A 53,994-nucleotide genomic window follows, 5' to 3' on the forward strand; every position below is an offset into this window, starting at 1 on the left:
GGAGCGGGTTAACCAGAATCGTCTTACCCCTGAAGGCAAGCGCATCTATGCCAGGCGCAAGGAAACCGTCGAGCGCAGCTTTGCGGACGCCAAGGAGCTGCACGGGCACCGTTATGCCCGATTCCGTGGGCTGCGCAAGGTAATGAAACAGTGCCTGCTGGCAGCCGCCTGCCAAAACATGAAGAAGATTGCCCGCCTGCTGGCGATGCTTTTACGCCTGCAATCCGGGATAAGAAGCGGCACTTGCCTGCCAGGCTGGAAATGGAGCTGCTCGGACGGTTTTTAGCGGTTAGCAGGCTAAATTACCCGACACCTGCAAAATCATCACAAACACCCCAGAAAAACGAAACCCCGCGAAAACACGGGGTTCGTCAGCAGTCTGAGCCCCGCCGAGCGGGGCTTTTTTGTGGTTGCTTCACAGCCCTTGCAGACGGCGGTTGAACCAGTAGTCAACACTCACCCAACGCCCACCGCCGGTAAAGAACAGGCTCAGCAGCAGTACGAAGTAGGTGATGGCGAACTCGATGCCGTTGTTGAGGATGACCAGGCGGCCGCTGCTGGTCAGCCAGTCGTAGTTGCCGTGCTCCTGCAGCAGTGCCTTGGCTCGTGCGAGCTTTTCGGCGGAGGCGGCGACGCGGTCGTTGGCAAAGAGCGAGCTGGGGTCTGCAATGGCTGACCAGCCGTAGGGCCAGTGCACGGTAAAAGCGGCTACCAGCATGGTGATCATCAGCGGAATGCTGATCCAGCGGGTCGCAAAGCCGATTAGAAGTAGTACGGCGCCTATGACTTCGGTGAGGGTGGCCAGCCAGGCCAGCAACTCGGGAAACGGCAGGCCGAGGCCCTGTTCAAACCAGCTGACGGTCGAATCGATATGGGCCATTTTTCGGCCATGCCGCGTTGTCGGTCGCTTATGTGGAATAACCACACTGCGCTTGCTCCGCCTTGCCTGGCCGAAAAATGGCCTCCGGCAGACGGGTGAACGAAACGCCAACAGACCCTTGCAGCGGGGCGATAAAGTCGAGGGTTTGGGTGCGGTCCAGCAGGCGCTGGGCCGGCAGCAGGGTAGAAAGCATGGCATCGGGTCCTTGGTGGTGACCACCAGAAGACGCCGATGCCAGCCGGTTGTTACACCAGCTCTTCGCCTACGTGCAGCAGCTTCATGGAGTTGGTGCCGCCACGGGAGTTGTAGACATCGCCCTTGGTCAGAATGACCCAGTCACCGGGCTGCACATGACCTGCCGCCAGCAGTCGGTTGACCGCTTGCTGGTTGATCTCGCTGGAGGGCAGTTCAGCCGGGTTGAACGGGATGGCCTGCACACCGCGCATCAGTGAAACCCGGCCCAGGGTCTGGGCGTTGGGTGACAGCGCAAATATCGGCAGGTGCGAGCGGATGCGCGACATGATCAGCGGGGTGTAGCCGCTCTCGGTCAGGGTGATGATCGCAGTTACGCCCGGGAAGTGGTTACCGGCATACATGGCGGCCAGTGCCACGGTTTCATCACAGCGCTCGAAGGTCTGGTACAGGCGGTGGCCGGATTTTTTGCTGACCGGCTGCTTTTCTGCACCAATGCAGACGCGGCTCATGGCACGAACAGCCTCAACCGGATAGTCGCCGGCGGCGCTTTCGGCCGAAAGCATGACCGCATCGGTGTAGTCCAGCGCGGCGTTGGCAACGTCGGATACCTCGGCGCGGGTCGGCATGGGGCTGGTGATCATCGACTCCATCATCTGGGTGGCGGTGATCACGACCTTGTTCTGCTTGCGGGCGCGGCTGATGATGTGCTTTTGAATGCCGACCAGCTCGGCGTCGCCAATTTCTACACCCAGGTCGCCACGGGCAACCATGACGGCATCGCTCGCCTGGATCAGGCCGTCGAGGGCTTCGTCATCGGCAACCGCTTCGGCGCGTTCGATCTTGGCTACCAGCCAGGCGTCGGACTCGGCATCACGCAGCAGCTTACGCGCCAGTTCCATGTCGGCGGCATCACGCGGGAAGGAAACCGCGACATATTCCATCTGCAGCTCGGCCGCGAGGTTGATATCGGCGCGGTCCTTGTCGGTCAGCGCAGCGGCAGACAGGCCGCCACCGCGGCGGTTGATGCCCTTGTTGTTGGACAGCGGGCCGCCGGTGGTGACGCGGCAGCGCACTTCGTCGCGACCGACACTCTCAACCTGCAGTACCACGCGGCCGTCATCGAGCAGCAGCTCGTCGCCGGCGCGGCAGTCCTTGACCAGGTCCGGATAGTCCAGGCCCACGATGTCCTGATTGCCGTCTTCCAGCCCGTGGCTGGTGGACAGGCGGAAGTGATCGCCAACCTCAAGTGAAATGGGGCCATCGGCAAAGCGCCCGATGCGAATCTTGGGGCCTTGCAGGTCGCCCAGCAAGGCAACGTGCTGACCGTTCTCGGCGGCAATCTCGCGGACCAGGCGGGCGCGCTGGCGGTGCTCGTCGGCACTGCCATGGGAGAAGTTCAGTCGTGCCACGTTCATGCCCGCGTTAATCAGCTCGGCGATACGTTCCGGGCTGCTGCTGGCGGGGCCGAGAGTGGCAACGATCTTGGTGCGGCGCAGTGACATGCAATGGTCCTTGTGCGGTGGGTTTTTGCTGCGCCATACAATAGACCATAATGCCGCTAGACGGGTAGGTTGACGGCGAATTGGAGTGGTAGCGATGCACCCCGAAGTAGTAGCGGTTACAGAACGGTTGCGCGAGCGCAGTCGCGTGTCCAGGGCTGCGTATCTGGTGCAGATGGCGCAGGCCCCAGCGGGGCGCAGCGGGCTGTCTTGCGGCAACCTGGCGCACGGCATGGCGGCGTGCTCGGCGCAGGACAAGGCCCGCATCCGGATGATTGATGAGGTCAACATCGGCATGGTCAGCGCCTACAACGACATGTTGTCGGCCCACCAACCCTACGAGCGTTACCCGCAATTGTTGCGTGATTACCTGCGCAGCATCGGCGCGACTGGCCAGGTGGCGGGCGGCGTGCCGGCCATGTGTGACGGGGTGACCCAGGGTGAACCCGGAATGGAGCTGTCATTGGCCAGCCGCGATGTGATCGCCATGGGCACGGCAGTGGCGCTGTCGCACAACATGTTCAATGGCGTGTTGTGCTTTGGTATTTGCGACAAGATTGTGCCGGGGCTGCTGCTTGGTGCGCTGCGCTTTGGTCATTTGCCGGTCGTCTTTGTGCCGTCCGGCCCCATGCCCAGTGGCCTGCCGAATAGCGAGAAGGTTCGGGTACGGCAACTGTACGCCGAGGGTAAGGTGGACCGCGAGCAACTGCTGGCTGCAGAAAGCGCGTCCTACCACAGCCCCGGCACCTGTACTTTCTACGGCACCGCCAATACCAACCAGATGCTGCTCGAAGCCATGGGCCTGCAGCTGCCCGGTGCGTCTTTTGTTGCCCCGGATACGCCGTTGCGTGACGCGCTGAGCCGGGCCGCAGCCAAGGCTGCGGTCACGCTGGCGCGGGCCGGGGAGGGCAGCCTGAGCCAGGTGCTGGATGAGCGTGCGCTGATCAATGCCGTGGTCATGCTGCTGGCCACCGGTGGCTCGACCAACCTGACATTGCACCTGGTTGCCATCGGTCAGGCGGCCGGGCTGCAACTGCGTTGGGAGGACATGGCGGATCTGTCGCGGGTGGTGCCGACGCTGGCGCACATCTATCCCAGCGGCAAGGCAGACATCAACCAGTTTCAGGCGGCGGGCGGGACTGCCTGGCTGTTCCGGGAGCTATTGACGGCGGGCCTGCTGCACGAGGATGTGCAAACCGTCGCCGGTGCCGGCTTGTCGCGCTACTGCCAGGAACCCTATCTGCACAATGGCGAGCTTGCCTGGCGTGATGGTCCGCAGGCCAGCCTGGACAGCGACGTACTGCGCCCGGTCAGCGCGCCCTTTGCCGCCGATGGCGGCTTGCGCATGCTTGACGGCGAGCTGGGCCGCGGCGTGGTGAAGGTGTCTGCGGTGGCGCCGGAGCATCGGCAGGTGACCGCGCCCTGTCGCGTATTTGATAGCCAGGAAGACTTTGTAGCTGCTTTTCAGGCTGGTGAGCTGGCGCGGGACCTGGTGGCCGTGGTGCGATTTCAGGGGCCGGCAGCCAACGGCATGCCCGAACTGCATCGTTTGATGCCTTACCTCGGCGCCCTGCAGGACAAGGGCCACCGTGTGGCTCTGGTGACAGACGGCCGCCTGTCCGGTGCTTCGGGCAAGGTACCTGCGGCTATTCACTTGTGCCCCGAGGCATTGCAGGGCGGAGCGATCTCGCGGCTGCAAGACGGTGATGTGCTCAGCCTGGATGCTGACGCCGGTACGCTGCAGGTGCAGGTCGAGGGCTCTGACTGGCAGCAGCGCGAGCAGGCTGCCTGCCCGCAGACGGTGCGCCGGGGCTGGGGTCGTGAGCTGTTTGCGTTCATGCGCGCCCAAGCCAGCTCGGCCGAGCTGGGGGGCTGCGTGTTCACTGCCGGGCTGCACGAGGCTGACCAGTGAACCGGTCATGGCAGGCAGTGTTGCGGGAGCGTGGCGTCGCCTGGGTAGAAACCGCCTCGCCGGCCGCGCATGCACAAGGCTTGGCCGAGACGGTGGCGGCGGCCCTGCGCGAGGCGCTGGCGTCGCGCGGCGAGGCGCGCCTGGCGTTGTCGGGCGGGCGCAGTCCTATTCCGTTTTTGCAGGCGCTGGCATGCCACGTGCTTGACTGGGAGCAGGTAAAACTCACCCTGGTCGATGAGCGCTGGGTGAGCAGTGATCAGCCTGAGAGCAACGAGCGGCTGTTGCGCCGCCATCTGCAGCCGGTCTTTGATCGGTTGCACTGGCAGCCACTGTATCAGGGCGCAAGTCCTGCGCAGGATGCAGTTACGGCGGGCGCCGCACTGCTCAAGTGGCAGCCGCTGGATGTTGTGGTGCTGGGCATGGGGCTGGATGGCCACACTGCCTCGCTGTTTCCCGGTCAGCCGCAGGTAAGTCAATGGCTGCAGCCTGGCGCCGGCGCGCTGTGCGCGGCCACGCTGGCGGCGGATGCGTCGCCAAGGTTGACGCTGACCGGTCGTGCGTTACACTCCGCGCGCCGCCAGCTACTGGCGATCAGCGGCGAGCAAAAATTGCAGGTGTTGATCGGGGCGCTGGAGCGCGCTCCGGCGGATTGCCCGATAGCGGCGTTTTTGCGCGCGCCGCTGGAGATTCACTATTGCCCGGACCAAGCTTGAGGACACTGATGTCGCTGCCTGAAAAGACTCGCCTGCTTGATAGCCTGTTTGCAGACTGCCGCCTATTGCCGCTGCTCAATATTGAGCGCCTGGCAGATGTGCTGCCGCTGGCCGATGCCCTCAGCGCCGGCGGCGTGACGACGCTGGAAATTACCCTGCGTACGCCCCTGGGGATAGACGCTATTGCGCTGCTGCGCGCCGAGCGCCCGGCACTGACAATCGGCGCCGGCACGGTGCTGGATGCAAGCCAGTTCGCTGCGGTGCAGGCTGCAGGCGCAGCATTTGTGGTCACGCCTGGCTGCACCGAGGAACTATTGGAAGCGGGCCGCGATGGCCTGATTCCCCTGCTGCCGGGCATCGCAACCGCATCCGAGCTGATGCAGGGTTATCGCCTGGGTTACCGGCGCTTCAAGCTGTTCCCCGCAGAAATTGCCGGTGGTGTTGGCCTTATCAAAGCCTTTGCCGGCCCGTTCCGGGACGCCGCGTTTTGCCCCACCGGTGGGGTGACGGCAGACAACCTGGGGGCCTATCTGGCCCAGCCGAATGTGATGGCGGTAGGCGGCAGCTGGATTGCGCCGCCGCAGCTGATTGCCGCAGAGCGCTGGCAGGACATTACCGCACTGGCCAAGGCCGCGGTGGCCGCCGGGTAACGCGCCGACGGATGTCGGCGCGGTCTTGCCTTACGGCTTGCTAGGGTCGACGAACCCGTCGGGCTTGAGAATCAGCAGATCACAGGGCGTCGCGTCGATCAGGCGCTCGGCGGTATGGCCGATCAGCGCGCTTTCCAGACGCGAGCGCGATACGGCGCCCATGATCAGCAGATCAATCTTCTGCTCCTCGACAAAGCCCGGCAGTGCTTCTTCCGGGTCTCCCTCAAGCAGGTGCGTTGCAGCCCCATCGGCAGGTGAGCGCGCGAGCAACTGACTGAACGCAGTGGCGTGATGCTGCTTCACATCCTTGGCGTAGCCTTCGTAGTCGGCAATGACACTGGCATCGAACACCATGGTGCGTGGCAGCGGTGTGTAGCAGTGGGCCAGATGCAGCTGCGCGTTGAGCTGCTGGCCAAGCTCATGGCCACAGGCGATCAGCTTGTTGTCCAGCGCTGCCGGCTTGTCGGCGCTGTGCAGCGGATCGACACTGGCGCACAGCTGCTTCAGCGGGTTTTCGCCATGCTTGACCAGCCACAGTGGCACTTCACAGTAACGAATCAGCTGCCAGTCTGCAGCGCTCAGCAGCAGGCGCTTGAGCGGATTACGCTGGTGGGTGGTTTTCAGCACCAGATCCGGCTTGCGCGCCTGTACCTCGCGCAGCACGTGGCGGTCCAGGCGCTTGCCCCAGACGGCGGTGGTCTCGACCTGGACACCCTGCGAGCGCAGCGGCGCCGCCAGCTTTTCCAGATAGGCGGTGTGATGCTCAAGCAGCGACTGGCGCGCTTTTTCCAGCGAGTGCGACTCGAACAGCATGCCGCCATCCAGCGCCGGGATGTAGTCGCAGATCATCAGGCTGAGGCTGGCCTGTCCATAATGCTCAAGCAGTTGTGTTGCGCGCTCCAGGGCGGGCTGCTGCTCCTCGCGGGAAGCGTCGATGACGACCAGAATGTGGCGAATATCCATACAGCTGACTCCTGTTGTCCAAGGCTCTGGTTCGGGAATGTCCAGCCTAGCGAAGCCTGCCGGGTTTTGCACTGACCTGGGTCATCGCATGTGTCACTGCAGAACAGAGCGCAGCTGCCGATACAGGGCCATTAGCGGAGGTAAATATGAACAGATTCTGGCTCTATCCGGCGTTGGCTGCGCTGCTCAGCGGGTGCGCCTCCTCGGCCTACAATAAACACCTTGATGAAGCCTACAAGGCCTATGCCGAGGGTGACTGCAGCCGGGTGATCAGCGAGCTCTCGCGCACCGAGCGCGGGATTCGAAGCAGGCCCTATCTGCAGCCGGAAGTCTCGCTGCTGCGTGGCCAGTGTCTGGAGCGGCAGTCGCTCTATCTGGATGCCATTCAGATTTATCGCTTTATGCTCGACAGCTATCCCTCAAGCGAATACAGCTACCGCGCGGCGGCGCGGCTGGAAACCTTGCGGCAACTGGGGCACTACGATCCGGCCCGGCCAGTGCCGCCGCGCGCAGAGGATTGAGCGCTTGGCTGGATAGTGGCCGTCCGCTATGCTCAGAGGCCTGTTCGTCCTATCGGGGTTAGCCCACCATGCGCATCCTGCTGCTATTGGCCTGTTGTGGCCTCAGCCTGCCTCTGCAGGCCGAGATCTACCGCTGGGTAGATGCCAACGGGCAGGTGCACTTTGGCGAGCGGCCGCGTCCGGGTGCTGAAACGGTCGAGGTCCGTCCGCAGGTGATCGAGCGCGACCAGCGCATGCGAGACGGTGAGGCCGACATGCAGCGATTGTATGAAGTACGTACCGCCGAGCGCGAGCAACGCAATGCGCAGCTGGCTGAGCGCAGGCGTCAGCAGAATGCGCGCTGCCAGCAACTGCAACAGCGTCTGGCTGACTTCCAGCGTCGCACCTACTGGTATGAGGAAGATGCGCAGGGCAGGCAGGTAGAGGTCAGTCCGGCGCGCGTGCGTGAGGCCGAGGCGGCGGTTCGCCAACAAATAGCGGAGCAATGCTGACATGCACCTGCTACCCGACTCAGGCCCGGTGCCCGCACCTGAGCAGCGGCGGATACCGCGACATCAATTAACCGCCTATCTGGCGGTCTATAACAGCCTGACCGGCCGCCCCTTCGGCTATATCGGCAACCTGTCTTCCCACGGAATCATGCTGCTCTGCGCGATGCCGGTCATGCTCAATGAGGAATACCACCTGGAGCTGCATCTGCCCGAGTTGAGCGCCAAGGACTACCCGCGCTGTATTCGTTTCAAGGCGCGCAGTCGCTGGTGCCGGGCCGATGTTACGCCCGGTCATTACGACTGCGGTTTCAGTATCAGCCACAATCGTGAAGCCTTCGCCGGCCTCACCACCGCCTTGCAGCGCTACTTCACGTTCGGCGACTTTGCCGGTGCCTGAGGCGCTCAGGTACGTTACCCTGCCGCTTTGCCTGCAGGGGGAGATATGAGCAAGCGCTTTTTCTGGTACGACTTTGAGTCCACCGGCATCGACCCGCGGCGCGATCGACCGGTGCAGGTGGCGGGGTTGGCAACCAACGCCGAGCTGGAACAAGTAGGCGAGCCACTGTGCATTGATGCGCGCTTGCCGGCCGATGTACTGCCCCATCCGCAGGCGTGTCTGGTCACCGGCATCACGCCGCAGCGGCTGGCCAACGGCCTGCCGGAAGCCGAGTTTATCCAGCGCCTGCACGATCAGATGATCCAGCCCGGCACCTGCAGTGTCGGTTACAACAACCTGCGCTTTGACGACGAGATGACGCGCTTCTCGTTGTATCGCAACTTCCATGACCCCTATGCACGTGAGTGGCAGGGCGGCAATAGCCGCTGGGACCTGCTCGATGCCCTGCGCGCTGCGCATGCGCTGCGCCCGGAGGGCATTGAATGGCCGCAGGTTGATGGCTTTACCAGTCTGCGTCTTGAGCTGCTGACCGCAGCCAACGGCATCGACCACGGGCAGGCTCACGATGCCCTCGCTGATGTGCGCGCCACCATTGCCATGGCAAGGCTGCTCAAGCGCGCCCAGCCGCGCCTGTTTGATTATCTGCTGGGTCTGCGCGACAAACGCCGGGTGGCGGAATTTATCGATTTGCAGCAGGTGCGGCCGCTGGTGCATGTCTCGGGCCGTTTCGGGCGTGAACGCAGCGGCCTGTCGCTGGTTTTGCCGCTGGGCTGGCACCCGGTCAACCGCAACGCGGTGATTGTCTATGATCTGGCCGCTGATCCGGCGGTGCTGACTGATCTGCCGCCGGAGCAGATACGCGAGCGGCTTTACACGCGTACCGAGGATCTGCCGGCGGGGCAGCAGCGTCCGGGGCTCAAGCTGGTACATATCAACAAGTGTCCGGTGCTGGCTGACACCAAGGTGCTGCTCCCGGCGGATATTGAGCGCTTGCAACTGGATATGCCGTTGCTGAGTGCACGGGCAGAGGAGCTGGCCCGCTGGCGTGAGCAGGGGCAGGCGGTGCTGGCCGAGATCTACCGTGAGCAACCAGGCGACGACAGCGCCGAGCAAGACGCCGAGGTGCAACTGTACGATGGCTTTCTCAGTGATGCCGATCGCCGCCTGATGACCGCCATACGCGAGGCCGATGGTGCGGCACTGGGAGCGATGCGTTGGCCTTTGCGTGATCAACGGCTGGTGGACATGTTGCCGCGTTACCGGGCGCGTAACTTCCCGGACAGCCTGAATGCAGAGGAGCAGCAGCAATGGTTGGCCTGGTGCGCTGCCAGATTGTCAGGCGCCGCCCCGGGTGCCCCGGTCACCTTGCCGGTTTTCCTGCAGGAGATTGATGCCCTGTTGCCAACCCTGGATGCGGCGCAGCAGGCGCTATTACAAAGTTGGCGTGCGTACGGGGTGCAGCAGGCCCAGCTGCTGGGCATCCAGCAAACGGCCGGGTAAATCCGGAATGGGCGCGGGCGCTGGTGATGGCCCTGTGGGGCTGGCCCTGATGCCTGCGATGAGGCAATAAAAAACCCGATGCGCTGGCATCGGGTTTTTTGTTACTGCAGCTATCAGCCCAGGATGGTAACCCAGGACTCGACAGTGTCGGCGCCGTACTTTTCTTTCCAGGTCTTCAGAGTCTTGTGGTTGCCGCCTTTGGTTTCGATAACCTCACCGGTGTTCGGGTTTTTGTACTGCTTAACCTTGCGCGCGCGCTTGGCGCCGCCAGCAGCTTTACCCTTGGGGGCGGCCAGCTTGTTGTCCGGGTCAAGAATGGCAGCTACATCCTTCAGCGACTTGTTGTACTGGCCCATCAGGCTGCGCAGCTTTTCTTCGAACTCGATTTCTTTCTTAAGTTTGTCATCATTGGACATCGAGTTCAGACGCTCTTTAAGTTCGCGGATCTGTTCTTCGATGTTTCGGTATTCTTGCAGCATGGACATGGGATAGTTTCCTTTATGTCTAGTTTGATAATCAGGACGAAAAGAATAATAGGTTATGCCTGCTGAACCTACAATAAGTTGTTGTCTATCCCAGCGTGCCATAATCGGCGTTTTTATGTTTGCGATGTCATCTCTTTCCCCGCCGCGACGCGCTGTAACATCACCAAAGCAGCGATAGTGCTCGTCTTCGTTTGCGCTGCTCTGCCTGACGCCTTAATGACCGAATTAGTCCGCACGCAAACAGGGGCAACAGGGTAGAATGTCGCGGCCCGAAATGTCCTGTTCAAGTGATACGGGCAATGTCTTTTGAAAATCGCACACCACAGGAGAGCAAATGCGCACTTTCAGGCTGGTAATCGCCTGCCCGGATCGGGTTGGCATCGTTGCCAAGGTCAGTAACGTACTGGCAACCTATAACGGCTGGATTACCGAAGCCAATCATCATTCGGATAACTTGTCCGGTTGGTTTTTCATGCGCCACGAGATTCGCGCTGATTCCCTGCCGTTTGACCTGGAAGGGCTGCGCACTGCCTTCGCGCCGATCGCCCGAGAGTTTCAAATGGACTGGCGAGTAAGTGACTCGGCAGTGCGTAAGAAAGTGGTGTTGATGGCCAGTCGCGAGTCCCACTGTCTGGCCGACTTGTTGCACCGCTGGCACAGCGGTGAACTGGACTGTGACATCAGCAGTGTCATATCCAACCATGACGATTTACGCAGCATGGTAGAGTGGCACGGTATTCCCTTTCATCATGTTCCAGTCGATCCGAAAGACAAAGAGCCGGCGTTTGCTGAAGTTACTCGACTGGTTGAAGAGCAAGAGGCCGAGTGTATTGTGCTGGCGCGCTATATGCAGATTTTGCCGCCGGCCCTGTGCGAGCGTTACGCACACCGCATTATCAATATTCATCACAGCTTTTTGCCGTCCTTCGTTGGCGCACGGCCTTATCACCAAGCCGCCCAGCGAGGGGTCAAGCTAATTGGGGCGACCTGCCACTATGTGACAGAAGAGCTCGATGCCGGGCCGATCATTGAGCAGGATGTGGTGCGTATCACCCATCGCAACAATGCTGAAGACATGGTGCGGCTAGGCAAGGATGTGGAAAAGATGGTGCTGTCGCGCGGCCTGCGCTATCACCTGGAAGATCGCGTGCTGGTTCACGACAACAAGACGGTAGTGTTCAGCTAAGCTGTAGAGGGACGTTCGTGGTGCTGGCGCCGGTGTCGAGGTGTCAGCACACCCTCACAGGAGGCTTTATGCTCAAATCCGTCAAAGTGCGCGATTACATGACCACGGACCTGGTCACCTTTTCTCCCGAGATGGATCTGTTTCGTGCCATCGACCGGCTACTGGCCCACCGCATTTCCGGCGCCCCGGTGCTCGACGCCGATGGGCATCTGGTTGGGCTGTTGTCCGAAGGTGATTGCCTGAAGGGCATTCTGGCCGGTAGCTACTTCGAGGAGGCCGGCGGTAGCGTGGCCTCGGTCATGACAGTGGTTGTTGAGACCATCGATGCGGACGCCGACATCGTCAAGGCGGCCGAGCATTTCATTACCATGCGTCGTCGGCGCCTGCCGGTGATCGACGAGGGCAAGCTGGTAGGGCAGATCAGTCGTCGCGACATTCTGCGTGCCATGCAGACCTATAACGAGCATGGAGCCCCTAAATGAGCGATGAAGAAGAGCTGAGCCCGCTGGCCGCTGGCGCGGCTAGTCTGCCGCCCACTTTGGGAGAAGGCTGCTTGCTGCGGTTTGACCCGGACGAGCTGACCGATGAAATGGGTGCAGAGTTTGATGCGCCGCTGACGCCGGAGAGCTGATCCAGGTTGCGCGGCACGCTGGAAAAGGCGCTCGGCCAATGGCATATTGTCATCATAGTGAGGGAGTCATCCGCAGCGCGCGCAAAGCCGTGCCGAGGCGGGCTGTACGGATACGCGGCACAACAATCATTAAAGGCCGTAACCGAGCATGCTCAAGAAGATTTCGACTGCCACCCTGCGTAAGGGCATGTTTGTAGACCAGTTTTGTGGCTCCTGGTTGGATCATCCTTTTTGGAGTCGCAAGTTGTTGATCAAGGATGACAAGACCCTCGAGACCATCGTGCACAGTTCTATCACCGAAGTGGTGATCGATACTGCCAAAGGCGCTGACGTTGCTCCTAACCCAACTAGCAACGCCGCGCCCGATCCTGCCCCTGAAACCGATTCTGCCCCTTGCCCCAGCGCTGAAGTGCCCACTGCCGAAATGCCGTCGGTGGCGCCGGAGCTGCCGGTCAGCGTAGCGCTGGAAGAGGAGGTGCAGCGCGCCAAAGCCATTTTTCGCCATGGCAAACAGGCGGTGCGCAGCATGTTTCAGGAAGTGCGTCTGGGCAAGGCGCTGGATACCGAGGGGCTGCAGGACATGGTTGAGGATATGAACCGCTCCCTGGCTCGCAACCCCCACGCGCTGCTCAGCGTGGCGCGGATCAAGCACAAGGATGAGTACACCTATCTGCATTCGGTGGCGGTGGCCGCGCTGATGGTAGGGCTGGCGCGGGCGGCCGGGCTGGACGAAGCCGCAGTGCGGGATGCGGGCATGGCTGGGCTGTTGCACGACCTCGGTAAGGCGATGATGCCCGAGGAGGTGCTGAACAAGCCGGGCCGACTGACCGACCAGGAATTCGACGTCATGCGTCAGCATCCCATGGAGGGTTACAAGTTGTTGCAGGAGTGGCAGGACGTACCCCAGGCCGTGCTGGATGTGTGCCTGCATCACCATGAAAAGATGGACGGTACCGGTTACCCGGAGCGCCTGGCTGGTGAGGACATCAGCCTGATGTCGCGCATGGGCGCCATTTGCGATGTGTATGACGCCATTACCTCAAACCGACCCTACAAGGCAGGCTGGGACCCGTCCGAGTCGCTCAGTCGCATGGCCAGCTGGAAAGGGCACTTTGATCCCAAGTTGTTCCAGTTGTTTGTCCGCATGCTTGGCATTTACCCGGTTGGCTCGCTGGTGCGCCTGACCTCCAGGCGCTTGGGCGTTGTGGTAGAGCAGAATCCGACGGCGCTGCTGCTGCCGCGCGTGCGGGTGTTCTACTCGGCAACTCTTCGGCAGGCGGTCCCAGTAACGCTGATCGATCTGGCCGAGGCGGGGCAGCCGGAGCGCATTGTCGGCAGAGAGGATCCGGAGAACTGGCCCTTCAAGAGCCTGGACCGGTTCTGGGCGGGAGACTGACAAAAGAAACGGGCAGCCTGAGCTGCCCGTTTCATTTACTGCCCTAAGGCCCTAGCCTGTATCAGGCTTCGGCGACGGCTTCTTTGGCTTGTGCCTGCGCCGGATCCGGTGTGCGGATCAGGTGGTCGAAGGCGGCCAGCGACGCAGTGGAACCAGCGCCCATGGCGATGATGATCTGCTTGAAGGGCACCGTAGTCACGTCGCCAGCGGCAAATACGCCGTTCAGGTTGGTGGCACCGCGTGCATCAATCTCGATCTCGCCAAAGCGGGTCAGGTTCAGTTCGCTGTCCTTCAGCCATTCGGTGTTGGGTACCAGACCGATCTGGACGAAGATACCGGCAACGTCGACCTGCTTGAGCTCCTCGGTGGTGCGGTCCTTGTAGGTCAGACCCACTACCTTGTTGCCGTCACCACGGACTTCTGTGGTTTGTGCGCTCTTGATGATCTCGATGTTGCTCATCGAACGCGCCTTGCGCTGCAGCACCTCGTCGGCACGCAGGGTGTCGGCAAACTCCAGCACGGTGACGTGCTCGACGATACCGGCCAGGTCAATCGCGGCCTCGATGCCGGAGTTGCCCCCGCCGATCACGGCTACGCGCTTGCCCTTGAACAGCGGGCCGTCACAGTGCGGGCAGTACGCCACGCCCTTGCCACGGTATTCCTGCTCACCGGGTACGTTCATTTCTCTCCAGCGCGCGCCGGTCGCCAGGATGACCGAACGGCTGCGCAGGGTCGCGCCACTTTCCAGGCCAATTTCGACGTAGTCACCGGTTTCCAGGCTGGCGGCCTTTTGCTCGGTAATTACGTCAACCTCGTACTCCTTCACGTGTTGCTCCAGGCTGGCAACCAGCTTCGGGCCTTCGGTGTAGGGCACGGAGATGAAGTTCTCGATGCCGACGGTATCCATGACCTGGCCACCGAAGCGCTCGGCAACGATACCGGTGCGGATGCCTTTACGCGCAGCGTAGATGGCTGCCGAGGCGCCGGCCGGTCCGCCACCGACGATCAGTACGTCGTAGGGCGCCTTGTCGTTCAGCTCGGCGGCCTTGCGCTTGCTTGCGCCACTGTCGACCTTGTTGACGATTTCGGCGAGGGTCATGCGGCCCTGACCGAAGGGCTGGCCGTTCAGGTATACCGACGGCACGGCCATGATCTGGCGCTCGTCGACTTCATCCTGGAACAGGGCACCGTCAATCATCACGTGGGTGATGTTAGGGTTCAGTACCGCCATCAGGTTCAGCGCCTGGACCACGTCCGGGCAGTTCTGGCAAGACAGCGAGATGTATGTCTCGAAGTGAAACTCGCCTTCGAGGTTACGAATCTGCTCCAGCAGCGCCGGGTCTGACTTGGACGGGTGGCCGCCGGATTGCAGCAGTGCCAGTATTAGTGAGGTGAACTCGTGGCCCATCGGGATGCCGGCGAAGCGGATCCGGGGTGTTTCGCCTGCCGGACCCACACCCATGCTCGGGGTGCGTTTGTCTTCGGCGGCTACCAGGCCGATTTTGCTCGACATTTCGGCGATTTCGACCGCGAGCTCGTGCAATTCTTTGCCCTTGGGGCTGTCATCAGTGGACACGCTGACTTCAATCGGGTTAACGATGTGTTGCAGGTACGTGTCCAGTTGCTTCTTCAGGTTAGCGTCCAACATGTGCGTGTCCTTTTGAGTAAGAGTCAAATTCTGGGCATAAAAAACCCGGCCCGCCGTCTGCGCGCCTGAGGCTGCGCAGCGGGCCGGGTCATCAGGCCGATCTTAGATCTTGCCTACCAGGTCGAGGGAGGGAGCCAGAGTGGCTTCGCCTTCCTTCCACTTGGCCGGGCACACTTCACCCGGGTGGGCAGCGATGTACTGGGCGGCCTTGACCTTGCGAACCATGTCCTCGGCGTTACGGCCGATGCCTTCGGAGGTGATTTCAACAGCCTGGATCACGCCCTCGGGGTCGATGATGAAGGTGCCGCGGTTAGCCAGGCCCTGGTCTTCGCGCAGAACTTCGAAGTTGCGGCTGATCTGCATGGTCGGGTCACCGATCATGGCGTACTTGATCTTGCCGATAGTTTCGGAGCTGTCGTGCCATGCTTTGTGGGTGAAGTGGGTGTCGGTGGAGACCGAGTACACTTCAACGCCCATTTTTTGCAGCTCGTCGTAGTAGTCGGCAACGTCGCCCAGCTCGGTCGGGCAAACGAAGGTGAAGTCAGCCGGGTAGAAGAAGAAAACGGCCCACTTGCCTTTAACGTCGGCTTCGGTCAGTTCGAAGAACTCGCCGTTTTTGAATGCAGACGCTTTGAACGGTTTGATTTCGGTGTTGATAACGGACATGTAGAACTCCTTTGTGAGTTGTTTCGTCGTTGGTTGAGAAGACAGGTGCAATGGTATGCGCCTGAGCTAAATACTTAAAATAAATTTCAACTAAATCCTGAATAGCTTTTCGCTATGTACGGTGCCGCGCCGTTACGGTGTTGATCATGCTTGAGGCGTATGACCGTTTCGAGGTCATACGGTTCTGCGTCAACCCCGATTGCAGTAAAGTGGCGGCTGGTTACCTCGGAGAATCACTGTATGCTGACTCATCTGGACGCACAAGGGCGGGCGAACATGGTTGATGTTACCGCCAAGGCTGTCACCGCGCGTGAGGCGGTTGCCGAGTCGCGTGTGCGCATGCGTCCTGAAACCCTGGAACTGATCCAGGCGGGCGGCCACCCCAAGGGGGATGTGCTCGCCGTCGCGCGTATTGCCGGCATTCAGGCAGCCAAAAAGACCTCCGACCTGATTCCGCTTTGCCACCCGTTGATGCTGACCAGCGTCAAGGTGGAGCTGACGCCGCAGCCGCCAGATGCCGTACACATTCAGGCGCGTTGCAAACTGGCCGGCCAGACTGGCGTGGAAATGGAAGCCCTGACAGCCGTGAGTGTGGCGGCGCTAACCCTCTATGATATGTGTAAGGCGGTGGACAAGGGCATGGTCATTGAACAAACGCGCTTGCTGCACAAATCGGGCGGCAAGAGCGGTGACTATCATTTGCAGGAGCCGGGTGCATGATCCATCTGCAGTTCTTTGCCCGTTACCGGGATGCGCTGGGCTGCGATGCCGAGCAGCTCGCCTGGGATGAGGACCTGCGCACCCTGGCTGATGTACGCAGCCGCCTGCTGGCGCGCGGCGAACCCTGGCAGGTGCTGGCCGAGCCGCGGCTGATGTGCGCCCGCAACCAGGAGCTGTGTGATCTGGCCACCGCCGTGGCCGATGGTGACGAGGTTGCCTTTTTTCCACCGGTGACCGGGGGCTGAGATGCGAATCAGCGTACAGACAGCCAGCTTTGATCCGGGCGCGTTGCTCAACGAGCTGCACGCCGATTACCGGGGCACGGGCGCGGTGGTCGGCTTTGTCGGCTATGTGCGCGACTTCAATGATGGCGATGCGGTCAGCGGCATGTGGCTGGAGCATTATCCGGGCATGACCGAAAAAGCCCTGGCGGGCATCGTCGAGCAGGCGCAGGCGCGCTGGTTGTTGCATGAGGTGCACGTGCTGCATCGTGTCGGGCAACTGGAGCCGGGCGAGCCGATCGTTTTTGTCGGCGTGGCCAGCGCGCACCGTCAGGCCGCCTTTGAGGCCAATACTTTCATCATGGATTACCTGAAAACCCGCGCCCCGTTCTGGAAGCGCGAAAGCACACCTGAGGGTGAGCGCTGGGTCGACGCCAAAGACAGTGATGAACAGGCGCTGAGTCGCTGGCAATCAGCGGGGGAGTCGTCATGAGTCTGCAGGACGGCCTGGGTCGGCGTATCGAGTATCTGCGGCTGTCGGTGACTGACCGCTGCGATTTCCGTTGTGTCTACTGCATGGCGGAAGACATGACCTTTTTGCCCCGCGCGCAAATTCTGTCCCTGGAAGAGATCGAACGACTGGTCCGCCTGTTTGTTTCCCTTGGCGTGCGCAAGATTCGCCTGACTGGCGGTGAGCCGCTGGTCAGGCGTGGCATTGTTGATTTGTGCGCGCGGATCAGCGCGCTGCCCGGGCTGCGCGAGCTGGTGATGACCAGTAACGGCTCACAGTTGGTGAAAATGGCCGAGCCGCTGGCCGCCGCCGGGGTTAAGCGCCTTAACATCAGTCTGGACAGCCTGGATGCCGAGCGCTTTAAGGCCATTACCCGCACCGGCGAACTGCAGCAGGTGCTCGATGGGATCCAGGCGGCGCGGGCTGCCGGCTTTGAACGGATCAAGCTGAATACCGTGGTGCTCAAGGGCCGCAACCACGACGAGGTGCCGGCGCTGACCGACTACGCCCTGTCGCGCGGGCTGGACATCACTTTTATCGAAGAGATGCCGCTGGGCGAAGTAGGGCGCGAGCGTGGCGAAGCCTACTGCTCCAGTGACGAGGTGCGCGCCATGCTGGGCGAGCGCTATCGCCTGCTCGACAGCACCGAGAGCAGCGGCGGGCCAGCGCGGTACTTGCGGGTAGAGGGTTACCCCGACAGCCGTATCGGCTTTATCTCGCCGCACTCGCACAACTTTTGCGATACCTGCAACCGCGTCCGTCTGACCACCGAAGGGCGCCTGCTGCTGTGTCTGGGGCATGAGAATGCGCTGGACATGCGCCGCCTGCTGCGCCAGCACCCCGGCGACGATGCCCCGGTGCGCGAGGCGCTGGAGCGTGCCTTGCTCTACAAGCCGGCGCGGCACGAGTTCAGCGTGGGCGGCGAGGTTCAGGTGCTGCGTTTCATGAACGCGACCGGCGGCTGAACCCCGCTCGGGCTGCCCGGCAGCGTTGTCGGGCCTGCCCGCTCTTGCTTATTGACACTGATCAACAACTCTCCGACCCAGCGCGCGTAGGCTGTACGCAAGCTAGTTAATCTCTGGAGAGCCCCCATGCTGCCTACCCTTCGCTGGGATGCGGACCTGATCCGTCGATACGATCACGCCGGTCCGCGTTACACCTCCTATCCAACTGCGGTGCAGTTTCACGATGGTGTGAAGCCGCTGGATTTTTTTCATGCCGTTGACGCCAGTCGCGCCGCCAACCGCGCGCTGTCGCTGTATGTCCACATCCCGTTCTGCGCCAACATCTGCTACTACTGCGGTTGCAACAAGGTGATTACCAAGGATCGCAGTCGTGCTCGCGAGTATCTGGCCTGCCTGGAGCGCGAAATGGAGCTGGTCAGCGCCCATCTGGGCCCGGATCAGCTGGTGGAACAGCTGCACTTTGGCGGCGGTACACCGACCTTTCTCAGCCATCAGGAGCTGGGTGAGCTGATGGCGGCGCTGCGCCGCAACTTCAAACTGCACGATGACGATATCGGTGACTACAGCATCGAGATCGACCCCCGCGAGGCGGATTGGGCGACCATGGGCCTGCTGCGCGAGCTGGGTTTTAACCGGGTCAGCTTTGGGGTGCAGGACCTGGACCCCGAGGTGCAGCGCGCGGTCAACCGCCTGCAATCGCTGGAGCAGACCCAGACCGTGATGGACGCGGCCCGCACCCTGGCCTACCGCTCGATCAATATCGACCTGATCTACGGCTTGCCCAAGCAGACCCCCGAGCGTTTTGCCCGCACCGTCGAGGCGATTATCGAGCTCAAGCCCGACCGGCTGTCGGTGTTCAACTACGCGCACCTGCCCGAGCGCTTCATGCCGCAGCGCCGTATCAACAGCGCTGACCTGCCGGCGCCCGCGCAGAAGCTGGAGATGTTCGAGAACAGCGTGCGCCAGCTGATGGATGCAGGCTACCGCTATATCGGTATGGACCACTTTGCCTTGCCCGATGACAGCCTGAGCGTGGCGCAGGAAAACGGCGAGCTGCAGCGCAACTTTCAGGGCTACACCACCCACGGACATTGCGATTTGATTGGCTTGGGCGTGTCTTCGATCAGCCAGGTCGGCGACCTCTACAGCCAGAACTCGGCGGATCTCAAGGTCTACCAGCGAGCTCTGCAGCAGGACGAGCTGGCGACCCAGCGAGGGCTGGTTTGCCACACCGACGATGTCATTCGCCGCGCGGTGATCGGCCAGCTGATCTGTCATTTCAGCCTCAGCTTCAACGACATCGAGCAGCGCTTTGGCATCGACTTTCATGAGTACTTTGCCGGCTGCCTGCCGATGCTGGAGCAGATGGCGCGCGATGGCTTGATCATCCTGACGCCCGGCGGTATTCGAGTGCTGGCGGCAGGGCGGCTGCTGATACGCTCGATCTGCATGCTGTTCGATGCGTACCAGAGCGAGCTGAGCCAGCAGCGCTTCTCGCGGATTATCTAGCGCCTCTGCCGAACCTCCCCCTCTGCCTGCTATGCTGCGGGCAGACTGGGGCAGAGGGCAGGCTATGAAGGTATTGAGAGAGCGCAGCGGGCAACGCCGCCTGCTGCTGTTGCTGGTTGTTGCTCTGCTGGTGCTGCTGTCGTGGCTAGGGCTGGGGGATCGCAGTTCCGCAGCTCAGCTGGATGCCTCGCTGTTGCAGGCCTCGGTTGCCTTTGCCTCTGCCCGCGCCCTCAACGCGCTCATTTCTGTTCTGCAATCAACCACCATCAGCTTCAGCCTGTTTGGCGGCGTGGCCGTCACGCTGGGCGAAATGCTGGACCCCTTCAATGATCTGATCGAGCAGTACGCCTATCTCATGCAATGGGCCATCGGCTCGTTGCTGGCGCAGAAAATACTGCTTGGGCTGGTGGGGCAGACCTTTTTTAAGTGGCTGCTGACGCTCTCTGCCGTGCTGCTGGGCGCTGCCCTTTGGGTGCGCGGCGGGCGCCACGCAGGGCTGTTCTTGCGCCTGTTTCTGGCCATCGCCTTTCTGCGTTTTGTGCTGGTGGCGGTGGTGCTGGTCAACGGTGAAGTGGATCGTTGGTACCTGACGCAGCAGAGCCGCGAGCAAATCGCTCTGCTGGATCGCCTGCCGGGAGAGGTCGAGGTGCTTGGCGCTGACGCCAATGCCGACGCCGCGCTGCTGGGTGGCTCAGCTGCAGGGCAGGCGCTGGACAGTCAATTGGCCATGCTCGACGAACAGCGTAGCCGCCTGATCATCGCCCAGCGCGATGCCGGCAGGGCCATCAGCGAACAGCGCCAGGCGCTGACGGCTCTGGAGCAGCAGCTCGATTGGTCTGAGCGCCTCAACCCCTTTGCCGAGGTCCCGGCCAGAGAGGACGCCGCCAACAGGCTGGCGCTGCTGCGCGGCAGCTATCAGCGTATCAGTCAGGAGCTGAGCGAGGTCGAACAGCAGCGTGAGCAAGTGCTCAAGGAGCGTGCAGCGCTGTTGGTTGACAGTGACTCCAGCTGGCGTGGCTTTGGTGAGCAGTTGGCCAAGGTGGGCGATCCGCAAACCTACATGGCCATCAAGCAGGCGCTGGATGATGCCGTCGACAGCGTACTGCAGGTGATGACGCTGTTTGTGCTGCGCACGCTGATCCTGCCACTGCTGTTTTTCTATCTGCTGTTGCGTGGCATGCGCTGGCTCTGGCGGTTGGATGCGGCATGGCTGCTGGCTGAGCGGCGGTCTGCGCTCGGCAGTTGAGAGGAATTTGCAGGTGGGTGTGCTCAGCCCAACTACTCTATGCCGGGCGTCAGCGCTTGCTTAACTTTTAACCAGTTCGGCTACCGCCTGGCGTAAGCCGGTATAGCCGGTGCAGCGGCAGAGGCTGCCGTGCAGCGCCTGCTCCAGCTCCTGCGCCGTGGCTGCCGGGTTGTTGCGCAACTCGGCGGTCAGGGTGCTGGCGATGACCAGCGCGGCGGTTACCCGCTCGAACACCGGTTCATTGCGTAACCCTTCAATGGTTTGCACCGAGCGGCCTTGCAGCAGGCAGGCCAGCAGCAGGCAGGCGGGTGTTGATTGGCCGTCGACCAGTACGCTGCAGGCGCCGCAGCGGCCGATACCGCAGCCTTCTTTTGGCCCGGTCAGGCCCAGGTCCAGGCGCAGAATGTCGAGCAGGCGCCGGGTGGGGGATAGCTCGATAGTCTGCTCGCTGCCGTTGACGCTGAACTGCAGGGTCATGCGTGGCTCGTTCATGGCTGTTGCTCCTGCATGGCCGTGAGTAGGGTTGTCGGGCGTACCGGCAGCTTGTCCGCTCGCACGCCGGTGGCGTTTTCGATAGCGGCGGTCAACGCCGGGCTGATGGCTTCAATGCCCAGCTCGCCGATGCCGCGTACCGGGTAGCTGTCGTCGCCAAGAATCCTCTCAATCACATCCACCCGCTGCTCTGGCGCATCGGCCATGGTTGGAATCAGGTAGGCGTCGAGGTTATCAAGCAGGAACTGGCCGTCCTGCATGGGTACGTCTTCCAGCAATGCCATGCCCATGCCCATGACGGCTGCCCCCTCGATCTGGCCGCGATAGCTGGGCGGGTGGATGACCTTGCCGCCAGCGGTGATGTGATGCAGCTGCATCACGCGCACCCGGCCGGTCAGGCGGTCAACGGCAACACGGGCCACGCTGGCGATCAGTAGCTGCAGGTAACGGCCACGGGGCGTTGCGTCCGGGCCGGTAGGAAGGTCGAAATGCACCTTCAGCGCCTGCAGACGCGTATCGCTGCAGGTAGGTAAATACTTGTCCGTAGGGTCAGCTATTGGTTGTTGAGCAGGCTTGCGAAGACCGCTTTGGCCCGTGCTCTGGACCGTATGAGTGCACTGCGTACGTTTCTGGTCGACAGTTGTGCGCGCTCAGGTGCGCGCACAACTGCCTGCAAAAAGTGAGCAACTGGTCAATAGTTGCAGGGCGTGCCTTCAAGCGCGTCAACGCACGGTGTAGCCACGGGCCTCAAGGCAGGCTGTCATTGCGCGTTGGTAGTCGGCACGGCTGGCCACAGACTGGCTGGCTGCGACGCCGCCGTAGGGCTGGGTCGGGTCGTACCCTGTCTGGTTGCTGCCCCACTGATGACACTCGTACTTGTCCTGTGCTTGCTGCTGCTCACTCTGGTTACGCGCGGGGTAGATGAACAGCGCATCGGTGCTGCTGGTTTGCGCGCTGCTCGGCGCATCAACTACCACGTATTGTGCTCCCCGCTGCACGTAGTACACGTCTTCGTAACGATAGTAGGGTTGCCCGCCGATGGTGAGGGTCACATACCCCGTCGGCAGCACCGGAATGCTAAGGCCGACCGGCGGCATCACAATGATGAAGCTGCCGCCGTGGGGGCGGTACCAGAGCCCTCGGACATAGTAGTAGTCGTGGTCACGGTGGTGGACCATGCGGTAGCCGCTGGGGAGTTGCGGTACAACGCTGCCCCGCTGGCCCGCAGGTGCTCGTGTCACCGGTTGTTGAGGCTGCTGTTGGTGACTGTGCTGCGGGCCCTGCTGGTAACTGCCGCCTTGCCGGCGCTGATCACGTGAGTCACCTTGTCTGCCGCTGTTATTGTGCTGCGGGCTTTGTTGCTGCTGGCGACCGTCGTGGCTATCTGGCGCTGCCAGTGCCCCAGTGCTGAGCATCAGGGTTGTGGCTGCCAGGGCCAGCAGGCCAGTGGATGATGTAATGCGATTGGTCATAGTGATTGCTCCGGTTAGCGTACGCTGTAGCCGCGCCCGACAAGGCAGGCTTCGAGCGCCCGTTGGTAGCTGCCTTCGGTCAGTGCCTGGTGCGCTGCTCGCTCGGCGTTGATGGCTTCAATTTGATCTGCTTCTTGAGCGTCGCCTGCAGCGCCAACGACGGCGCCTATCACAGCGCCTACCAGCGCACCTTCGCCGCCATGATGTGGGCCGCTGAGGACGGCACCGGCCACGCCGCCGACCACCGCACCCGTTGCGGTGTTGTTGCCGGGTGAGGCCGGTACCGGCAGGCTGGCGTTGCCGCCGCTCATGGTTGCCGGATCAAAATGAGATTGCTGTACGGCCCATAGGTGGCATTCGTAGCGGTCGCGGCTGATCTGCTCAGGGCTTTGACCGGCGGATGGGTATACCGCCAGCGGCGCGGCGGGTTGCGTCTGGCTGGCGTGTGGGGCCGGTGCAGTGGTGCAGGCGGCCAGCAACAGCAGTGGTGCGAGTAGCAGCTTGGCAGATGTGGGTAAGTGCGGTGTATTGGTGGAGGTTGCTTGCATGAGGCAGCTCTGGCGAAGACATCCGGGTCAGGGTGGTGACCGTTTTCCCTCGCGGTCTCTGGTTCGCGGGGCGCGTTTGGGGCGCAGCAACCACGTGAAGCCAGCTTACCCAGGCCTCTGTCAGCCGCCGCCAGCACTCTGTAAAGAATGTGTAAATCTGCAGATCAAAAAGCAGGCACAAAAAAGCCCCGTCGGACGGGGCTTTTGAGGTGAGGGCAGCGGTTACATCTGCGATTGCAGATAGTTCTTCTCGCCAACCATCTTGATCAGGCGCAGCTGCTGTTCCAGCCAGTAGGCGTGGTCTTCTTCGGTATCTTGCAGTTGCAGCTCGAGAATTTCACGGGTCTGGTAGTCAGCGCAGCGCTCGCACAGGGCGATGGCCTTGGCCAGGTTCTCGCGTACTTCATATTCCAGCTTGAGGTCAGACTCCAGCATTTCCTGCACGGTGAAGCCGGGGGTGATCACCGACGGCCGCATGTCCGGCTTGCCTTCCAGAAACAGGATGCGCTTGAGGATGGCATCGGCGTGCTGGGTTTCTTCTTCCATTTCGTGGTTGATGCGCTCGTACAGCTTGGCGTAACCCATGTCTTCGTACAGGCGCGAGTGCAGGAAGTACTGATCACGCGCACCCAGCTCTCCGCGCAACAGCTCGATCAGGCAATTGACGACGTCCGGATGACCTTGCATGGCACTGCTCTCCCACTCATTAGTTAACAATGCGGCCATTGTGCAGCATGTTGCGCTTGAATGCCATGTTTTGCTTTAAAAAGTCCAATAATTACAACGGGTTATATGTATTTTGATAGTAAGGAAAGCGCAAAGTAGAGGTGTTTGCGCGCGCGAGCTTTTCTCGTTCGTTTGGCAAGTTGTTGATCCTGCACCAAAACACCGCTGCAGCGTCAGCTGGGCGCTGCCTTGCCAGACATGCTTTGGCGGAAACGCGCCGGGGTCAGGCCGGCCCCCTTGCGAAAGAACTTTACGAAGTTGGTTGGCTCAGAAAAGCCCAGTTGATGAGCCACGCTCGCTACTGACGCATCGCTGTGTGCCAGCAGGCGTTTTGCTTCCAGCAGGATGCGCGCGGAGATAACGCTCTTGGCAGAGCGACCTTCGGCACTGACGCAGGCGCGGCTGATGGCGCTTTGTGAATAGCCAAGGCGTTTTGCGTAGTACTGCAGCTGATGCTCTGTGGCGAATGTCTGTTCAAGCAGCTGGATAAACAGACGGTATGTCCGGTGGTGAACGGCGTCGGCTGGTGGGTGATCCAGGTGCAGCTTTTGCTGCTGCCTGGCCACGCGGATAAGCAGGGCCATCCTCTCGCGGGTTACAGGTCGGCACATCGTCTATCAGCAAATCGCACCACAGCAGTTGAAAGAGGGCTTGCTGCAAGCCGGCTTGCCGGAGGATTACGCGGATTTTCTGCTGCTGATTCTGAGCTACTTTGCCAGGGTCATAGCAAAGCGGTGACAGGCAGCGTGAAAGCGTTGCTGGGCCGCGAGCCGATCACCTTTGAGCAGTACGGAAACGACTACCGCGCGGCTTGGATATAGGCGGCTACGCGGGGTTGTAGTATGCAGCGTGGCGCCTAACTTGGGCGCCACGGCGAGGTGTAGGTTGGGGGCTGGAGCGGGTGAAGGGAATCGAACCCTCGTATGCAGCTTGGGAAGCTGCCGTTCTACCATTGAACTACACCCGCGCAGGCGCTCTTTTTACCAGAGTCGCCTGCGACAGGGAAGGGGGCAGATGCGGTTATGCCGTGGCGCGGCCGCTGCGCAGCGGGGCGCTTGTTAGAGCGCTTCGGTAACCCGCTTGAGCAGTGCGTAGCTGTGCTGGCGTGCGCTCTGGTCAAAAATCGGGCTGTTGACGATCAGCTCGTTGACGCCGGTGCGTTCCAGCAGTTCGGCCAACTGGCCACCAACCGCCTCAACGTCTCCGATCAGGCTGCCTGACAGCGTCGACATGACCTGGTGGCGTTCATGCGGTTGCCACAGTGATTCCATGTCGTGGGTCGGCGGCGGCAGTTGGCCCGGCTTACCCCGAATCAGGTTGAGGAAAGCCTGCTGGTGCGAGCTGGCGAGGTAGTGCGCCTGTTCTCGGTCGTCTGCGAGGTACGCGTTGATGCCCAGCATGGCGTAGGGCGATGGCAGCTGCTCGCTTGGGGTAAAGCTTTCGCGATACAGGCGCAGGGCGCTGAACAGGTAGTCGGGCGAAAACTGCCCGGCAAAGGCAAAGGGTAAGCCCAGGCGGCCGGCCAGCTGCGCGCTGAAGGTGCTGGAGCCGAGCAGCCAAATGGGCACATTCAAGCCGGTGCCGGGCACGGCGCTCAGGCGCTGGCCGGGTTTGGCCGGTGCAAACAGCTGGCGCAATTCATCCAGCATCTGAGGAAAGTCTTCGCCATCGGTGCGGCCGCGGCGTAACGCTTGAGCGGTCATGCCGTCGGTGCCCGGGGCGCGGCCCAGGCCAAGATCAATACGGCCGGGGTAGAGCGATTCCAGGGTGCCAAACTGCTCGGCAATTTGCAGTGGGGCGTGGTTGGGCAGCATGATGCCGCCCGAGCCGATGCGGATGCGTTCGGTGCCGGCGGCCAGATAGCCCATGACCACCGAGGTGGCGGCGCTGGCGATGCCCGTCATGTTGTGGTGCTCGGCAACCCAGAAGCGGCGGTAACCCAGCGCTTCCGTGTGCTGCGCCAATTCCAGCGCGTTGTGCAGCGCGGTGGCGGCGGTGGCGCCTTCGGCAATGGAACAGAGGTCCAGTACGGAGAGAGGAAAATTTGAGCCGGGCATCTTGGTTCCTGCATTTCGGTGTGCAATCCGGCTATGCTAGCCTCCTTTGGTATCGGGCGACACCGCAGCACGCTAATCGTCGTGAAGGGCGGGCCGTAACGGCAGTAGGCGGAGACGCGTCGATCGGGCTTCGTTTCGTTAGGGGGGGAGTATCGTGCGCAAGGTTAGAGATGTAGGACGCATAAGCCGTTTCTGGCTGCGTTTTGGTCTGCTGTTGCTGGCTCAGGCGTTGTTGCTGGAATCGAGCCTTGCGGCGCAAATCCGGCTGACCGATGAGACAGGCGCACCGCTGGCCAATGCTGTGCTGTTGATTGACGGGGTGCCGCCCGCACCGAACGACAGCTATGTGATGGATCAGGTTGATCGTCAGTTTAGGCCGCATGTACTGGTTGTGCCGGTCGGAGCGCGGGTGGATTTTCCCAACAGCGATGATGTGCGTCATCACGTCTACTCCTTCTCCGAAGCAAAGTCATTTGAGTTGCGTCTGTTCAATGGTATGGATGCGCCTCCGGTGACCTTTGACCAGGCGGGCGCAGTCGTATTGGGCTGCAATATTCACGATGCGATGGTCGGCTACATTCTGGTTACCGGCAGTCCCCGTTTTGCAGTAAGCGATGCGTCGGGCCGCGTTTCCCTGCCGGACTTGCCTGCAGGCACCTGGCCGGTCTCCTGGTGGCATCCCAGCCGCTTCCAGCAGGCGCCGGCCTCGCTGGGTGAGCTGGACCTGGGACAGGACGGGTTGGTTGTGAGTTTGCCGCTCACGCCTGTGCCGGAAGAGCCCGCGCAACCCCTGTCGCCGCTGCAACAGCGCTTCAAGTCGGCGCAGTAGCCCTATGCGCTTGGGATACCTGAGGACGCGGCTGATTCTGACGTCAGTAGGTCTGCTTGCGCTGGTCCTCGGCGCGGTGTTTGTGGTGGTTTATACCGCAACGGACCTGTCCGCCAACCGGCAGGCACAGAAGCAGTTGCAGGTAGGCAGCAATGTATTCAGCAATCTGCTTGAGGCGCGTGCGCATGAGTTGGTGGCTGCTACCGAGATATTGGTCGCCGATTTTGGTTTTCGCCAAGCGGTGGCCACCGGCGATCAGCCGACGATTCGTTCAGCGTTGCTCAACCAGGTCATACGTATTGGTGCTGACCAGGCGATGTTGTTTGACGCCCAGGGGGGGATGCGTATCTTCTCGGTCAGGAATGGCGATTCCGTCCCAGGCGATGTGCAGGCGCTGCAGCGACTGTCTGACCAGGCCATGATTGCGATTATTGACGATCAGCCCTATCTGCTGGTCGAGGCGGTGGTTAAGGCGCCGGTGGTGCTCGGTCAGGTTGCGATGGCCTTCAGTCTGGATGAAGAACTCGCGCTCGAACTGCAGAAGCTTACCGGGTTGGAAATCCGGTTTGTCAGCAGCCACGCCGGTAACGTCATGACCAGCTTCTCAACGCTGACTGACTCGGCGCCTGAAATGCGCGCTGCTGACGACGGGGACATGGTGGAAACCGAAGGGTACCTGACCACCGTCTTCACGCTGCTTGAACAATCCGAGTATCGGGTTGAGGCACAATTGGCCAGCCCATTGAGTGAGACCTTGGCGAGCTTCGACCTGCTCAAGCGGGAGCTCTTGATCATTACTCTGGTAGCGTTGCTCGCGTCTTCGCTGCTGGCAGTGCACCTGTCGGGCAGCCTTGCCCGGCCGGTTGCGCAGTTGGCCGAAGCGGCGACTCGCATCGGTCGAGGTGACTACACCGGTCAGGTCCAGCTTGATCGCAATGATGAGCTGGGGTTGCTGGCTGAGCGGATTGATGCCATGCGGGTGGGCATCGCCGAGCGTGAAGAGCTGATTGTGCATAACGCTTTACACGATCCGCTGACCGGGTTGCCGAACGTCGGGGTTGTCCGGGAGCAGCTCAGAAGTGCGATCGCCGGTGGGCAGGGCGGGGTGCTGGCGCAGTGCAACCTGCTGACTGCTGACCTGCTGCTGAAGGCACGTGGGCAAGACTTCATGGATACGTTGATACGGCAGTCGGTAGCCAGCCTTGAAGGCTTTCTGCCTGCCAATGTGCTGTTGGCCTGGCAACCGGGCAGCGGCTTCTTGTTGCTGCTTAAGGAGCGCGAGCTGGAAGAGGCCGTGGTCATCATGGACGGCGCACTGGCTCGACTCGCACAGAAAATGCAGGTTCAGGACATCAAGCTCAGCTCGCAGTGGCTGGCTGGGCTGGTGGCCTGGCCGCAGCACGGACGTGACCCGCAGGAGCTGCTCCGCCAGGCAAGTATTGCGCTGAACGATGCCGCACCCGGGGCAGAACGTATCGCCGTTTATCAGGCGCAGAGTGATCAGGCCTATCAGCGGCGTATTCGGTTGGCACGGGATCTGCGCTACGCTGCACAACACCATGAGCTGAGCGCGGTATTCCAACCCAAGCTTGATCTGGCCTCCGGCGAGGTGCGGCAGGTTGAGGCACTGATGCGCTGGCAGCACAGTCAGCTTGGCATGATCCGGCCTGACGAGTTTATTCCGCTTGCCGAGCAGACCGGCAGTATCACTATGCTCACCGAGTGGATGATCGTGGCAGTGCTGTCGCAGCTCCGTGACTGGATTGACCGCGGCATTCACCTGCAAGTCGCCATGAACCTATCCGCGCGCGACCTGGATGATCCCGAGTTCCCGCGGCGCGTCGAGCGGATGCTGCGTGCCCAGCAGATCAGTCCGGATTATCTCGCTTTGGAAGTGACCGAAAGTGCAGTCATGCGCGACCCGCAGGCCAGCATTGACAGTCTGCTGGTATTACGCGATTTGGGCATTAGCCTATCGGTGGATGATTACGGAACCGGCTATTCGTCGCTAGCGACGCTCAAGAGCTTGCCGGTGCAGGATTTGAAAATCGACAAGTCTTTTGTCCTGCAGCTGGCCGAAAACAGCGATGATGCGGTTATTGTGAAATCGACCATCGAGCTTGCCCATAACATGGGGCTTAGGGTCATCGCCGAGGGAATTGAAAATGCCGGCTCGCTAGCCTGGCTCAAGGCGCGTCACTGTGATGTGGTACAGGGGTACTTCATAAGCCGTCCGCTGTCTGCCGCTGACCTGGAGCGCTGGATGGATGAGACGCGCGGAACGTTCGTTTAGATGGGCTGCCATGAAAAAAACTGTGTTGTGTGGAATGGGCTTGCTGTGCCTGGCGGGAACGGTCTGCGCTGATACCGGTGGCCGCCTGCTGGCGACCGGAGGGGTGACCAACATCGAAGGCTCAGCCGGCGGCGGCATTGTGCCGTGGGCGGTGCTGTCCGGCTACGGTGCTCGGGGTGAGTGGGGCGGTGATGCTTTTGCCACTCGCGTCGACACGGGAGACTATCGGCTCGACGCCTTCGGTGCGTCGCTGGCATTCAATAACCGGGTGGAGCTTTCGGTGGCTCGGCAGCGACTGGATATGGATGCGCTGACCAAGGCGGCCGGCCTGCCGCATAAGAGTCTCAATCAGGATATCTTAGGCGTGAAGCTGCGGTTGTTCGGGGACCTGGTGTACGACCGCTTGCCGCAGGTCGCGGTGGGTGCGCAGTACAAACGTCAGACTAACTTCCTGATCCCGTCGCTGGTTGGTGCCCGGCGGGATTCGGATACTGATTATTATCTTGCCGGCTCCCGCCTGTTCCTTGGCGCAGTGGGCGGCTATAACCTGCTAGTGAATGGCACACTGCGCTATTCGCGGGCCAATGAGACCGGGCTGTTGGGTTTTGGTGGCGACCGGCGCGACAGTCGGACACTGCTCAAGGAGGGGAGTGTGGCGCTGCTGCTCAACCCTCGCTGGGTGGTGGGGGTTGAGTATCGGGAGAAGCCAGACAATCTATCCTTTGCTGGCGAAAGCGATTGGCAGGATGTGTTTGTCGGCTATTTCCCGAGTAAGCGTCTGGCTCTGGCTGCTGCCTGGGCTGAGTTGGGCGAGATTGCCACGCTGGAGGGTCAGCGAGGCATCTTCCTTTCCATGCAGCTGAGTTATTGAGGTTCCCATGCGTAGACAATTACGTGCGACGGCCGGTGTTGCGCTTGTTCTGTTCGGCCTCGTCGGGTGTGCTATCAGCCCGGCGCCGGAGAACGATAGCCTGTACCAGGCGATGGGAGGCCAGGCTGGCATCAATCGCGTGGTGGAAGGACTGCTTTACCAGATCGCGGATGACGAGCGTATTGTTCATCACTTCGCTGACACCGACATAGTGCGATTGCAGGAAAAACTGCAGGAGCAGTTCTGTGTCGAGGCGGGAGGCCCTTGCGTGTATTCCGGCGACAGCATGGCCGACGTGCATGCCGGATTTGAGCTAACCGAAGCGGATTTCAATGCGCTGGTTGAAGACCTGATTGCGGCAATGGAGGCCGAGCAGTTGCCGGTGACAGTTCAGAATCGCCTGCTGCAGCGTCTGGCGCCGATGCGCGCAGATATCATTTACCGCTAGCTGCTGGCACTCGGCTTGTCGGCGTCAAGCACCCGGATCTCGGTGATCAGGCTGGCCGAAGGCATGCCGATGGCGGCGCCCTGGGCATGCTGGATGCCCAGGGCACGCACCTGATTCAACACCGCCGGGTTGTGTACGAACTCGGCCACGGTCTGCATGCTCAGCTCCTGCGCAAATTGCACAATGCCGCGGCACAGGGTCAGTGCGGTGGGGTTGCTGTCGAGCTGGCGGATCAGGCTGCCGTCGATCTTGATCAGGTCTACATCCAGGCGCAGCAGGTGCTCAAAGTTGGAGTAACCGGTGCCAAAGTCATCAATGGCAATACGGCAGCCCTGCGCCTTGGCGCGGTCAATGAACTGCCGTACCGCGCTGTAGTTCTCGATCCCTTCTGATTCCAGAATCTCAAAGATGACCTGCTTGCCCATGCCGCGTGAGGCGATGGAGTCGAGGATGTGGTCGCTCAGCTCCGGGTCCAGCAGGTCTTCGCAGGAGAGGTTGAGCGAAAAGCTCCACGGCTGCCCTTCAAAGCGCTCCAGCGCCAGATCAACCATGCGGCGGGTGAGGGTGCGGTAGAGGCGAATCTTTTTGGCCAGATCCAGAAAATGAACCGGGCTGACGGGTTCGCCCTGCTCATCGAGCATGCGCACCAGGCACTCGTACTTGTCGATCTGGCCGGTGGCCAGATTAAGGATGGGTTGGTAGAAGGCGACGATGCGTCCGCTATCCAAAGCGGCGCGCAGGCGGTTGGCGCCGATCAGGTTTTGCTCGTAGCCCTCACGCACACGTTGGCTGGCATCGTAGAAGACAAAGCTCTCCAGATTCAGGCGGGCCAGCTCCAGGGCGATGTTGGCGCCGTGCAGCAATTGCTCGCCGCTCAGGTCGGCGGCGTTGCCCTGCTGGCTGCAGGCCACGCCCAGGCTGGCGTTGAGTGTCAGGGGCTGATCCTCCCAGCGCACCTGCAGCTCGCCGATAAACGCCAGCAGGTCCTCCAGCGCCGGCGTCAACTGCTCGGCGTTATGGTGCCCGGGCAACCAGATGGCGAGCTCGTCGGCGGGCATGCGGTACAGCCGGGCGCCCCGCCAGTCGGGGTTAGTGTCCAGCTTTTCTTGTAGTGCGTGGGCCAGGCTGATGATCACGTGGTCACCGCAGCTGTGGCCGTAAAAATCGTTAATTTCCTTGAAGGAGTCGATATTTAGCAGGATCAGGCTGGCGGTGTGGCTTTTCTTCAGGTCGGCCAGCAGACGCTCGCGGTTGGGCAGGCCGGTCAGGCTGTCGGTGTACAGGTTCTGCAGCTGGCGCAGGGTGCCGGCCACCAGATACAGCACCAGACCCGATATCAGCAGCATGATGACGCCGGCAATCAGCTGAATGCGCAGGTTGCTCTCGCGCATGGGGGCCAATACCGCGTCTATCTCGGCCTGCGGCACGCCGATGCCAAAGATCATCCCGGCCTGGCTGCGGGCAAAGAAGAGTCGGTAATCGTCGCCGGCCAGGGTTTGCTGCAGTTGCTGCAGCGGCGCCGTGAGCTGACGCGCATTGACTATCTGTGGCAGCGTTTGCGGCTCCAGCTGGTTGCCCAGCTGGAGGTCAATTACGGCGTTGATCAGCGGCTGGGCCTGGGCCTGATCGGTTGCGGCAGACAGGCTGGAGAGGTTGCGGTTGGCGTGGTCCAGCAGAAACGAGAAGGTACCGGGCGTGACTTCTACCCGGCTGATGGTGCGAATGATGTCGTCGGCCAGCCAGTCGGTGACGGCCAGACCGATCGGCGTGCCTGCGTTGTTGGTGATCAGGGTAGCGTGGCTGATTACGACACTGCTGATGCTGTCTTTGTAGTAGGCCGCGGTCCAGTTCTGGCTCGGGTCGCTGTCGGCGGCGGCGTTGGCGGCGCGCAGGCGCTGGAACCACTCGCGCAGCTGCGCTTGTTCTGCACTCGGCACGTCGGTTACGGCAAGGCGCTGTTCCTGCCGGTAGGCATAGCGGGCGGGCAGGGCGGCGTTGGCGTACCAGAGGGTGCTGCCGTGGGTGTCGGGGAAGTCGCGCAGGGCCCGGCGCAGGCTGTCGTCCAGCTCCTCGCCCGGGCGCGGCATCAGGCTGCCGGCGCGGGCCAGGCCTGCGGTGCTTTGCGCCATCAGGCGGTGATGGGCGTTGATGCGGTCCAGGTTGGCGTAGAAGGTGTCGGCAATCTGGCGTTGGCGCAGCTGCGCCATGGCTTTTTCGGCGAACTCCAGGTTGGCGCTTGCCATCAGCCAACTGACCACCAGCACCAGCCCGACCATCAGGCTGAGCAGGATCATGATCGCGCGTTTGACTGGCAGCATTCCCTTGGCTCCGGTGTTCAGCGGCTATTCAGGCGGTTTTGTATCTGGTTACGAGCGGCGGCCAGCTGCGCGCTGTCCAACTGCCCCGAGAGTTGTTCAAGATAGCGCTTGCCGCGCTGTTCGCCATTGACCAGTGACAGGCTCAGCCAGACGTAAGCGCTTTGCGCATCCTCCGGGCCGCCTGTGCCGCGCAGGTAATCCAGCCCCAGCCGGTACTGCGCCTCGGCCGAGCCGCGCTCGGCGGCCTGTTCCAGCCAGTATCGTCCGGCGGCTGTGCCGTTCTTGTCGATGCCAAGGGCCAGCATGGCGGGCAGGTGGCCAGCTGCTGCAGCCAGACGCAGCTGGGTTTCGGCGCGGGCCGGATCGGCAGCGGTGCCCAGGCCTTGTTTATAGGCCTGCGCCAGTTGGTAGTGGGCCTCGGGCAGTTCTTGCGCGGCGGCCTTCTGCAGCCAGCCAAAGGCTTGCTCGGGGGCTTGGGGTTTGAGCAGCTCGGCAAGCAGCAGTTGCCCATTGGCCTGGCCCTGATCCGCCGACAGGCGCGCCCAGCGCAATGCCTCGGTCTGATTGCCGTTGCTGTTGTTGATGGCGGCCAGGTGGTGCCGGGCTTTGGCGTCACCTGCATGGGCTGCGGTGCGGCACAGCGGCTCGGCCTGCTGATAGTTTCTGATCGCGAACAGCAGATAGCACTCCTGCGCCTGGGCCGAACGGCCTGCTTGTCCATTGCTGCTGGCAGACGACCCTGCGGCAGGCGCTCCTGCAGCGGCTGTTTGCGGGTCAGAACTGCCCGTTGCCGGTACGCGCTTGGCGAACTCATCGACGACGTCAGGACAGGAGAACGCGTAGCCCGCTTTCAGGCGCTGCAGTGCGTCGCGGGTGGCCGGCTGGCTGTTGTAGCGATAGGCGATAGCACGGCAGCGGCTGTCCCGTTCTGCGCGCACCACCGGCACGTAGTCGCGGTAGGCCGGGTCGTCGGTATGCTCGTTCAGGTAGCGGGTCAGCGGGTCGATGTAGGCCTGGTCGAACAGCGTTTCAACCTCGGCGTGCCGTGCTTCAGCTTGCGGGTCGCCGGTTATGCTGGCCGCGAGGTCTGCCAATTTCTGGGCCTGGGTTTTGATGGCGTCACTCGAGCGACCGAAAACGCTGTTCTGGTCGGACAGCGTCTGACAGCCGCCAAGAGCTACGGCGAGCACCAACAGCACGGTAGTGTGGATCCGCATCATCTCTCTCTGGTGAGGTGGCGAGCGGCCTTTGCCGAGACGGCGCTGCAGGCAAAGGCTTAGGGAAAGGCGTATTCCGCTTGTGGCCGTCCGTTGCCGTTGCAGCGTTGGTCAGTCTATCAGAAAGCCCGCGCAGCCCATGCATGATGGCAAATAGGCAGTCGTTTTGTCGATGGGGTTCCATCGAGAGAGCACAGGGTACAGAAGAGCTGGAACGCTTTTTGCGTAGTCCCAGGCAAGTATGTGAATAGCGTCAAATATTTGATTCGGGGACACTTCTGCCAATGGCTGTTGATCGCGCACAACTGATGGGCAACATGCGGACCAATCTGGCCGGGCTGCGTCACGGCAGCCTGGGGATTCCCGTGCTGCTGCTGGTGATGCTCGGCATGATGATGCTGCCGATTCCGCCATTTTTGCTGGACGTGTTCTTTACCTTCAACATCGCGCTGTCGCTGGTGGTGCTGCTGGTCTGTGCCTACGCACTGCGGCCGCTGGACTTTGCGGTATTCCCGACCATTCTGCTGATCTCCACGTTGCTGCGTCTGGCGCTGAACGTGGCCTCCACCCGCGTGGTGCTGCTGTACGGTCACGAGGGTGGTGACGCGGCCGGTAAGGTGATTCAGGCCTTTGGTGAGGTGGTGATCGGCGGTAACTACGTTGTCGGTCTGGTGGTGTTCGCCATCCTGATGATCATCAACTTTGTGGTGGTCACCAAGGGCGCGGGGCGCATTTCCGAGGTCAGCGCGCGCTTCACCCTGGATGCCATGCCCGGCAAGCAGATGGCTATTGATGCTGATTTGAACTCGGGCCTGATCGATCAGGAGCAGGCCAAGACCCGTCGCCGGGAAGTGGCGCAGGAAGCCGAGTTCTACGGCTCCATGGACGGTGCCAGCAAATTTGTCCGCGGCGACGCTATTGCCGGCCTGCTGATTCTGTTTATCAACGTACTTGGCGGCCTGGCCATTGGTATGGCGCAGCACGGTCTGCCGTTTGCCGAGGCGGGCCGCATCTATGTGCTGCTGACTATTGGTGACGGCTTGGTGGCGCAGATTCCGTCGCTGCTGCTGTCGACTGCGGCGGCCATCATGGTGACCCGTGTTTCCACTTCCGAGGACATGGGCGCGCAGGTTCAGCGGCAGATGTTCGCCTCGCCCAAGGCGCTGGCAGTTGCAGCGGCGATTCTGATCGTCATGGGCCTGATCCCCGGCATGCCGCACTTTTCGTTCCTGAGCCTGGGTGCTATCGCTGCCGGGGGCGCCTGGTTTATCGCCAAGCGCCAGAAGGAAAAGGCCGAAGAAGAAGTCGAGGCCGAGCGCAAGCGGGCGCAAGTACCGGCCGTGCAGGCGCCGGAAACCCGCGAGCTGGGCTGGGACGACGTTACCCCGGTGGATATGGTCGGGCTGGAGGTAGGCTACCGCCTGATCCCGCTGGTGGACCGTAATCAGGGTGGGCAGCTACTGGCGCGTATCAAGGGCGTGCGCAAAAAACTGTCGCAGGACCTCGGCTTTCTGATGCCGTCGGTACATATCCGCGACAACCTGGATCTGGCGCCCAACGCCTATCGCCTGACGCTGATGGGTGTCAGCGTGGCCGAGGCCGAGATCTACCCGGACCGCGAACTGGCGATCAACCCCGGTCAGGTGTTTGGCGATATCAAGGGTATTGCCGGCAAGGACCCGGCCTTTGGCCTGGACGCGGTCTGGATCGAGGCATCGCAGAAGGATCAGGCCCAGTCGCTGGGTTACACCGTGGTAGACGCCAGTACCGTGGTAGCGACCCACATCAACCAGATTCTGCACAAGCACGCGCATGAGCTTATTGGCCATGAGGAGGTGCAGCAGTTGATGCAGGTGCTGGCCAAGGCCTCGCCCAAGCTGGCCGAGGAGCTGGTGCCGGGCCTGATTTCGGTCTCCAACCTACTCAAGGTGCTGCAGGGTCTGCTGCAGGAGCAGGTGCCGGTGCGGGACATTCGTACCATCGCCGAGGCCATCGCCAACAACTCGGGCAAGAGTCAAGATACTGGCGCGCTGATCGGCGCGGTGCGGGTCGCGCTGTCGCGCTCAATCGTGCAAAGCATTGTGGGGCTTGACTCCGAGCTGCCTGTGATCACCTTGGAGCCAAGGTTGGAACAGATGTTGCTACAGAGTCTGCAGAAGGCCGGGCAAGGCGCTGACGACGGAATGTTGTTGGAGCCGGGCATGGCCGAGAAGCTGCAACGCTCGCTGGCCGACGCGGTACAACGGCAGGAGGTGCAGGGCAAGCCGGCGATTCTGCTGGTGGCCGGGCCGATTCGCATGATGATGGCCAAGTTTGTCCGCTATGCGGCGCCCGGAGCCCACGTACTGTCCTACCAGGAAATACCGGACAGCAAGCAGGTCACCATCATTGCGACGGTTGGCCAGAACTAGCAGCACCGAATGATTGAGACATCTGCCAGGGCAGATGACCGTTAAGCGACGAGGTCAGCCATGAAAGTCAAACGTTTCTTTGCCGCCGATATGCGCCAGGCGATGAAGCTGGTCCGCGATGAGCTGGGCGCCGATGCGTCCATCATTGCCAACCGCCGGGTGGCTGGCGGCGTCGAACTGACAGCAGCCCTGGATTACGAAGCGCCGCGCCTGAGCGCGCCGACGCCGGGCCTGGATCAGGAACTGAAAAAGACCCAGGAGCGCATTGTCGCTGCCCGCGCCGAGCTGGAAGACGGCCAGATGGCTTCCCACGACCAGCCGCTGGTCAACCGCCAGCTGTTTGGTGACAGCACCCGTCACGCCGCACGCCAGGGCTCTGCCGAAGCTCGCGAACTGCTGGACCGGCTGATTCAGGAGCCGACCGAACCGGCTCCCGCCGCGCAGGCAGCGCCGCGTCGTCCTCAAGCTGCTGCCCCGGCGCCGGCTGCTGAAGCCGACAGCGCAGGGCTCAGCGCCATGCGCGCCGAGCTGGCCGGGCTGCGCGAGATGCTGGAGTCCCAGCTGGGTGGTCTGGCCTGGGGGCAGCTGAATCAGCAAAAACCCAAGCAGGCTGGCCTCTGGCGTCGTCTGACGCAGATGGGCCTGCCGGCGGATGTCTGCCAGGGCTTGCTGCGTCAGGTTTCTGACGTGACTGATGCGCGCCAGGCTTGGCGTATGTTGCTGGCGCATCTGGCGCAACGCGTCCCGGTGCTGCGCGAAGAACCCATTGATGCCGGCGGCGTAATCGCCCTGGTTGGCCCCACCGGTGCCGGCAAAACCACCACGCTGGGCAAGCTGGCCGCCCGTTATGTGCTCAAGCACGGTAGTCAGCACGTTGCGCTGGTGACCATGGATACCTACCGTATTGGCGCCCACGAGCAATTGCGCACCCTGGGGCGTATTCTCAACGTGCCGGTCAAGGTGGTGGACGACAAGCAGAACCTCGGTGATGTGCTGGCTGACTTTGCCGGCAAGCGCCTGGTGCTGATCGACACCGCCGGCCTGCAGGCCAATGACCCGTACCTGCGTGGTCAGCTGGACGCACTGGCCCAGCAGGGCCGTCAGGTGCGCAACCTGCTGGTACTGGCAGCGACCAGTCAGCACCGGGTGATGAAAGCGGCGTATCACAACTACAAGTCCTGCGGTCTGTCCGGTTGTATCCTGACCAAGGTTGATGAAGCGGCTACGCTGGGAGAGTCACTGGGGCTGGCTATGGAGCAGGGTTTGCCGGTAGCCTATCTGGCAGATGGCCAGCGGATTCCGGACGATCTGAGCAAGGCCGTGGGCCACCAGCTGGTCAGTCGCGCGGTCAGCATGGCAGGTAACGAAGCGCCGGCAGATCAGGCCATGGCAGACGTGTTTGCCGGTATGATGCACGGCCAGCGGGCAGGCTAAGTTAAGTTAACAGGCTAAGTTAAGTTAAACAGACAAGGTACCAAGCGCAGATGGGCAGCAATCACCCGGTTCAGGTTATCGCAGTCACCGGCGGCAAAGGCGGCATCGGCAAGACCAACGTGTCGGTCAACCTCAGTCTGGCGTTGGCCGACATGGGGCGGCGCGTCGTGCTGCTGGACGCTGACCTTGGCCTGGCCAACGTCGACGTTCTGCTCGGCCTCAAGCCCAAGGCGACGCTGGCGGATGTGCTCGACGGCAAGTGCGACCTGCGCGATGTCATGGTCACCGGCCCCGGCGGCATTCGCATCGTGCCTGCCGCCTCCGGTGCGGCCAGCATGGTCAGCCTCAGCCCGCAACAGCACGCCGGCCTGATTCAGGCGTTCAGCGAGATTGGCGACAATATCGATGTGCTGGTTGTGGATACCGCTGCCGGTATCGGCGATTCGGTGGTCAGCTTTGTTCGCGCCGCGCAGGAAGCGCTGATCGTTGTCTGCGATGAGCCGACCTCCATTACCGATGCCTACGCGCTGATCAAATTGCTCAACCGCGATCACGGCATGACGCGTTTCCGCGTATTGGCCAATATGGTGGGCACGCCGCAGGAAGGACGCATGGTGTTTGCTAAACTCACCAAGGTAACCGACCGTTTTCTGGATGTGGCTCTGCAGTATGTCGGCGCAGTTCCCTTTGATGAGTCTGTACGCAAGTCGGTACAGAAGCAGCGCGCGGTGTTTGAGGCGTTTCCGCGCAGTAAGGCGTCGCTGGCGATTCGGGCCATTGCCCAGAAGGTGGATGCCTGGCCGTTGCCAGCCAACCCCCGCGGTCACCTGGAGTTCTTTGTCGAGCGCCTGGTGCAGCCGACAGGAACCGATCTATGACAGCACGGGCCGGCAGATTGAACATGTATACACGCGCACAGGGCTCGGCCGAGCAGCAGGATCGCCTGGTCGAGCAGTATGCCCCGCTGGTCAAACGTATCGCCTACCACCTGCTTGGACGTCTGCCTTCCAGCGTCCAGGTCGAAGATCTTATGCAAGCCGGCATGATCGGCTTGCTCGAAGCCTCTCGCAAATTCGATTTTGGCAAAGGTGCCAGCTTTGAAACCTACGCAGGCATCCGCATTCGTGGCGCCATGCTGGATGAGGTGCGCAAGGGCGACTGGGCCCCGCGGTCGGTGCACCGCAATACGCGTATGGTCAGTGATGCGTTGCGGGCGGTAGAGGCGCGCTTGGGGCGTGATGCTAAAGATCATGAGGTTGCGGTCGAACTGGATATGAGTCTCGAGGAGTACTACGCCATCCTCAGCGATACCGCCGGCAGCAAACTGTTCAGCTTTGACGATTTGCTGGAGGCCGGGGCGCCGGCTGATGTGCAAGGGGGCGAGGAGCCCTTGAGCGGCCTGCAGGACGAGCGTTTTCGTGCGGCGCTGGTGGAGGCGATTGATGGTCTGCCGGAGCGCGAACGGCTATTGCTGTCGCTTTATTATGATGAGGAATTGAACCTCAAGGAGATCGGCGCGGTACTGGGCGTCAGTGAGTCGCGGGTCAGCCAGCTGCACAGTCAGTGCGCTGCTCGGCTACGGGCCAAGCTGACAAACTGGCGAAATGATTGATTTTGTCGCCAACATCCGGACAATGCTCGGATTGCCTGGCTGGCAGATGGCCGTCAGGGCGCGGTAACCGGCGTTGAGCAGGGCGCATCTGAACAGGTCATTGACGCCAGTGGCCTGCTCAGAGCTTCTTCTACGGCTTGTGTGGCCATTGGCAATGGGTTTTGGGAGTGCAGGCCTGCACTTATCCTGGTTTGTACGGAGGTCGACTTGGACAAGAATATGAAAATTCTCATCGTTGATGATTTTTCGACGATGAGGCGCATCATCAAGAATCTGTTGCGCGACCTCGGGTTTACCAACACCGCCGAGGCCGACGACGGCAACACGGCGCTGCCGATGCTGCAAAGCGGCAACTTCGACTTTCTGGTGACCGACTGGAACATGCCGGGCATGAGCGGTATCGACCTGCTGCGTGCGGTGCGTGCCGACGACCGGCTGAAACACCTGCCGGTACTCATGGTGACCGCCGAGGCCAAACGTGACCAGATCATCGAGGCCGCCCAGGCCGGTGTGAATGGCTACGTCGTCAAACCCTTCACTGCGCAGGCGCTGAAAGAAAAGATCGAGAAGATTTTCGAGCGGGTGCAGCCTAAATAACAATCAGCCGGGGTACAGGTTATGGCTTTGAGCAAGGATCCCGGTCAGGCGACTGCCCAGGAATTCGAACATTCTCTCAAGGACAATGCGCACCAGCTGGTTGGTCACCTTGAAAGTGGCGACTTCGCCGAGGCGTTGCTGGTGATTCACGCCATTAATCAGGCGCGTGATCGTGGTTTGTACCACGAGGTCGGTCAACTGACCCGCGCCCTGCATAACGCGATTGTCAACTTCCAGATAGACACCTCCCACGCACTGGGTGGAGATGCTGAAACCTCCAAGATTTCCGATGCCTCCGATCGCCTGGATTATGTTGTCCAGCTGACCGACAAGGCGGCCAACCGCACCATGGATCTGGTCGAGGCCAGCGCGCCCAAGGTGTCCGAGCTGGGCCAGCAGGCCAGCGCACTCAAGGAAGACTGGCAGCGCCTGCAACGGCGCGAAATGGCGGCTGACGAGTTTCGTGATCTGTATCGCCGCGTGGGTGAGTTTCTGGATCGCACCGAAACCACCAGCTCCGAGGTGTCAGCGCACCTCAACGATATTCTGATCGCCCAGGACTACCAGGACCTGACAGGCCAGGTAATCAAGCGCGTGACGACACTGGTGCACGACGTCGAGGAGAGCCTCGTCAGTCTGGTGCGTATGGCCGGACAGGTGGATCGCATTACGGGTATCAATCACGCTGAAGTCAGCGAGACAAAAAAAACCTCCTCCAGGGGTGAAGGTCCGCAGATTCATGCCGATAAAAGAGAAGACGTTGTTTCCGGTCAGGACGAAGTTGATGACCTCCTGTCCAGTCTGGGCTTCTGACTCCTGCCGAAGTCGCCGTGTCTTGCTCCGGCGTGGCCCGACTGACAGCTGGCAAATCAGGCATCTGCCGGATCGCAGCGCTCAATAACAACGGCGCGCGCAGCCGGCAAGCCTGGATGGCGCCAAGCCGTTTACCGATAACACGCCCGAGGGGAGTGGGTGCATGAGTTTCGAAGCGGATGAAGAAATTCTCCAGGACTTTCTGGTAGAGGCCGGAGAGATTCTGGAGCAATTGTCCGAGCAGTTGGTCGAGTTGGAAAACCGGCCCGACGACATGGACCTGCTCAATGCCATCTTCCGCGGCTTCCACACCGTCAAGGGCGGTGCCGGCTTCCTGCAGCTTGATGCTCTGGTAGCCTGCTGTCACATCGCTGAGAACGTGTTCGACATCCTGCGCAAGGGCGAGCGTACTGTTACCTCCGAGCTGATGGATGTCGTGCTGCAGGCGCTGGATACCGTCAATAGCATGTTTGATCAGGTGCGCGAGCAGCAGGAGCCAACCCCGGCCGACCCTGCGCTGCTTGAAGCCCTGGCCCAACTGGCGCAACCGGCTTCCGCCGAAGAGGCCGCCGCTCCGCAACCTGAACCCGACCCCGAGCCTTCTCCCCCCGTAGAACCCGTGACTGTGCCCGCAGCGGGCGGCACTGACGACGGCGACATTACCGACGACGAGTTTGAGCAACTGCTCGACGCCTTGCACGGCGACGGCGGCAGCCCCAGCGCGCAGCCGGCCATACCCGAGAAGCCCGCCGCCGCTGCGGCAGACTCTGACGAGATTACCGACGACGAATTTGAAGCGCTGCTTGATCAGTTGCACGGCAGCGGCAATGCACCGGCCGCCGCGGCACCGGCTGCGCCCGCCGCCAGCGCTGCAAAAGACGCTTCGGCCAGTGACGACATCAGCGATGACGAATTTGAAGCCTTGCTTGATGAGCTGCACGGCAAAGGCTCTGCGCCGGGCCAGCAAGGCGCCGGTGAGGCGGGCGCAGGCGACTCGTCAGCCGCAGCGGGCTCGGACAACATTACTGACGATGAATTTGAGGCGCTGCTGGATCAGCTGCATGGCAAGGGCAGCGCGCCCGGCGCTGCTGCCGAGTCGGCTGGTGCGGTAACGTCGCCCAAGCCCGCGGCCCCGGCCGCCAAGGCTGAAGCACCCAAGGCCGAAGCGCCCAAGCCCGCAGCCAAACCGGCGGCGGCCCCTGCGGCCAAGGCGCCTGCTGCGCCAGCGGCGAGCAAGCCGGCCAGCGCGGCCGAAGCCCCGGCAGCTGTCGAAACCACCGTGCGGGTAGACACTGCGCGGCTGGATGAAATCATGAACATGGTTGGGGAGCTGGTACTGGTGCGCAACCGCCTGGTGCGCCTGGGTGTTTCCAGCGGTGACGAGGAACTGGGCAAGGCCGTTGCCAATCTGGATGTGGTGACAGCCGACCTGCAGATGTCGGTCATGAAGACCCGCATGCAGCCGATCAAGAAAGTCTTTGGTCGATTCCCCCGCGTGGTGCGAGACCTGGCGCGCAACCTGAAGAAAGAAATCAATCTTGAGCTGATCGGTGAAGAGACCGATCTGGACAAGAACCTGGTTGAGGCGCTGGCCGATCCGCTGGTCCACCTGGTGCGCAACTCGGTCGACCACGGTATCGAAATGCCGGATGAGCGTGAAGCAGCCGGCAAGTCACGCACCGGTAAGGTAGTGCTGTCGGCGCAGCAGGAAGGCGATCACATCCTGCTCACCATCGTTGATGATGGCAAGGGTATGGACCCGGAAATCCTGCGTGCCAAGGCAGTTGAGAAGGGCATGATGGAGAAGGATGCGGCTGATCGCCTGAGCGATACCGAATGCTTCAACCTGATTCTGGCGCCCGGATTCTCGACCAAGACCGAAATTTCCGACGTGTCCGGCCGTGGTGTCGGCATGGATGTGGTCAAGACCAAGATCTCCCAGCTCAACGGCACCATCAATATCGAGTCAACCAAGGGGCAGGGGTCGCGTATCGCGATCAAGGTGCCGCTGACGCTGGCTATCATGCCGACGCTGATGGTCATGCTGTCCGACCAGGCGTTCGCGCTGCCGCTGGTCAGCGTGAACGAGATCTACAGCCTGGATCTGTCGCGCACCAACGTGGTCGACGGTCAGGAAGTCATCATCGTGCGCGACAAGGCACTGCCGCTGTTCTACCTCAAGCGTTGGCTGATGCCGGGCGTTGAGGACACCAGTGACCATTCCGCCGCCAGTGTGGTGATCGTATCGGTCGGCACGCAGCGGGTCGGCTTTGTGGTTGACCAGCTGGTTGGCCAGGAAGAGGTCGTGATCAAACCGCTGGGTCGCATGCTGCAAGGCACGGCCGGCATGGCGGGCGCAACGATTACCGGTGACGGGCGGATTGCTCTGATCCTGGATATTCCCAGTCTGCTCAAGCGCTACGCACGGCGCATGTGATAGCCTGAGCCGGAGCCTGCAAGGGGCTCCGGCACGGCAAGCGCCCGGCATTTTGCCTGTGGTGCGGCACGACTCATTTTAGATGCAGGATGCAGTTCGGGAGAGGGTATGGCGGTCAAGGTTCTGGTGGTCGACGATTCGGGTTTCTTTCGCCGCAGGGTGACGGAGATTCTGGCGGGCGACCCGCAAATCCAGGTGGTTGGTACCGCCAACAATGGCCGCGAGGCGATTGAGCAGACCCTTGCGTTGCATCCGGACGTAATCACCATGGATTACGAGATGCCGGTCATGGACGGCATCGAAGCGGTGCGGCAGATCATGCAGCGCTGTCCGACCCCGGTCATCATGTTTTCCTCGCTGACCTACGAGGGCGCTCGCGTCAGTCTGGATGCGCTGGATGCTGGCGCGGCCGACTATCTCCCAAAAAATTTCGAAGACATCTCGCGTAACCCGGATAAGGTGCGCCAGCTGCTGTGCGAGCGAGTGCAGGGCTTGGCACGTACCAACCGCCGCTCGCTGGGTTTGAGCAACACGCACCACGCGCAGCCGGCGAGCACCCTGAGTACGCCGGCTCGCAGCATCAGCCCGACGCCCGCCGCACCGCCGCCGCGCCCGGCTGCTGCGCCGACCACGCCGGCCAAAACCAGCCCGGCGCCGCGTAAGCGCAGCTACAAACTGGTCGCTATTGGCACCTCCACCGGCGGTCCGGTGGCGCTGCAGAAGGTGTTGACGCAGCTGCCGGCCAATTTCCCGGCGCCGCTGCTGCTCGTACAGCACATGCCTGCTGCCTTTACCAAGGCGTTTGCCGAGCGGCTCGATAAACTCTGTCGCATCTCCGTGAAGGAAGCCGAAGACGGCGATACCTTACGGCCGGGGCGCGCACTGCTGGCGCCGGGCGGCAAGCAGATGATGGTCGACTCGCGCGGTGTAGTGCGCATCTTGCCGGGCGATGAGCGGTTGAATTACAAGCCCTGTGTTGACGTGACCTTCGGCTCTGCCGCCAAGGCATTCCAGGACAAGGTGTTGGCCATTGTATTGACCGGTATGGGCGCTGACGGCCGCGAAGGCGCGCGTCTGCTCAAGCAGGCCGGCAGTGCCATCTGGGCGCAGGATGAAGCCAGCTGCGTGATCTACGGCATGCCGATGGCGGTCGCCAAGGCCAATCTGGCCGATGGCATCTACCCGCTGGATGACATCGGGCGCTACCTGGCAGAGATCGGCTGATGGATATCCTCAGCATCATTGGCGTCATTCTGGCTTTTGTCGCCATTATCGGCGGCAATTATCTGGAAGGTGGGCATGCCAGTGCCTTGCTGAATGGCCCGGCGGCGCTGATTGTCATCGGCGGTACCCTGGGCGCGGCTTTTATCCAGACGCCGCTGACCGTGTTCAAACGCGCTCTGGTGATCCTGCGCTGGATTGTCTTTCCGCCTTCCAATCGTCTGCGCGAAGGTATCTCCCAGGTTATCAACTGGAGCACCATTGCCCGCAAGGAAGGCCTGCTTGGGCTGGAATCGCTGGCCGATCTGGAGGCCGACCCCTTTGCTCGCAAGGGCCTGCAGTTGCTGGTCGACGGCAGTGAGCCGGAGGCGCTGCGCAGCATTCTTGAAGTGGAGCTGGTCAACCGCGAACACGCTGACCTGATGGCGGCCAAGGTCTACGAGAGCATGGGTGGCTACTCGCCCACCATCGGCATCATTGGCGCGGTCATGGGTCTGATTCATGTCTTGGGCAACCTGGCCGACCCTTCGCGTCTGGGCGCCGGCATAGCGGTGGCCTTTGTCGCGACCATTTACGGTGTGGCGCTGGCCAACCTGTTCCTCCTGCCGGTCGCCGCCAAACTCAAGGCGGTGGTCATGCAGGGGTCCAAGTATCGCGAGATGATGCTGGAGGGGCTGCTGTCCATTGCTGAAGGTGAAAACCCGCGGTCCATCGAAATGAAGCTTGAAGGCTTCCTCGACTGAGTCAGGGGTTGCCCTATGCGCCGACAACGTCATGAAGAGCACGAGAATCACGAGCGCTGGCTGGTGTCCTACGCCGATTTCATCACGTTGCTGTTCGCCTTTTTCGTCGTCATGTATTCCATCTCCTCGGTCAACGAGGGCAAGTACAAGGTGCTGTCGGACACCCTTGAGGGTGCGTTCAACCAGCCGCAGCGCTCGGTGGACCCTATCCAGATTGGTGACCAGCTGCCGCGTGGCCTGACCCGGGAGAACAACGATGCCAGCGGCGCCGGCACGCCCGATTCTGGCAGCGATGCGCTGGCAGACATTACCACAGCAATGCAATCGGCCTTCGGTGAGCTGATTCAGGCTGGCGAGCTGGAGGTGCGGGGCAACGAGCTGTGGGTCGAGATCGAGCTGAGTTCGGGGCTGCTGTTCCCCAGCGGCGATGCGCTGCCGCTGGATGCCGCCTTTGACCTGGTGGAGCGGATTGCCGCCATCCTCAAGCCCTATGACAACCCGGTACATGTCGAGGGCTTTACCGACAATCTGCCGATGCGCTCCGGGCGCTATCCGACCAACTGGGAGTTGTCCGCCGCACGGGCTGCGACGGTGGTGCGCATGCTCAGCAATGGCGGCGTCAACCCCGACCGACTGGCTGCGGTAGGCTATGGTGAATTTAGACCGGTTGCCGATAACAACACGGCTGCCGGGCGCCGCGCCAATCGGCGGGTGGTGTTGCTGGTATCTCGCTATCTGGACCGCCGGCATGAGCCCTTTGCTGCGCCGACCGAGGGCGTGGATGAGATGCGCGAGGCGCGTTTGCCCTCGGAGGCTTCTGGCACGGGTTCTGCATCGAACCCATCCCAGTAGTCTGAAATGGATTAGTCTGTCAAAATGTTGTCGTATTTCCACGGTGTAAGGGTGTCCGTTCCATGGCGCGCCCGCGGAGGAAAGGTATGAGAGTCTGGGCCGTTGCCAACCAGAAAGGGGGAGTGGGTAAAACCACGTCCGCCGTGGCGCTGGCTGGCCTGCTGGCGGACCAGGGCCAGCAGGTGCTGGTGGTCGACCTGGACCCGCACGGCTCCATGACCAGCTATTTTGGTCATGACCCTGACCAGCTCACCAGCAGCGTATTCAATCTGTTTCAGCATAATGGTCAGGTGCCTGACGGTCTGGCTGCCGCGCTGCTCAAGGACACCTCCCATCCCAATATCCGCCTGATGCCGTCCAGCACCTCGCTGGCGACGCTGGAGCGCCAGTCTGCTGCCCAGGGTGGTTATGGGTTGGTTATTTCCCGGGCGCTGGCGCAGCTGTGGAACGACTACCAGTTCGTGATCATCGACAGCCCGCCGCTGCTGGGCGTGTCCATGATCAACGCGCTGGCTGCCTGTGAGCAGCTGATCATCCCGGTGCAAACCGAGTTTCTTGCGCTCAAGGGCCTTGAGCGTATGGTGCACACCCTGAACATGGTCAACCGCTCCCGTAAGCAGGCGCTGCCCTATACCATCGTGCCGACGCTGTTTGATCGGCGTACCCAGGCATCGCTGAATACCCTGCGCCTGCTGCGCCGCGATTACGCCGAGCATCTGTGGCAGGCCTATATCCCGATCGATACCAAGCTGCGCGACGCCAGTCTGGCCGGCGTGGTGCCGTCGCAGCTCGACGGTAATGCCCGCGGTGTACTGGCCTATCGTGCATTGCTGCGTTACCTTCTGGCGCAATCGTTGAGCCGTGGCGAGCAGGTCGCCTGAGCCATGCGAAACTCCGTGACCAGAGCCGCTAATGCTTTGGCACTGCAAGCCGATACACAATCAAGGCCGTGCGCGGCGTAGTGAGCTGATGTCCAGGTTATGAACAAGCCCCAGTTACCGGTACAGCAATATGTTCCTGAGCAGACCATCCAGCATTATCTGGATGCGTTGCTGCAGGATGCGGCCGACGAGCTGGCCCGCGCCGACGCCGAAGTCCCGGCGCCCGCACCGACACCGGCGCCGGTAGCGACAGAGCCGCCCCGCGCGGCGGTGGTGCACAAGCTGGAGCGCCCGGTCGATATTATCGAGCCTGAGGTGCCGGCTGAGCCGGTGCTAGAGCCGCCGGCGGCGCCACCGCCGGTGCAGCCGGCCGTGGCTGCCTGGCGGGAGGAGCCTTTCGAAGCGCTGCTGTTTGACGTTGGCGGTTTGAAGCTGGCCGTGCCTCTGGTGCTGCTGGGCACCATTTACCCGCTTGAGGGCGAAATTACCCCGCTGTTTGGTCAGCCGGACTGGTTTCTTGGCATTTTGTCCACGCCGGCCGGCAATCTGAAGGTGCTGGACACCGCCCGCTGGGTGATGCCGGAGCGCTACACGCCCGAGCTGCAGGATACCCTGAGCTTTGTTATCTCGGTGGAAGGCTATGATTGGGGTATGGCGGTACATGGTGTGCAGCAATCCATTCGCCTCAGCCCGGAGCAGGTCAAGTGGCGCTCCCAGCAGGGTAAGCGGCCCTGGTTGGCTGGCACGGTAATCGAACACATGTGTGCATTGCTGGATGTCTCGGCCTTGGCCGAGCTGATTGTAGGCAGTGGTGGTGCGGCTGGTAATGCCGCTGCGCCAGCATTAGGATGAGCATGGCAGGGCAGCGTCGCCAGGCGACGGATTTGGCTCTGGACTTCAATGATGATCGGGAAGCAAGACAATGAAAAATAATTCGGGACAAGGTGCTGAAGATCCGATCCTGCAATGGGTGACCTTTCACCTGGACAACGAGAGCTACGGCATCAACGTGATGCAGGTCCAGGAGGTGCTGCGCCACACCGAGATTGCACCGGTACCCGGCGCGCCGACCTATGTACTCGGCATCATCAACCTGCGCGGCAACGTGGTGACAGTGATCGATACCCGTCAGCGCTTTGGTCTGACGCCAGCCCCGATCACCGACAACACCCGTATCGTCATCATTGAAGCCGACAAGCAGGTGGTCGGGATTCTGGTCGACTCGGTTGCCGAGGTGGTTTATCTGCGTCAGTCCGAGATCGAGACGGCGCCCAACGTCGGCACCGATGAGTCCGCCAAGTTTATTCAGGGCGTCTGCAACAAGAACAACGAACTGCTGATTCTGGTCGATCTGGAAAAGATGATGACCGAAGATGAGTGGGCCGAGCTGTCAGGATTCTGATTGATGAATGAACCCTGGTTGCTGCTGGTACTCGGCGGGTTGCTCGGTATCCTGCTGGCCGCGTTGGCGGTGCTGTTCATGCAGGTGCGCCGTCTGCCGGTCGAGCAGCAGCAACAGGAAGCTCGACTGCAGGCTCGCTTGGAGCAGCTGTCGCGTGAGCTGGCGACCTTTCAGCAGGGCAGTATCCGCATGGGTGAGGAGATCACCGCGCTGCGTCAGCAGGTCAAGCGCCTGGAAGACAAGCAGCTCAAGCTGGAACAGCATGACCCGCAGTCCCTCCCGTACAACCAGGCCGCTCGGCTGGTTGGCATGGGCGCCAGTATTGAAGACCTGACCCAATCCTGTGGCCTGTCCAAGGCCGAAGCCGAGCTGTTCGTCAAGTTGCACGCCTCGCGCTAGGCTCAGCAGACCCTAGGCATGACCTGAGCGCGTTACTCTTCCTTCCTGTTCTCCAGCTGTAACGGCTTTTCCTTGCCGCCATCGGGATCAAAGCCCTTCGGGCGTTTGCCCTTGATATACCAGGCAAAGGCAATGATCTCGGCGATGGTGCGATACAACGCCTCGGGTATCTGATCACCCAGCTCCATGCGTGCGAGCATGCGCGCCAGATCGGCATTCTCGTAAATTGGCACTTCATACTGCATCGCCAGCTGAACGATTTGTTCGGCCAGGTCACCTTCGCCCTTGGCGGTGATGGTGGGCGCCTGTTCGCCGCCGTCGTAGACCAGGGCGATGGCTTCGCGTGCATCGCTCATCAGGTGACCTCGTCGATCCAGGTTTGCTGTACGGCCTGCCGTGGGGCAGGTGGCGTGCCGCAGTGGCAGCTGATCTCGCCGACATCCAGCCCCTTGGCCAGCAGGCGGTCTCGCAGGGTGCTCAGTTCGCTGTTCAGCAGGGCGAGTGTCGGTTGCTGTTCGGCCCAGAGTTCGCTGCTGACGCGATCATTGCGCAGTCTGGCAATGGCCTGCAGGTTGCCCAGGTGATCCAGGTTAAAGGCCAGGCGCACCTCCCAGACGGGCACCGGTTCGGGTTGCTCGCGATCTGGCGCGGGACTGTCGCGTTGAATGCGCATCTGCACGTGGTTGAACTGCTGACCGTCGCGTAGCGGGATTTCCAGCTGCCAGGTGGTCTGGGTGCTGCCGTCTGAAAATGTCTGGGTCTGGCCCATGCTCTGCAGCTGGTGATGCTGGATGCGCGAGAGCAGGGCGGCGGTCAGTCGTAGCAGGCTGCCTAGGTCGCCGGTGTCGCCCAGCGCCTGCAGTGCCCGGCTGGGCAGCGGGAACAGGCCGGGTTTGGTCGCCGTCTGCTGCTGCGTCGCCTTTATCGCCTGCTGCCAGGGCCCCGGCGGCAGACCAGCGGTTTGCAGGCTGCCGGGCGGCAGCTGTTGCTGCAGGGTTACCAGCAAACCGATCAGCGCGCCCTTGAGGTCGGCTCCGGCCAGGGGTTCTGCAGCGGCCGGGCTGGCCAGACTGGCAAGCAGGGGCAGCAGCTTGTCGAGCGCAGGCAGGGGGTTGGGTGTGCGGGTTGCACCCTCTGCGGTCAGGGTGGCCGGGTTGGCCGCAGGCTCTCCACCGCCGGGGGTGACCGGGGCAGCTGCGGCGGCAGCCTGACGGCCAAGAATCTGACTCAGCTGGGCCAGGTTGCTTTCCAGAAAGGCGCCGCTCTGGGCGACGGCGTTGGCAACGCCCGTTGCGGTGGTCAATTGCGGCGCGCTGACGATCTGGTTGAGCACGTTCTGAATTGCCTGGTGCAACTGCGGCACCGCTGGCAGTGGCTGCGGGTTGCTGGCCAGGGTCTGCAGGCGGGCCAACAGTGGTTCGGCCGAGCCTTGGCGTTGCAGCGCCTCGCGCAGCCCCTGCAGCAGGTCGGCCTGGCGCACCTGTTCGCTGCCGCTTTGTACGCGCAGTTCGCCCTGGTTGCCTACGGTGGCGTTGAGCAGGGTGCCGGGGGCGACCGGCCGCGTGCTGCTCAGCTGCAGCAGGGTTTGTGGCGTGCTGTGCTGCACCAGTTCGGCAACCAGTTGATAGCGGGCGATCTTGCCGTCGGGCGCGGGTACCGGTTGCTGCTCGATAACCCGTGCTTGCAGCTGGCTACCTGCGGGAAATTGCTGCGGGTCGAGCCGCGTCAGGGCAGGCCCGGGCCCGGGCGCGTTGCTGGTGGCCGGCTGCAAGGCCGCCATCAGTTGATTCTGCGAGATCGCCTGTACCAGCAGCTGGCTGCCGGCTGGCAGCGGCTGAGGGCTGCTGGTCGGCAGGTTAGTGCTGGTGCCGGGTGGGGAGGTAGTACCAAGGTTCTGTTTCGAGATGCGCAGCAGCAGTTCAAACTGGCCATTGGCGTTGGGGCGCTCGCTGCTCTGGACCACCTCGGCACGTGCCTGTTCGCCGCCCAATAGGGCCAATGCGTCAATTGGCCGCAAGAGTTGCAGAGCGACCACCAGGGCGTCGGCACTGCGGGCCGGCGCCGCGCTGGCGGGCGCTGCGGGCTGGGTCTGGCTGGTCGGCGGCAGGCGAATATCAGGGCTCATGTTGTCACATGTTGACGTAAATCGAGGTCCCCGGCCAAGGGGCTGCATGTATAATGGCGCCGCTGAAATAATAGCGCTCGGCGGAGTCTGTTGGCCTGACAGAGTATAGCGGCAGCCGGCGCGAGAACATGAATAGGGTGGCGACTCGACAGGGTAGCCTACGGAGTACAGGTGGCGGCTGAGCAGATCGACATCATCGACCTGACCTGCGAGCGGGACGAACGCGAGCTGTTTCGCGGGCTGAGTTGTCGCCTGCAGGCCGGTGACGTGCTGCAGGTTGCCGGGCCCAACGGCGCCGGCAAGACCAGTCTGCTGCGTATTCTGGCCGGGCTGATGCCGGCTGCTGACGGCGATATTCACTACGCCGGGCAATCCATTCTTGGCGGCGCTGGCCGTGAACGCTGGCGCCGCAGCTTGCTGTTTCTTGGGCACGCAACGGCGGTCAAGGCCACCCTGAGCGCTGAGGAAAACCTCGCCTGGCTGTGCGCGTTGGATCAGCCGGTGGCGCGTGAGGCAATCTGGGAAGCCCTGGCTGCCGTCGGGCTGCGCGGCTACGAAGACGTACCCTGCCGGCAGATGTCGGCCGGTCAGCAGCGCCGGGTCGCGCTGGCACGCCTGCGGCTGCAGGACAAACCGGTCTGGGTACTGGATGAGCCGTTCACCGCGCTTGATCAGGCCGCCGTGCGCGCGCTGGAGCAACAGATTCTGGACTTTGCCGACAGCGGCGGCTCGGTTGTCCTGACCACGCACCACAGCCTGGAGCACCTGAGCCAGGTACGTCAGCTGGATCTGGGGCGGGTGGCCTGATGCGTGCAGTGATCTGGCAATTGCTGCACCGCGAATGGCAGCTCAGCTGGCGCCGGCCGGGTGATGTGCTCAACCCGCTGGTGTTCTTTGCCATGGTGATCACCCTGTTTCCGCTGGCCGTTGGCCCGGAGCCGCAGATGCTGCAGCGCATGGCCTCCGGCGTGATCTGGGTGGCGGCCCTGCTGGCCACGCTGCTGTCACTGGACGGCCTGTTTCGCAGCGATTTTGAGGACGGCTCGCTTGAGCAATGGGTACTGTCACCGCACCCGCTGACCTTGCTGGTACTGGTGAAAGTGCTGCACCACTGGCTGATGTGTGGCGTGTTGCTGGTTTTGCTCACGCCCCTGCTGGGCATGATGCTGGCGCTGCCCTGGTCGGTTATTCCGGTGCTCTGTGTCACCCTGTTGCTGGGCACCGCCGTTCTGAGTTTGCTGGGGGCGATCGGCGCGGCGCTGACGGTCGGCCTCAAGGGTGGCGGCAGCATGTTGCTGGCGCTGCTGATTTTGCCACTGTATATCCCGGTGCTGATTCTCGGCACCGGCACTATGGATGCGGCGCTGCAGGGCTTGCCCGTGCAGGGCTACCTGCTCTGGATGAGCTGCCTGGCGGTGCTGGCGTTGAGTTTGTCTCCGCTGGCCATCGCAGCAGGTTTGCGTATCGGGGTTAGCGAATAACATGCGGAGTTGAACGGCCAATGAGCTGGACTTTTTTCCACAAGCTGGGTTCGCCCAAATGGTTCTATGAGATCAGCAGCAAGCTGCTGCCGTGGGTGGCTGTTTTCAGCGTGCTGATGCTCGCGGTTGGTCTGGTCTGGGGGCTGGTCTTTGCGCCAGAGGACTACCAGCAGGGCAACAGCTTTCGCATCATCTATATCCACGTGCCAGCGGCCATTCTGGCCCAGTCCTGCTACATGATGCTGGCGGTCGCCGGCGTGGTCGGGCTGGTCTGGCGCATGAAGCTGGCCGACGTGGCGCTGCAATGCGCAGCCCCCATCGGTGCCTGGATGACCCTGGTTGCGCTGTTTACCGGCTCCATTTGGGGCAAGCCGACCTGGGGCACCTACTGGGAGTGGGATGCCCGCCTGACTTCCATGCTGATCCTGCTGTTTTTGTACTTTGGCATCATTGCCCTGCGCATGGCGATCAGCAACCGTGACACCGCAGCCAAGGCCACGGCGGTGATGGCGATTGTCGGCGTGATCAACATTCCGATCATCAAATACTCGGTGGACTGGTGGAATACCCTGCACCAGCCCGCCACCTTCACCATCACCGAGAAGCCGGCCATGCCGCCGGAAATGTGGATGCCGCTGCTGGTAATGGTGCTGGCCTTTTACGGCCTGTTTACCCTGAACCTGTTGATGCGCATGCGCCTAGAGGTGCTGCGCCGCGAACACAAGACCCGCTGGGCGCGGGCCGCTCTGGAGAGCAATACATGAGCAACCTGACCGAGTTTTTTGCCATGGGTGGCCATGGCCCCTATGTCTGGACCGCTTACGGATTGACGGGCGCGGTTCTGATTCTGTTGTTCCTGACCCCGATACTTGGACGTCGTCGGCTGGTGCAGGCTGAAGCACGCCGTCGTCGGCGAGAGGAAACCTGATGCATCCCGCACGAAAAAAACGCCTGATCCTGATTCTGCTGGTGTTGCTGGGCGTAGGCGCTGCCGTGGCGCTGGCTCTGAGCGCGCTGCGCGAAAACATCAACCTGTTCTACACCCCCACCCAGATTGCCAATGGCGAGGTGCCCGAAGGGGCGCGCATCCGTGCCGGCGGCATGGTGGTCGACGGCAGCGTCAAGCGCTCCACCGACAGCCTGGATGTGCAATTTGACGTCTCCGATGGCGCCGAGGCGGTAACCATCGCCTACAGCGGCATCCTGCCGGACCTGTTCCGTGAAGGGCAGGGCATTGTCGCCCTGGGCCGGGTAAATGCCGATGGCGTGCTGGTGGCCGATGAAGTGCTGGCCAAGCACGACGAGGAATACATGCCGCCCGAAGTGGCCAAGGCCATGAGCGATGCGATGCAGAACAAGGCAGCGCAGCCGGTAACAGCCGAATAAGGGGTAACAGATGATTCCCGAGCT

At 62.0% G+C, this 53,994-nt stretch carries 59 protein-coding genes, 1 tRNA gene and 1 pseudogene (1 of these 61 only partly in view); 42 read left to right on the forward strand and 19 right to left on the reverse strand.

What is annotated here, in order from left to right; translation table 11 throughout:
- Positions 1–286, forward strand: a 286-nt coding sequence (locus BM116_RS12925) for a transposase (RefSeq protein WP_175494043.1), incomplete at its 5' end; no start/stop codon positions are given.
- 129 nt (positions 287–415) lie between these two features.
- Here the strand turns inward: BM116_RS12925 and BM116_RS12930 are convergent.
- The 3 genes and pseudogenes from BM116_RS12930 to pyk all read right to left on the reverse strand — a co-directional run.
- A pseudogene (locus BM116_RS12930) lies at positions 416–883 on the reverse strand (HvfX family Cu-binding RiPP maturation protein); the annotation flags it as partial.
- A gap of 25 nt (positions 884–908) precedes the next feature.
- A complete protein-coding gene (locus BM116_RS18990; RefSeq protein ID WP_211276274.1) occupies positions 909–1,073 on the reverse strand; it encodes a hypothetical protein in 165 nt (54 codons plus the stop codon).
- 52 nt (positions 1,074–1,125) lie between these two features.
- Positions 1,126–2,577: a pyruvate kinase gene (gene pyk / locus BM116_RS12935; RefSeq protein ID WP_083726916.1), complete on the reverse strand. Its 1,452-nt coding sequence runs from the start codon at positions 2,575–2,577 to the stop codon at positions 1,126–1,128.
- Positions 2,578–2,671: 94 nt separating this feature from the next.
- Here pyk and edd point away from each other — a divergent pair, with 94 nt between their 5' ends.
- The 3 genes from edd to eda are packed head-to-tail and all read left to right on the forward strand — an operon-like array spanning position 2,672 to position 5,849.
- Positions 2,672–4,486, forward strand: coding sequence for a phosphogluconate dehydratase (gene edd, locus BM116_RS12940; RefSeq protein WP_083726918.1), 1,815 nt, complete (start codon positions 2,672–2,674; stop codon positions 4,484–4,486).
- Complete coding sequence (gene pgl, locus BM116_RS12945) at positions 4,483–5,199, forward strand: 6-phosphogluconolactonase (RefSeq protein WP_235846757.1); 717 nt, start codon at positions 4,483–4,485, stop codon at positions 5,197–5,199. The genes edd and pgl overlap by 4 nt, the downstream gene beginning before the upstream one ends.
- A gap of 8 nt (positions 5,200–5,207) precedes the next feature.
- A complete protein-coding gene (gene eda, locus BM116_RS12950; protein WP_083726922.1) occupies positions 5,208–5,849 on the forward strand; it encodes a bifunctional 4-hydroxy-2-oxoglutarate aldolase/2-dehydro-3-deoxy-phosphogluconate aldolase in 642 nt (213 codons plus the stop codon).
- Between the two features lie 30 nt (positions 5,850–5,879).
- Here the strand turns inward: eda and BM116_RS12955 are convergent, their stop codons facing one another.
- The gene (locus tag BM116_RS12955; protein ID WP_083726924.1) at positions 5,880–6,812 is read right to left on the reverse strand and encodes a universal stress protein; all 933 of its coding nucleotides are present in this window, start codon (positions 6,810–6,812) and stop codon (positions 5,880–5,882) included.
- A 146-nt stretch (positions 6,813–6,958) separates the two neighbouring features.
- Between BM116_RS12955 and BM116_RS12960 the strand changes: the two genes are divergently transcribed.
- The 4 genes from BM116_RS12960 (at position 6,959) to sbcB (ending at position 9,721) form a co-directional block, all read left to right on the forward strand.
- Positions 6,959–7,333: a hypothetical protein gene (locus BM116_RS12960; RefSeq protein ID WP_083726926.1), complete on the forward strand. Its 375-nt coding sequence runs from the start codon at positions 6,959–6,961 to the stop codon at positions 7,331–7,333.
- A gap of 68 nt (positions 7,334–7,401) precedes the next feature.
- A complete protein-coding gene (locus BM116_RS12965; protein WP_083726928.1) occupies positions 7,402–7,824 on the forward strand; it encodes a DUF4124 domain-containing protein in 423 nt (140 codons plus the stop codon).
- A 1-nt stretch (position 7,825) separates the two neighbouring features.
- Entirely contained in the window at positions 7,826–8,221 is a 396-nt protein-coding gene (locus BM116_RS12970) for a PilZ domain-containing protein (RefSeq protein WP_083726930.1), read from the forward strand.
- Between the two features lie 45 nt (positions 8,222–8,266).
- Positions 8,267–9,721: an exodeoxyribonuclease I gene (gene sbcB / locus BM116_RS12975; protein WP_083726932.1), complete on the forward strand. Its 1,455-nt coding sequence runs from the start codon at positions 8,267–8,269 to the stop codon at positions 9,719–9,721.
- Between the two features lie 113 nt (positions 9,722–9,834).
- On the opposite strand, the gene mvaT is transcribed toward sbcB, so the two are convergent.
- The gene (gene mvaT, locus BM116_RS12980) at positions 9,835–10,206 is read right to left on the reverse strand and encodes a histone-like nucleoid-structuring protein MvaT (RefSeq protein WP_083726934.1); all 372 of its coding nucleotides are present in this window, start codon (positions 10,204–10,206) and stop codon (positions 9,835–9,837) included.
- Between the two features lie 334 nt (positions 10,207–10,540).
- Here mvaT and purU point away from each other — a divergent pair, with 334 nt between their 5' ends.
- The 4 genes from purU (at position 10,541) to BM116_RS12995 (ending at position 13,419) form a co-directional block, all read left to right on the forward strand.
- Complete coding sequence (gene purU / locus BM116_RS12985; RefSeq protein ID WP_083726936.1) at positions 10,541–11,392, forward strand: formyltetrahydrofolate deformylase; 852 nt, start codon at positions 10,541–10,543, stop codon at positions 11,390–11,392.
- A 68-nt stretch (positions 11,393–11,460) separates the two neighbouring features.
- Complete coding sequence (locus BM116_RS12990; RefSeq protein WP_083726938.1) at positions 11,461–11,874, forward strand: CBS domain-containing protein; 414 nt, start codon at positions 11,461–11,463, stop codon at positions 11,872–11,874.
- Positions 11,871–12,023 carry a hypothetical protein gene (locus BM116_RS18895; RefSeq protein WP_169847264.1) on the forward strand — a complete coding sequence of 51 codons (153 nt, stop codon included), beginning with the start codon at positions 11,871–11,873 and terminating at the stop codon, positions 12,021–12,023. Before BM116_RS12990 ends, BM116_RS18895 begins: the two co-directional genes overlap by 4 nt.
- A gap of 148 nt (positions 12,024–12,171) precedes the next feature.
- Entirely contained in the window at positions 12,172–13,419 is a 1,248-nt protein-coding gene (locus BM116_RS12995; protein ID WP_083726940.1) for a cyclic di-GMP phosphodiesterase, read from the forward strand.
- Positions 13,420–13,480: 61 nt separating this feature from the next.
- Here BM116_RS12995 and ahpF read toward each other — a convergent pair whose 3' ends face one another.
- Together ahpF and ahpC are read right to left on the reverse strand one after the other, a co-directional pair.
- Complete coding sequence (gene ahpF, locus BM116_RS13000; protein WP_083726942.1) at positions 13,481–15,067, reverse strand: alkyl hydroperoxide reductase subunit F; 1,587 nt, start codon at positions 15,065–15,067, stop codon at positions 13,481–13,483.
- A 102-nt stretch (positions 15,068–15,169) separates the two neighbouring features.
- The gene (gene ahpC, locus BM116_RS13005) at positions 15,170–15,733 is read right to left on the reverse strand and encodes an alkyl hydroperoxide reductase subunit C (RefSeq protein ID WP_083726944.1); all 564 of its coding nucleotides are present in this window, start codon (positions 15,731–15,733) and stop codon (positions 15,170–15,172) included.
- Positions 15,734–15,973: 240 nt separating this feature from the next.
- Between ahpC and moaC the strand changes: the two genes are divergently transcribed.
- The 6 genes from moaC (at position 15,974) to BM116_RS13035 (ending at position 20,905) form a co-directional block, all read left to right on the forward strand.
- On the forward strand, positions 15,974–16,453 hold the full coding sequence (gene moaC, locus BM116_RS13010) for a cyclic pyranopterin monophosphate synthase MoaC (protein WP_083726946.1): 480 nt from the start codon (positions 15,974–15,976) through the stop codon (positions 16,451–16,453).
- The gene (locus tag BM116_RS13015; RefSeq protein ID WP_083726948.1) at positions 16,450–16,698 is read left to right on the forward strand and encodes a MoaD/ThiS family protein; all 249 of its coding nucleotides are present in this window, start codon (positions 16,450–16,452) and stop codon (positions 16,696–16,698) included. The genes moaC and BM116_RS13015 overlap by 4 nt, the downstream gene beginning before the upstream one ends.
- Position 16,699: 1 nt before the next feature.
- Positions 16,700–17,167, forward strand: a complete 468-nt coding sequence (moaE, locus tag BM116_RS13020) for a molybdopterin synthase catalytic subunit MoaE (protein WP_083726950.1) — start codon at positions 16,700–16,702, stop codon at positions 17,165–17,167.
- On the forward strand, positions 17,164–18,150 hold the full coding sequence (gene moaA / locus BM116_RS13025; protein ID WP_083726952.1) for a GTP 3',8-cyclase MoaA: 987 nt from the start codon (positions 17,164–17,166) through the stop codon (positions 18,148–18,150). The genes moaE and moaA overlap by 4 nt, the downstream gene beginning before the upstream one ends.
- A 126-nt stretch (positions 18,151–18,276) precedes the next feature.
- Positions 18,277–19,659, forward strand: coding sequence for an oxygen-independent coproporphyrinogen III oxidase (hemN, locus tag BM116_RS13030; protein ID WP_083726954.1), 1,383 nt, complete (start codon positions 18,277–18,279; stop codon positions 19,657–19,659).
- 64 nt (positions 19,660–19,723) lie between these two features.
- Complete coding sequence (locus tag BM116_RS13035; RefSeq protein WP_083726956.1) at positions 19,724–20,905, forward strand: hypothetical protein; 1,182 nt, start codon at positions 19,724–19,726, stop codon at positions 20,903–20,905.
- Positions 20,906–20,965: 60 nt separating this feature from the next.
- Here the strand turns inward: BM116_RS13035 and BM116_RS13040 are convergent, their stop codons facing one another.
- The 8 genes from BM116_RS13040 to BM116_RS13075 form a co-directional block, all read right to left on the reverse strand.
- Positions 20,966–21,397, reverse strand: a complete 432-nt coding sequence (locus BM116_RS13040; RefSeq protein ID WP_211276275.1) for a (2Fe-2S)-binding protein — start codon at positions 21,395–21,397, stop codon at positions 20,966–20,968.
- A complete protein-coding gene (locus tag BM116_RS13045; RefSeq protein ID WP_169847265.1) occupies positions 21,394–21,891 on the reverse strand; it encodes a molybdopterin cofactor-binding domain-containing protein in 498 nt (165 codons plus the stop codon). The genes BM116_RS13040 and BM116_RS13045 overlap by 4 nt, the downstream gene beginning before the upstream one ends.
- Before the next feature lie 228 nt (positions 21,892–22,119).
- Positions 22,120–22,869, reverse strand: a complete 750-nt coding sequence (locus BM116_RS13050) for a DUF6515 family protein (RefSeq protein WP_083726960.1) — start codon at positions 22,867–22,869, stop codon at positions 22,120–22,122.
- A 14-nt stretch (positions 22,870–22,883) separates the two neighbouring features.
- The gene (locus BM116_RS19325; protein ID WP_083726962.1) at positions 22,884–23,417 is read right to left on the reverse strand and encodes a YMGG-like glycine zipper-containing protein; all 534 of its coding nucleotides are present in this window, start codon (positions 23,415–23,417) and stop codon (positions 22,884–22,886) included.
- Between the two features lie 222 nt (positions 23,418–23,639).
- Positions 23,640–24,104 carry a bacterioferritin gene (bfr, locus tag BM116_RS13060; protein WP_083726964.1) on the reverse strand — a complete coding sequence of 155 codons (465 nt, stop codon included), beginning with the start codon at positions 24,102–24,104 and terminating at the stop codon, positions 23,640–23,642.
- Positions 24,105–24,316: 212 nt separating this feature from the next.
- The gene (locus tag BM116_RS13065) at positions 24,317–24,727 is read right to left on the reverse strand and encodes a helix-turn-helix domain-containing protein (RefSeq protein ID WP_169847266.1); all 411 of its coding nucleotides are present in this window, start codon (positions 24,725–24,727) and stop codon (positions 24,317–24,319) included.
- A 309-nt stretch (positions 24,728–25,036) separates the two neighbouring features.
- Positions 25,037–25,110: transfer RNA gene (locus tag BM116_RS13070), tRNA-Gly, on the reverse strand.
- 91 nt (positions 25,111–25,201) lie between these two features.
- Positions 25,202–26,200: an LLM class flavin-dependent oxidoreductase gene (locus BM116_RS13075; RefSeq protein WP_083726968.1), complete on the reverse strand. Its 999-nt coding sequence runs from the start codon at positions 26,198–26,200 to the stop codon at positions 25,202–25,204.
- A gap of 154 nt (positions 26,201–26,354) precedes the next feature.
- Here BM116_RS13075 and BM116_RS13080 point away from each other — a divergent pair, with 154 nt between their 5' ends.
- From BM116_RS13080 to BM116_RS13095, 4 genes are read left to right on the forward strand one after another with little or no spacing between them, the layout of a single operon-like run.
- Positions 26,355–27,029 (forward strand): methylamine utilization protein, encoded by a 675-nt coding sequence (locus BM116_RS13080; RefSeq protein WP_083726970.1) that lies wholly within the window; start codon positions 26,355–26,357, stop codon positions 27,027–27,029.
- A gap of 10 nt (positions 27,030–27,039) precedes the next feature.
- The gene (locus BM116_RS13085) at positions 27,040–29,322 is read left to right on the forward strand and encodes a putative bifunctional diguanylate cyclase/phosphodiesterase (protein WP_175494044.1); all 2,283 of its coding nucleotides are present in this window, start codon (positions 27,040–27,042) and stop codon (positions 29,320–29,322) included.
- Positions 29,323–29,356: 34 nt separating this feature from the next.
- Positions 29,357–30,193: a DUF3034 family protein gene (locus BM116_RS13090; protein ID WP_235846763.1), complete on the forward strand. Its 837-nt coding sequence runs from the start codon at positions 29,357–29,359 to the stop codon at positions 30,191–30,193.
- 7 nt (positions 30,194–30,200) lie between these two features.
- Positions 30,201–30,641, forward strand: a complete 441-nt coding sequence (locus BM116_RS13095) for a group I truncated hemoglobin (RefSeq protein WP_083726976.1) — start codon at positions 30,201–30,203, stop codon at positions 30,639–30,641.
- On the opposite strand, the gene BM116_RS13100 is transcribed toward BM116_RS13095, so the two are convergent.
- Together BM116_RS13100 and BM116_RS13105 are read right to left on the reverse strand one after the other, a co-directional pair.
- Positions 30,638–32,959 carry an EAL domain-containing protein gene (locus BM116_RS13100; protein WP_083726978.1) on the reverse strand — a complete coding sequence of 774 codons (2,322 nt, stop codon included), beginning with the start codon at positions 32,957–32,959 and terminating at the stop codon, positions 30,638–30,640. The genes BM116_RS13095 and BM116_RS13100 overlap by 4 nt on opposite strands.
- A gap of 17 nt (positions 32,960–32,976) precedes the next feature.
- Positions 32,977–34,179, reverse strand: coding sequence for a tetratricopeptide repeat protein (locus tag BM116_RS13105; RefSeq protein ID WP_139056969.1), 1,203 nt, complete (start codon positions 34,177–34,179; stop codon positions 32,977–32,979).
- Positions 34,180–34,460: 281 nt separating this feature from the next.
- Here BM116_RS13105 and flhA point away from each other — a divergent pair, with 281 nt between their 5' ends.
- The 14 genes from flhA (at position 34,461) to BM116_RS13175 (ending at position 48,978) form a co-directional block, all read left to right on the forward strand.
- Positions 34,461–36,587: a flagellar biosynthesis protein FlhA gene (flhA, locus tag BM116_RS13110; protein ID WP_083726982.1), complete on the forward strand. Its 2,127-nt coding sequence runs from the start codon at positions 34,461–34,463 to the stop codon at positions 36,585–36,587.
- A gap of 60 nt (positions 36,588–36,647) precedes the next feature.
- Entirely contained in the window at positions 36,648–38,021 is a 1,374-nt protein-coding gene (gene flhF, locus BM116_RS13115; RefSeq protein WP_083726984.1) for a flagellar biosynthesis GTPase FlhF, read from the forward strand.
- A gap of 50 nt (positions 38,022–38,071) precedes the next feature.
- Complete coding sequence (gene fleN, locus BM116_RS13120; protein ID WP_083726986.1) at positions 38,072–38,899, forward strand: flagellar synthesis regulator FleN; 828 nt, start codon at positions 38,072–38,074, stop codon at positions 38,897–38,899.
- On the forward strand, positions 38,896–39,633 hold the full coding sequence (locus tag BM116_RS13125; protein ID WP_090475202.1) for an RNA polymerase sigma factor FliA: 738 nt from the start codon (positions 38,896–38,898) through the stop codon (positions 39,631–39,633). The genes fleN and BM116_RS13125 overlap by 4 nt, the downstream gene beginning before the upstream one ends.
- 219 nt (positions 39,634–39,852) lie before the next feature.
- Entirely contained in the window at positions 39,853–40,230 is a 378-nt protein-coding gene (locus BM116_RS13130; RefSeq protein ID WP_174704239.1) for a chemotaxis response regulator CheY, read from the forward strand.
- Positions 40,231–40,257: 27 nt separating this feature from the next.
- Positions 40,258–41,043 (forward strand): protein phosphatase CheZ, encoded by a 786-nt coding sequence (locus BM116_RS13135; protein ID WP_235846758.1) that lies wholly within the window; start codon positions 40,258–40,260, stop codon positions 41,041–41,043.
- Positions 41,044–41,206: 163 nt separating this feature from the next.
- Positions 41,207–43,480: a chemotaxis protein CheA gene (locus BM116_RS13140; RefSeq protein ID WP_083726994.1), complete on the forward strand. Its 2,274-nt coding sequence runs from the start codon at positions 41,207–41,209 to the stop codon at positions 43,478–43,480.
- Positions 43,481–43,588: 108 nt separating this feature from the next.
- Positions 43,589–44,704, forward strand: coding sequence for a protein-glutamate methylesterase/protein-glutamine glutaminase (locus BM116_RS13145; protein WP_083726996.1), 1,116 nt, complete (start codon positions 43,589–43,591; stop codon positions 44,702–44,704).
- On the forward strand, positions 44,704–45,444 hold the full coding sequence (locus tag BM116_RS13150; RefSeq protein WP_083726998.1) for a flagellar motor protein: 741 nt from the start codon (positions 44,704–44,706) through the stop codon (positions 45,442–45,444). The genes BM116_RS13145 and BM116_RS13150 overlap by 1 nt, the downstream gene beginning before the upstream one ends.
- A 15-nt stretch (positions 45,445–45,459) precedes the next feature.
- Complete coding sequence (gene motD / locus BM116_RS13155) at positions 45,460–46,296, forward strand: flagellar motor protein MotD (RefSeq protein WP_083727000.1); 837 nt, start codon at positions 45,460–45,462, stop codon at positions 46,294–46,296.
- Positions 46,297–46,382: 86 nt separating this feature from the next.
- The gene (locus BM116_RS13160; RefSeq protein ID WP_083727002.1) at positions 46,383–47,177 is read left to right on the forward strand and encodes a ParA family protein; all 795 of its coding nucleotides are present in this window, start codon (positions 46,383–46,385) and stop codon (positions 47,175–47,177) included.
- 99 nt (positions 47,178–47,276) lie between these two features.
- Positions 47,277–48,029, forward strand: coding sequence for a CheW domain-containing protein (locus BM116_RS13165; RefSeq protein ID WP_083727004.1), 753 nt, complete (start codon positions 47,277–47,279; stop codon positions 48,027–48,029).
- Between the two features lie 70 nt (positions 48,030–48,099).
- Complete coding sequence (locus BM116_RS13170) at positions 48,100–48,579, forward strand: chemotaxis protein CheW (protein WP_083727006.1); 480 nt, start codon at positions 48,100–48,102, stop codon at positions 48,577–48,579.
- 3 nt (positions 48,580–48,582) lie between these two features.
- Positions 48,583–48,978, forward strand: coding sequence for a DUF2802 domain-containing protein (locus BM116_RS13175; RefSeq protein ID WP_083727008.1), 396 nt, complete (start codon positions 48,583–48,585; stop codon positions 48,976–48,978).
- A 32-nt stretch (positions 48,979–49,010) separates the two neighbouring features.
- On the opposite strand, the gene BM116_RS13180 is transcribed toward BM116_RS13175, so the two are convergent.
- Both BM116_RS13180 and fliK read right to left on the reverse strand, forming a co-directional pair.
- Complete coding sequence (locus BM116_RS13180) at positions 49,011–49,334, reverse strand: EscU/YscU/HrcU family type III secretion system export apparatus switch protein (protein ID WP_083727010.1); 324 nt, start codon at positions 49,332–49,334, stop codon at positions 49,011–49,013.
- Entirely contained in the window at positions 49,334–51,103 is a 1,770-nt protein-coding gene (gene fliK / locus BM116_RS13185) for a flagellar hook-length control protein FliK (RefSeq protein ID WP_169847268.1), read from the reverse strand. The genes BM116_RS13180 and fliK overlap by 1 nt, the downstream gene beginning before the upstream one ends.
- A gap of 171 nt (positions 51,104–51,274) precedes the next feature.
- On the opposite strand from fliK, the gene ccmA reads away from it, so the two are divergent.
- The 6 genes in view from ccmA to BM116_RS13215 are tightly spaced (at most 20 nt apart) and all read left to right on the forward strand, a layout consistent with a single transcriptional unit that may run on beyond the window.
- Positions 51,275–51,910, forward strand: a complete 636-nt coding sequence (gene ccmA, locus BM116_RS13190) for a cytochrome c biogenesis heme-transporting ATPase CcmA (protein ID WP_083727014.1) — start codon at positions 51,275–51,277, stop codon at positions 51,908–51,910.
- Complete coding sequence (ccmB, locus tag BM116_RS13195; protein ID WP_083727016.1) at positions 51,910–52,584, forward strand: heme exporter protein CcmB; 675 nt, start codon at positions 51,910–51,912, stop codon at positions 52,582–52,584. The genes ccmA and ccmB overlap by 1 nt, the downstream gene beginning before the upstream one ends.
- Before the next feature lie 20 nt (positions 52,585–52,604).
- Positions 52,605–53,348: a heme ABC transporter permease gene (locus BM116_RS13200; protein ID WP_083727018.1), complete on the forward strand. Its 744-nt coding sequence runs from the start codon at positions 52,605–52,607 to the stop codon at positions 53,346–53,348.
- On the forward strand, positions 53,345–53,512 hold the full coding sequence (gene ccmD / locus BM116_RS13205) for a heme exporter protein CcmD (RefSeq protein ID WP_083727020.1): 168 nt from the start codon (positions 53,345–53,347) through the stop codon (positions 53,510–53,512). The genes BM116_RS13200 and ccmD overlap by 4 nt, the downstream gene beginning before the upstream one ends.
- Entirely contained in the window at positions 53,512–53,970 is a 459-nt protein-coding gene (gene ccmE, locus BM116_RS13210; RefSeq protein ID WP_083727022.1) for a cytochrome c maturation protein CcmE, read from the forward strand. The genes ccmD and ccmE overlap by 1 nt, the downstream gene beginning before the upstream one ends.
- 10 nt (positions 53,971–53,980) lie before the next feature.
- Positions 53,981–53,994, forward strand: partial view of a heme lyase CcmF/NrfE family subunit gene (locus tag BM116_RS13215; RefSeq protein WP_083727024.1) — the 5' portion only. The gene runs 1,960 nt beyond the window's last position; the window shows 14 of its 1,974 coding nt (coding positions 1–14); the start codon lies at positions 53,981–53,983; the stop codon falls past the right edge of the window.

The organism is Halopseudomonas pachastrellae, from assembly GCF_900114765.1.
Lineage (GTDB): Bacteria > Pseudomonadota > Gammaproteobacteria > Pseudomonadales > Pseudomonadaceae > Halopseudomonas > Halopseudomonas pachastrellae.

What these genes read in the sequence shown, in the direction of transcription:
- BM116_RS13075 (WP_083726968.1), bottom strand. Translation starts at nt 26,200, where the DNA reads ATGCCCGGCTCAAATTTTCCTCTCTCCGTACTGGACCTCTGTTCCATT.
- BM116_RS13175 (WP_083727008.1), top strand. Translation starts at nt 48,583, where the DNA reads ATGAATGAACCCTGGTTGCTGCTGGTACTCGGCGGGTTGCTCGGTATC.
- fliK (WP_169847268.1), bottom strand. Translation starts at nt 51,103, where the DNA reads ATGAGCCCTGATATTCGCCTGCCGCCGACCAGCCAGACCCAGCCCGCA.
- BM116_RS13015 (WP_083726948.1), top strand. Translation starts at nt 16,450, where the DNA reads ATGATCCATCTGCAGTTCTTTGCCCGTTACCGGGATGCGCTGGGCTGC.
- BM116_RS13105 (WP_139056969.1), bottom strand. Translation starts at nt 34,179, where the DNA reads ATGATGCGGATCCACACTACCGTGCTGTTGGTGCTCGCCGTAGCTCTT.
- sbcB (WP_083726932.1), top strand. Translation starts at nt 8,267, where the DNA reads ATGAGCAAGCGCTTTTTCTGGTACGACTTTGAGTCCACCGGCATCGAC.
- BM116_RS13040 (WP_211276275.1), bottom strand. Translation starts at nt 21,397, where the DNA reads ATGAACGAGCCACGCATGACCCTGCAGTTCAGCGTCAACGGCAGCGAG.
- pyk (WP_083726916.1), bottom strand. Translation starts at nt 2,577, where the DNA reads ATGTCACTGCGCCGCACCAAGATCGTTGCCACTCTCGGCCCCGCCAGC.
- BM116_RS13090 (WP_235846763.1), top strand. Translation starts at nt 29,357, where the DNA reads ATGGGCTTGCTGTGCCTGGCGGGAACGGTCTGCGCTGATACCGGTGGC.
- BM116_RS13170 (WP_083727006.1), top strand. Translation starts at nt 48,100, where the DNA reads ATGAAAAATAATTCGGGACAAGGTGCTGAAGATCCGATCCTGCAATGG.
- BM116_RS18990 (WP_211276274.1), bottom strand. Translation starts at nt 1,073, where the DNA reads ATGCTTTCTACCCTGCTGCCGGCCCAGCGCCTGCTGGACCGCACCCAA.
- BM116_RS13145 (WP_083726996.1), top strand. Translation starts at nt 43,589, where the DNA reads ATGGCGGTCAAGGTTCTGGTGGTCGACGATTCGGGTTTCTTTCGCCGC.
- BM116_RS13100 (WP_083726978.1), bottom strand. Translation starts at nt 32,959, where the DNA reads ATGCTGCCAGTCAAACGCGCGATCATGATCCTGCTCAGCCTGATGGTC.
- ccmE (WP_083727022.1), top strand. Translation starts at nt 53,512, where the DNA reads ATGCATCCCGCACGAAAAAAACGCCTGATCCTGATTCTGCTGGTGTTG.
- ccmD (WP_083727020.1), top strand. Translation starts at nt 53,345, where the DNA reads ATGAGCAACCTGACCGAGTTTTTTGCCATGGGTGGCCATGGCCCCTAT.
- bfr (WP_083726964.1), bottom strand. Translation starts at nt 24,104, where the DNA reads ATGCAAGGTCATCCGGACGTCGTCAATTGCCTGATCGAGCTGTTGCGC.
- BM116_RS12960 (WP_083726926.1), top strand. Translation starts at nt 6,959, where the DNA reads ATGAACAGATTCTGGCTCTATCCGGCGTTGGCTGCGCTGCTCAGCGGG.
- ahpF (WP_083726942.1), bottom strand. Translation starts at nt 15,067, where the DNA reads ATGTTGGACGCTAACCTGAAGAAGCAACTGGACACGTACCTGCAACAC.
- BM116_RS13125 (WP_090475202.1), top strand. Translation starts at nt 38,896, where the DNA reads ATGACAGCACGGGCCGGCAGATTGAACATGTATACACGCGCACAGGGC.
- purU (WP_083726936.1), top strand. Translation starts at nt 10,541, where the DNA reads ATGCGCACTTTCAGGCTGGTAATCGCCTGCCCGGATCGGGTTGGCATC.
- motD (WP_083727000.1), top strand. Translation starts at nt 45,460, where the DNA reads ATGCGCCGACAACGTCATGAAGAGCACGAGAATCACGAGCGCTGGCTG.
- flhA (WP_083726982.1), top strand. Translation starts at nt 34,461, where the DNA reads ATGGCTGTTGATCGCGCACAACTGATGGGCAACATGCGGACCAATCTG.
- BM116_RS12965 (WP_083726928.1), top strand. Translation starts at nt 7,402, where the DNA reads ATGCGCATCCTGCTGCTATTGGCCTGTTGTGGCCTCAGCCTGCCTCTG.
- ahpC (WP_083726944.1), bottom strand. Translation starts at nt 15,733, where the DNA reads ATGTCCGTTATCAACACCGAAATCAAACCGTTCAAAGCGTCTGCATTC.
- BM116_RS13160 (WP_083727002.1), top strand. Translation starts at nt 46,383, where the DNA reads ATGAGAGTCTGGGCCGTTGCCAACCAGAAAGGGGGAGTGGGTAAAACC.
- eda (WP_083726922.1), top strand. Translation starts at nt 5,208, where the DNA reads ATGTCGCTGCCTGAAAAGACTCGCCTGCTTGATAGCCTGTTTGCAGAC.
- BM116_RS12955 (WP_083726924.1), bottom strand. Translation starts at nt 6,812, where the DNA reads ATGGATATTCGCCACATTCTGGTCGTCATCGACGCTTCCCGCGAGGAG.
- mvaT (WP_083726934.1), bottom strand. Translation starts at nt 10,206, where the DNA reads ATGTCCATGCTGCAAGAATACCGAAACATCGAAGAACAGATCCGCGAA.
- BM116_RS13165 (WP_083727004.1), top strand. Translation starts at nt 47,277, where the DNA reads ATGAACAAGCCCCAGTTACCGGTACAGCAATATGTTCCTGAGCAGACC.
- BM116_RS13150 (WP_083726998.1), top strand. Translation starts at nt 44,704, where the DNA reads ATGGATATCCTCAGCATCATTGGCGTCATTCTGGCTTTTGTCGCCATT.
- BM116_RS13050 (WP_083726960.1), bottom strand. Translation starts at nt 22,869, where the DNA reads ATGACCAATCGCATTACATCATCCACTGGCCTGCTGGCCCTGGCAGCC.
- BM116_RS18895 (WP_169847264.1), top strand. Translation starts at nt 11,871, where the DNA reads ATGAGCGATGAAGAAGAGCTGAGCCCGCTGGCCGCTGGCGCGGCTAGT.
- moaA (WP_083726952.1), top strand. Translation starts at nt 17,164, where the DNA reads ATGAGTCTGCAGGACGGCCTGGGTCGGCGTATCGAGTATCTGCGGCTG.
- ccmB (WP_083727016.1), top strand. Translation starts at nt 51,910, where the DNA reads ATGCGTGCAGTGATCTGGCAATTGCTGCACCGCGAATGGCAGCTCAGC.
- BM116_RS13180 (WP_083727010.1), bottom strand. Translation starts at nt 49,334, where the DNA reads ATGAGCGATGCACGCGAAGCCATCGCCCTGGTCTACGACGGCGGCGAA.
- BM116_RS13200 (WP_083727018.1), top strand. Translation starts at nt 52,605, where the DNA reads ATGAGCTGGACTTTTTTCCACAAGCTGGGTTCGCCCAAATGGTTCTAT.
- edd (WP_083726918.1), top strand. Translation starts at nt 2,672, where the DNA reads ATGCACCCCGAAGTAGTAGCGGTTACAGAACGGTTGCGCGAGCGCAGT.
- BM116_RS13130 (WP_174704239.1), top strand. Translation starts at nt 39,853, where the DNA reads ATGAAAATTCTCATCGTTGATGATTTTTCGACGATGAGGCGCATCATC.
- moaC (WP_083726946.1), top strand. Translation starts at nt 15,974, where the DNA reads ATGCTGACTCATCTGGACGCACAAGGGCGGGCGAACATGGTTGATGTT.
- BM116_RS19325 (WP_083726962.1), bottom strand. Translation starts at nt 23,417, where the DNA reads ATGCAAGCAACCTCCACCAATACACCGCACTTACCCACATCTGCCAAG.
- hemN (WP_083726954.1), top strand. Translation starts at nt 18,277, where the DNA reads ATGCTGCCTACCCTTCGCTGGGATGCGGACCTGATCCGTCGATACGAT.
- fleN (WP_083726986.1), top strand. Translation starts at nt 38,072, where the DNA reads ATGGGCAGCAATCACCCGGTTCAGGTTATCGCAGTCACCGGCGGCAAA.
- BM116_RS13140 (WP_083726994.1), top strand. Translation starts at nt 41,207, where the DNA reads ATGAGTTTCGAAGCGGATGAAGAAATTCTCCAGGACTTTCTGGTAGAG.
- BM116_RS12990 (WP_083726938.1), top strand. Translation starts at nt 11,461, where the DNA reads ATGCTCAAATCCGTCAAAGTGCGCGATTACATGACCACGGACCTGGTC.
- flhF (WP_083726984.1), top strand. Translation starts at nt 36,648, where the DNA reads ATGAAAGTCAAACGTTTCTTTGCCGCCGATATGCGCCAGGCGATGAAG.
- BM116_RS12995 (WP_083726940.1), top strand. Translation starts at nt 12,172, where the DNA reads ATGCTCAAGAAGATTTCGACTGCCACCCTGCGTAAGGGCATGTTTGTA.
- BM116_RS13095 (WP_083726976.1), top strand. Translation starts at nt 30,201, where the DNA reads ATGCGTAGACAATTACGTGCGACGGCCGGTGTTGCGCTTGTTCTGTTC.
- BM116_RS13035 (WP_083726956.1), top strand. Translation starts at nt 19,724, where the DNA reads ATGAAGGTATTGAGAGAGCGCAGCGGGCAACGCCGCCTGCTGCTGTTG.
- BM116_RS12970 (WP_083726930.1), top strand. Translation starts at nt 7,826, where the DNA reads ATGCACCTGCTACCCGACTCAGGCCCGGTGCCCGCACCTGAGCAGCGG.
- BM116_RS13065 (WP_169847266.1), bottom strand. Translation starts at nt 24,727, where the DNA reads ATGGCCCTGCTTATCCGCGTGGCCAGGCAGCAGCAAAAGCTGCACCTG.
- moaE (WP_083726950.1), top strand. Translation starts at nt 16,700, where the DNA reads ATGCGAATCAGCGTACAGACAGCCAGCTTTGATCCGGGCGCGTTGCTC.